This window comes from Brevibacillus nigriterrae (assembly GCF_049846925.1).
Taxonomy (GTDB): domain Bacteria; phylum Bacillota; class Bacilli; order Brevibacillales; family Brevibacillaceae; genus Brevibacillus_H.
Genome location: NZ_JBNCMT010000036.1, coordinates 1 through 57,671 on the forward strand (window position 1 = coordinate 1; position 57,671 = coordinate 57,671).

Genomic DNA, 57,671 nt, shown 5'->3' on the forward strand with positions numbered 1-57,671 from the left:
GAAGTCGATGTTCGAATCATTGCTGCTACACACAAGCCACTAGAAGAATTAGTGGAAAGTGGACACTTCCGCCAAGACTTGTATTATCGCTTGCATGTCATTTCTTTGGAGATACCTCCATTGCGTGACAGAAGGGAAGACATTCTGCTTCTAGCCAATCATTTTATACAAGAACTTAACTCACAAATGGGTACGAGCATACTTGGTCTTGCACCTGAAGTAGAACAATTAATCCTCTCCTATTCGTGGCCTGGTAACATTCGGGAATTACGCAATGTGATGGAGCGGGCAATGACTTTTGCCGAGCACGGGAAAATCCAGACAGAAGATTTGCCCGATTTGATCCTCAATCAGAAAAGGCAAGAAAAGCGAGTTGGTGCTATAAATGAAGCGGGATTATCAATGAAATGCAGACAGCAAGAGACGGAAAAAGAGATGATTTTGGCAGCTCTAAACCAAACAAATGGAAACAGAAGTTTGGCAGCCAAAACACTAGGAATGAGCCGCTCCACATTCTATGAAAAGTGTAATAAATATCAGTTATTATGAGTGTCCGGTTTTTCGGACACTCTTTGTTTTGTATCCGGACATATAAATTCCGTACAGTTGCAAGAAGTTAGGTAGAAATTGAATGAAACCATAGGAAATCACACTTCATTCATAGATCGAATTGATTGGCACCACCCTTGCATTCCTACAAAGATGGAAATCGCCAGAGTAAAGGAGTGCGGTGTATGGGTAGCAGCTATATGCAACGAGAGCATCATATTTTACGGGAAGCCATTCGAAAATTTCTTGATAAAGAAGCAAGTCCCTATTTTGATCAGTGGGAAAAAGAAGGGATCATCCCAAAAATATTTTGGAAAAAGATGGGCGAACAAGGATTCCTTTGCCCGATGGTGGAGGAAGAATACGGTGGCTTGGAAGCTGATTTCGGCTATTCTGTTGTGATTGCCGAAGAACTGGAACGAGTGGGTTCTGGAATGGTTGGCTTCGGGCTCCATAGTGACATCGTCGTTCCTTATATTTCGGCGTACGGAACAAAGGAACAAAAACAGCGTTGGTTGCCAGGCTGTATTTCTGGAGACATCATTACAGCAATCGCCATGACAGAGCCAGGAACGGGATCCGATCTGGCAAACATACGTACTACTGCACGCAGAGATGGTGATCATTACATACTGAACGGAGAAAAAACGTTTATCACCAATGGAATCAACGCCAATTTGGTCATTGTCGCCTGTAAGACCGACACAAAGGTCGTACCGGCGAATAAAGGAATCAGTCTAATCGCAGTCGAGACAGACTCACCCGGTTTCAGACGGGGGCGCAAGCTGGAAAAGATGGGGATGCACAGCCAGGATACAGCCGAATTGATTTTTGAGGATTGCAAGGTTCCTGTGCAAAATCTGATCGGTGATGAGGGCGCCGGGTTCCGCTATCTGATGGATAAGCTCCAGCAGGAACGTTTGATGGTAGCGATTATGGCACAGGTCTCCGCAGAAGAAATGCTGGCCCTGACGATTCCATATGTGCAATCACGTCACGCATTTGGTCAGCCGATCTCCAAATTTCAGCATATCCAGTTCACCATAACAGAAATGGCAACGGAAATTACGCTAGGACGGACATTTTTGGATCAGCTGATCTTGGATCACATGCAAGGAAAGAACGTCGTAACTCAAGTATCCATGGCGAAGTGGTGGATTACCGAGATGGCCAAGCGGGTAGCAGCACACTCCATGCAGCTTCACGGAGGTTACGGTTATATGGAGGAGTACAGCATCGCCAGACGCTATCGGGACATTCCTGTTGCTGCGATCTATGCTGGTACGAATGAAATCATGAAAACCATCATTGCCAAAAACCTTGGATTGTAATGCACAACTTTTTCGAATGAATGTCGAATATTGACTGGAGTGTGAACGATATGGAGATTTTAAAAGTTGCTGTCATCGGAGCCGGATTGATGGGATCTGGAATTGCACAAGCGGTAGCGCAAGGAAGAAAGGTAGTCCATTTATACGACATTTCTCCTGCGGTTCTGGAAAAAGCCATTCTGGGTATTCAAAAAAGCTTGTCTCGTTTAGCGAAGGTGGGTCAGATTTCATCAGAAGATATCGAGCAAATTCTGCAAAACATCAAACTGAAAACCAATTTGCAAGAGGCATGTGAAGGTGTTCAGCTCGTCATTGAAGCAGTTCCTGAACATTTGGAGCTTAAAAAGCAAATCTTCAAACAACTGGATCAATACACGGAGCCTGATTGTATCCTGGCAACGAACACATCAGAGTTAAGTGTCACAGCAATTGCGGCTGTAACCAGCAGGCCAACTTACGTTCTTGGGATGCATTGGTTTAATCCTGCTCCGATTATGCGGCTGATTGAAATTGTTCGGGCCGTCGACACGGATGAAGATGTCATTCAAGCGGTACATGCTTTTTCCCGACAAATCGGGAAAGAAACGGTTATCGTGCGTGATGCCCAGGGCTTCGTCACAACCAGAGCGCTTGCCGCTCATATGCTGGAAGGGATGCGTATTTACGAAGAAGGGATTGCATCACGAGAAGACGTAGACAAGGCGATCCGCCTGGGACTCAACTATCCGATGGGCCCCTTGGAGTTAGCGGATTTAGTCGGCCTTGATACTCTGCTTTTTGCATCAGAAGGTTTGGTTGAAGCCTACGGTGACCGCTTCCGTCCGCCGCAAATCCTGAAAAAACTGGTTGAAGCCGGTCACTACGGAAAGAAGACAGGCAAAGGCTTCTACGAACACAGGTAGGTAGTGCCCGAAAGCCATGCGAGGAGGAAATAGTATGTCGAGAGAAGTTGTCATTGTTTCTGCTGTCCGTACTCCTGTCGGGAAACGCAAAGGAGTATTTCGTAATATTCATCCGGTCGAACTCGCTTCTTATACACTGGCTGAAGTGGTCAATCGGGTTGGTGTAGAGAGAGCCGTCGTAGAAGATATTGTCATGGGGTGTGTCACCCCGATTGGCGAACAAGGCTATAACATCGGGCGTCTGTCAGCCCTGCACGCAGGGTTCCCGATTGAAGTTCCGGCAGTGACGATTAACCGGATGTGCGGTTCTGGTCAGCAAGCTCTTCATTTTGCTGTACAGGAAATCAAGTCTGGGGATATGGATGTTACGATAGCGGCGGGCGTTGAAAGCATGACGAGAGTTGCGATGTTGAGTGACGGAAACGAACAGACGATCCCACCAAGCTTGAAAGGAAAGTATAACTTTGTGCATCAGGGGTTTTCTGCTGAGCTTATTTCTGAAAAGTGGGGAATCACTCGTAATGATGTAGATGCTTATGCTTTGGAGAGTCATCGTCGTGCCATTGCAGCTATAGCAGAAGGGTGTTTTTCCAAAGAAATCGTAGCGGTAGAAGGTCACGATGAAGCAGGGAATCCTGTCATGATTGAAACTGACGAGGGCCCTCGGGCAGACACATCGTTGGAAAAGCTTGCGTCACTGAAAACCGTATTCCGTGAAGACGGAGTCATAACTGCTGGTAACGCAAGTCAGATGAGCGATGGCTCTGCAGCTATTCTGCTCATGCATGATCAAAAGGCGAAAGAAATGGGCGTAACACCTCGAGCGAGAATTGTCAGTCAGGCAGTGGTCGGCTCAGATCCGACTTACATGCTGGACGGAGTGATTCCAGCTACACAAAAGGCTCTCGCAAAAGCTGGATTACGCCTGAATCAAATTGATCGAATTGAAATCAACGAAGCGTTTGCTCCTGTTGTACTTGCCTGGCAAAAAGCATTGGATGCTGATCTGTCCAAAGTAAACGTAAACGGGGGAGCGATTGCTCTCGGTCATCCACTAGGTGGAACAGGTGCCAAGCTGATGACAAGTCTGCTTCATGAACTGGAAAGAACTAATGGGCGTTATGGGCTGTTAACCATCTGCATCGGGCATGGCATGTCTACAGCAACGATTATCGAAAGAATATAAGAGCATTTGGATGAAGGAACTACTCGTCATTAGGCGAGTGGTCTTTTTTGCTTTCGAGTGATGAAATCTGTCTCACAAAGAATTAATTGATATATAAACTAGTGTGAGAAATAGACAAAAGAGCAATATGCATAAAAATAAACTTTATACAAAACGAATGTATAGAAAACGGGAAATATTTCAAGGGATGCATACTGATGAATATGATGTATATTTATGCAAGCATGCATACGGATTATTTCCCGTTAACCACTTGAAACCCTTATCGCAGCAAATAAACAATAAATAAGCATCATTAATCCTGATTGACATTAAAGCGAAAGTAGTGTAAAACCATTAATAACAAAATGATCTGAGTAAATTCATTGACGAGAAAGAGTAAGCTAATCCCTTGTTCCCCAGAGAGTTGGCCTTGTGCTGAAAGCCAACGTTCAAGACTTAGTCGAAAATCCTCTCTGAGAAGGAAGGCTGAAGATGTTTGATAGTAAGCTACCCCGGGATCCCGCCGTTACAAGGGGCGCGTATGATGGTACGTAGTATGAGGTGCTGGAAGATCACGTTTTTGTGATCATTTCGGAACAAGGGTGGTATCGCGAGATGAAATCTCGTCCCTTTGGGGGCGGGATTTTTTTGTTTTCTTTTAGCTTTACGACATGATTTGGATTAAAGAAAGGATGAAAAGCATGAGGAAAGTGGATGGGAAAGAAAGAGTAAGGGCACGTGAAATGCGTATCCTGGATCAATGGAAACAAAACGATACATTTCAAAAATCGATGGAATACCGTACAGGCAAACCAAACTTTGTATTTTATGAAGGTCCTCCTACAGCAAATGGGAAACCTCATATCGGTCATGTACTTGGTCGAGTGATAAAAGACTTTATTTGCCGCTATAAAACAATGACAGGGTATCGAGTTGTACGCAAAGCAGGATGGGACACTCACGGACTTCCAGTAGAATTGGGTGTAGAGAAGCAACTTGGTATTTCAGGAAAACAAGAGATAGAAAAGTACGGGGTAGCCAAGTTCGTGGAGCAATGCAAAAATAGCGTGTTCGAATATGAGAAGCAATGGCGGGAACTAACAGAGGCAATCGCCTATTGGACCGATATGGATAACCCCTATGTAACATTGACTAATAATTACATCGAAAGTGTCTGGCATATCTTGTCCACGATCCATCAAAAAGGGTTGTTATACAAAGGGCACCGTGTCAGTCCGTATTGTCCTTGCTGCCAGACAACGTTAAGTTCACATGAAGTAGCGCAAGGCTATGAAGATGTGAAGGATTTAAGTGCCACGGTGAAATTTAAAAGCAAAAAGGGAGATGAGATCTTTCTCGCATGGACGACAACGCCATGGACACTTCCAGCCAATGTGGCTTTAGCGGTTCATAAAGATATTGACTATGTTCGTGCCAAACAAAACGGTGAAATCTATGTAGTTGCCAAAAACCTGGTAGAAAAAGTGTTAAAGGACAATTACGAAATCTTGTCTACTCACAAAGGATCGGAGTTTGTGGGTACAGCCTATGAGCCACCTTTTGGATATATCCAAGTGAACAAAGGGCATGTGGTCGTGGATGCTGATTATGTGAGTGATACGAGCGGTACGGGCATCGTGCATACAGCACCAGCGCACGGAGAGGACGATTATCGTACAACCAGACAACATGAACTGGATTTTGTGAGTGTAGTCAACCTGGCTGGACAATACACCGATCAAATCGCTGATTTTGCCGGACGCTTTGTGAAAGATTGTGACGTTGATATCGTAAAACATTTGTCGCATCGTAATTTGTTGTTCTCCAAGGAACGATATGAGCACAGCTATCCATTTTGCTGGCGCTGCAAAACTCCATTACTCTACTATGCAATGGAAAGCTGGTTTATCAAAACAACTGCGGTGAAAGATCAATTGATCGAAAACAACAAAAAAATCAACTGGTACCCTGCTCATTTGCAAGAGGGGCGTTTTGGTAAATTCCTGGAAGAACTCGTCGATTGGAATATCAGTCGAAATCGCTATTGGGGCACACCACTTAACATCTGGCTCTGTCAGGATTGTGGGTCGGAGTATGCACCGGGAAGCCAGTATGACATGAGAGAACGGTCCGTTGAGCAAATCGAAGAGAACTTGGAGCTGCACAAACCGTATGTGGATGAAGTAAAGCTTCGCTGTTCTTGCGGTGGCACCATGGAAAGAACTCCTGAAGTCATAGATGTGTGGTTCGACAGCGGCTCCATGCCATTTGCCCAATATCATCATCCTTTTGGCGACGAAAAAGAGTTTGGAGAACAGTATCCCGCCGATATCATTTCGGAAGGGATCGACCAAACGAGAGGCTGGTTCTTTAGCCTACTCGCCGTATCCACCCTGTACAATGGAAGATCGCCATACAAAGCGGTAATTTCAACAGGGCATGTGCTGGATGAAAATGGTCAAAAGATGTCCAAAAGCAAAGGAAATGTCATTGACCCGTGGGAGATCATCGAAGAATATGGAGCTGACGCCTTCCGTTGGGCTCTCTTGTCAGACAGTGCACCATGGAACAGCAAGCGGTTTACCAAACAGATCGTTGCAGAAGCAAAATCAAAAGTGATCGACACAATAAACAACACGCATGCTTTCTATACGTTGTATGCGACAATCGATCAATACAATCAAGAAGCCTATCCGAAGCAAACAAATGTCAGTGATTTGGATCGATGGATTGTATCAAGGTTACATTCTACCCTGAAACAGGTGGAGAAGGGTCTTGAAGTGAATGACTTTTTGAATCCTGCGAAACAAATAGAGACGTTCGTCGATGAGTTAAGCAATTGGTACATTCGTCGTTCCCGTAATCGTTTCTGGGGTAGTGAAATGACCGAAGACAAGGTGTCTGCCTACCAGACACTGCGGGAAGTGCTGTTGATGCTTGCTCAAATGATCGCTCCTTATGCGCCGCTTCTTGCAGAGGATATCTTTAGCAACATTGCCGGTGGCGAAAGCGTGCATCTTACGGATTATCCGAAAGTGAACGAAGCAGCGATTGATACAACACTCGAAAATGACATGGAAACCGCGCGTCAAATTGTCGAGCTTGCACGCAACATCCGGAATGAAACCGGAATCAGGAATCGTCAGCCGCTATCAGAGCTAATTGTCTCGCTCGACCGTGATTTCAATCTAAACCAGTTTATGGACATCATCAAAGATGAAATCAATGTAAAGGATATTCGAGTTGAGCAAAATGACAGCAGCTTCGTTAACTACTATTTAAAACTGAATTTGAAAGTCGCTGGGAAAAAATACGGAAAACTAGTTAGCCCAATCCAGCATCATTTGAAACAGCTATCCACATTCGAGGCAAAACAAACGGTCGAGAGAGGCTTCCTGGATGTTACTCTAGACAGTGAGGACATTCAGCTTTCTGTTGATGACCTGCTTGTTGAAAAACAAGGAAAAGAAGGCTTTGCTACTGCGTCGGGCTATCTGATCAATGTTGCCTTGAATACAGAGATAACAGAAGAATTGGAGCAGGAAGGTGTTGTAAGAGAAGTCATACGAGTGATCCAGGATACTCGTAAGAAGCTGGATTTACCGATTGAGAAACGAGTGAGTCTTACTCTTGATGTGGATGCAGAATTAAAAGAAGCCTTAGAGCGCTTTGTTCATGTATTGCAGGACAACGTGTTACTTTCTACGATCAGATATGCGAAAGAACCGGATATGGAGATTGTCTCTCTTGGGGAGAAAAGCTTCGGGCTGTTGATTGATTAGTGTTGGTTCGTAACATATATAAACTTTTTTGGCTGCTAAAACACCACTCTTCACAGTGGTGTTTTTTTTTTGAATTCGAAACGTTTGAGTGAAGTTTTAAATGAAATGCATTTAAATATAACTAAATAAAATTTATAAGGGTATTCCCTGATTCTTATTTGCAATTTTCCTGATTTAAATATATTTAGTTTTAATTAGATATATTTTGTTATATAGTTGATTGCGAAGATTGTTGAAATTTGCCTGGTAGTCAGAGAGATTGCGATTGAAACATAGCAGGAGAGTGATTGGATGAAACCGTTGCAAGAATTACTGAATGAGGCAGCACTATATCATGGTCATTTGTGTGCAGGACAAGTGTTGGGAGTAAGAATCAGTATGGCAGCCTTGCGTTGGTTAGGAATTGACGAACCCAAAATCGATAAAAATCTGGTCGTCTATGTAGAAATCGATCGATGTGCCACGGATGCGATTCACTCCGTTACGGGCTGTAAGCTCGGGAAGCGAACGCTTAAGCATGTGGATTACGGGAAAATGGCCGCTACCTTTGTAGACCTGAGCACAAAAAGAGCAATTCGGGTCACGGTACCGGAAAGCACAAGAGAGCTTGCCAGACAAGCGTATCCAAACCTCGACAATCCCTATAAGCTGGCCTACGAAACAATGCCGGACGAACAATTGTTACGAATGGAGGAAGTCATTGTAGAGATTCCTCCCGAGGATTTACCGGGAAAGCCATTGCGTCGCGTACAATGTGATATCTGTTCAGAAGGAATCAACGACGGCAGAGAAGTAACCTATAAGGGATTAACTCTTTGTAGGGGATGCCACACTCCAAACAATTACTATAAAAGGATTGGAGCCAGCAATGAATCGGTCGGTGAATTGGCGCTGAAATATCATCAAAGAGGAATGAACGGTGCACAATCTGTCTTGAATGCATTAATGGATTCGCAAGTCATTCCCAATGTACCATTGTTGGTGGACATGACTGCTGTCTGGCAGGGTGGTGTCGTCGGGAAAACATGTTCTGCTTTGGCAGCAGGGACACTCGCCATTGGCACATTCGAGGGTGACAAGAGTGCTGAACTGTTCGAATTCTATCAATGGTTTGAAAAGAGCTTTGCAGGATTGGAATGTACAGAAATAACGGATCAGGTTGGCGGAAGACCGTCTAAAACACAGAAAGCCTTTTGTGATCAAATTTGCCAGCAAACTGCCAATTACATAGCACAACGCAAAAACCTTCGAGCCACACACGCCTAAAGGAAACTATGGCGGTTTGGCCTGGACCATTTGTCCACAGGGTGCTTTCGGAAACGGGAGTGCCTTCCGATGTGAAAAGGGGGAGAGATGCTTTTGATGTTTCTTTCTGCCTGCTCACGTCTGTTTTGAGCAGGCTTTTTATTTTTGTATGACGAGAGGAGGTGAATCTGTGGGTTTTATTTGGACAACAGAAAATATTAAATGGTTTGAACGGGCGGCAGATCAGACTGAGTTCTATTCACTTGTGGCAAATCAGTTGAGAGATGTTGTCACGTCGCATTCCACTGTATTTGACTTAGGATGCGGGACAGGCTACCTCAGTATGGAGTTGTCACCATTTGTAGCAAGTGTAACCGCCGTTGATTGGAATGAAGAGGCACTCCAATTTTTGCAGAGAAAATCGAAAGAGCGACAAATTGATAATATCATGCGTGAGTTAAGAGACTGGAGATGTTGGCAGCCGGACAGTCAGGCTGATCTCGTTTGTATAAGCTATTGCGATGGCTTCATGGAACATTTTCCTTACCTGATGGAATTAACCAAAAGATTTCTTGTAGGGATATTTCCGCTGGAGCATCGTGAAAGCCACCCGAATCAGGAGACTTTTCCCAAGCTCGTACAGTTTCTTCAGCGTCAGCAAATTCCTTTTGAATCGACGACGATTTGCTGTGATTTCGGACAACCAATGGAATCTTTGGATGAATGTCGTGAATTCCTGAACCACTATACCAAGACGCCGAAGAAGCTGCTTCCCGATGAATTGCTCACTCGCTATCTTAGTGAAAATGAAAGTGGCTGGTATCTCCCGAAAGTTCGAAAAAGTGGTCTTCTCCTAATTGATAAAGAAAATTGGCTAAAGAAAGGTTGAAAAGAATATGAAATCGATGAGAAGAAAACTGGTAGGCAATTGGATGCTGCTCCTGCTGCTTGCCTTATCTCTCGTGTATACGAGTGCTTGCTCACAGCAAACTACTGCACCAAATGAGACACAAAAGACAGCAACACCGACCGAGACGAAGCAATCCCAGGAGCAAAAAAGAGTCATTACTGACATGGCTAACAGACAAGTGGAGGTTCCAGCAAAGGTAAACAAAGTATACTCATCTGCACCAACAGGAACCATCCTCATCTATTCATTGGCACCAGAAAAGATGGTGGGTTGGAACTACCAACTCCGCAATGGAGAACGGAAATTTGTACTGGAACAATACCATAATCTGCCTAACCTCGGAGGGTGGTACTCGTCAAATACAGGGAATAAGGAAGAAATTTTGAAAGCGGCGCCTGATGTAATCATCTCTTTTGGTACGACACGTAAAAAAGATGCAGAACAAGCAGACGAAATCCAAAAACAACTCGGGATTCCTGTCGTGGTCATTGACAGTGAACTTACCAAGCTGGATCAAGCATTTGCTTTTGCCGGTGAGCTGTTGGGGGTACAGGAAAAAGCAGCAGAATTGGGGGCTTATTGCAAACAAAGCGTGGAGGATGTCGTTGCAAAGTCAAAGCAACTTGATGACAGCAAGCGTGTTCGTGTCTATTATGCCGAAGGAGCAAAAGGACTGGAGACAGACCCGAAAGGCTCGCCGCATACACAGGTTCTTGAACTTGTGGGTGGCATAAATGTTGCTGACGTAGAGATGAAACAAGGAAAAGGCCTCTCACAGGTTTCGATTGAGCAAGTGATAAAGTGGAATCCTGATGTCATCATTTCATGGGATGATGAACGTGGAGGTTACTACAGTGGGATTGCCAAAGATCCTACATGGCAAGGGATTCAGGCAGTGAAGGACAAGAAGATTTACGAAATTCCGACGTCCCCGTTTAACTGGTTCGACCGACCACCTTCTGTAAACCGTGTGTTGGGTATTAAATGGCTCGGCAATCTTTTATATCCAGAGCTGTACCCGTACGATATGAAGGCAGAAGTAAAGGAATTCTACAAGAAGTTCTATCACTATGATTTGACAGATAAAGAAGTGAATGAGCTGCTAATGAAAGCTTCATCCAAGTAGCAAAAGTGCACAATTCCGTAAAGGGAGTGAAACACATGAAAGAACCGGTCGGACTTTTTACACCGTGCGATTGGCTAACTATGTGGGAGGGGTATCGTGAAACAAAACCCAAACGCCACAATCATGAGCCGGGAGTTAAGTACTGGAAACGTCTGGCAGAGCGGTCAGAAGATATGCATGAAAAAGCAGCAAGAACGGAGAGAGCCAACCGAGTTCTTTCCTTTATCGAGCGTACCTTCCCTTTGACTCCAGGGATTTGTGTGTTGGATGTGGGTGCTGGTGACGGGACACTTTCCATTCCTTTGGCACAAAAGGGAGTGAAGGTTACTGCACTAGATGTTACGTCAGATACACTGGAAGTATTGGAGAAAAAAGCACGTCTAGCGCAAGTTCACATCGAGACAGTGTGTGCCGACTGGAGAGAGATAGATCTGCATCAATACAATTGGACCAAGGAATTCGACCTGGTCATTGCTTCTCACACGGCAGCGGTATCTACTCAAGCGAACTTTTTCAAACTGGAGGAAGCATCTAGAGATGCTGTATATTACGCATCTTTTACCAAGCCACATCACAATCATTTTCAGGATGTTCTTTGGCCCAAGATCATCGGCGAGGAAATTGCTAAGCTAAACTACGGTGTCTATTTCGTTTTCAATTGGCTGTATGCAAGGGGAATCATCGCTTCTGTCGAGGAGTTTACCATCCAATTTCAGAAGACAGAAGAGTTCATGGAAGTGCTGAAGGAGTTTTACGAGTACTATTCCATTTTTACCGATCTGACGCAAGAGAGGAAGCAAATCATAGAGCAAGTCGTGTATGACAAAGCAAAGAATGGCATGGTGACACGACCGATCAAAATGACGACAGGTTCGATGATCTGGCATGTCAACTCTGCAAATGACGATCGGATGCATACAGAAGGTTCAACCAAATGATGAACCGAGTACAATCAACAGGCATGTTTTCAAAAATCTCCGTTCTTACGCTGATTTTGATCAGTATTGTTTTTGGATCGTTTCTCCTTGGCCGCTATCCTGTCACACCGGACATGGTTCTCACGATTCTGGCTGCCCAGTTCATTGACATCCCAGAGACCTGGTCCAAAACAATGGAAACGGTAGTCATTCATGTGCGCTTTCCTCGCATCGTGGCTGCTATCCTTGTAGGGGGTGCTTTGTCTGTATCCGGTGCGGCCTATCAGAGCCTGTTCAAAAATCCGTTGGTTTCCCCGGCTATTCTTGGGGTGTCGGCTGGTGCTGGATTTGGAGCGGCTCTAGGGATGTTGATGTATCTTCCCTGGTCGGGCATTCAAATCATGGCCTTCTTTTTTGCCCTCGTTGCAGTCGGAGCTTCATACCTTATCGGTAAAGTGCTTGGCAAGAACTCCATGATTGTTCTTGTGCTGGGTGGCATGGTGATTTCATCCATTTTTCAGGCCCTGTTGTCTGTGTTGAAATACCTTGCCGACCCTGTTGATACCTTACCTGCTATTACGTTTTGGCTCATGGGAAGTCTGGGTAAAGTATCCAATGCTGACATCCAATTCGTGCTTCTGCCGATTTTGCTTTCCTTATTGGTCTTGTTTGCGATTCGTTGGCAAGTGAACATCTTGTCCGTCGGGGAAGAAGAAGCGGCGACCCTTGGTGTTTCCATTGGAAAAATTCAGTTTCTTGTGGTTATGAGTGCAACCATGATGACCGCTGCTGCCGTGAGCATCAGTGGAATTATTGGGTGGGTAGGTCTCATTATCCCTCATTTGGCGAGAATGCTGGTTGGTCCTAACTTTCATCGGGTATTGCCAACATCATTTCTCATGGGGAGTGCTTACCTGCTCTTGGTGGACAGTATTAGTCGAAGTGTATCCACGATTGAAATCCCACTAGGTATTTTAACCGCTCTAGTTGGTGCACCATTCTTTATTTTCTTACTTTCACAAGTGAAGCGGGGATGGTCATGAGTATTTCAGTAGAGAATCTGGTGTTTGGTTATACGGAGAACAACCTGCTCAATGGTGTCAGTTTTTCATTGGAGCAGGGGGATTCCCTTTGTTTGTTGGGACCGAATGGCACGGGTAAGACGACCTTGTTGCGCTGTCTCTTAGGGATCAACAAGTATCGAGAAGGTAGAATTACGGTACATCAACGGGACATACGGAAATTGTCAGCCAAGGAATTAGCAAAGGAGATTGCTTATGTTCCACAGGCGACAAGCATCGTGTTTCCCTATACGGTTCTAGACATGGTAATTATGGGCAGAAATCCGCATATCGGATATATGAACGTACCATCCAAGGAAGATATCCGGATCGCCATCGAGTCTTTGGAATTGCTCGGGATTGTTCATCTTGCAGAACGAATGTTTGGTGAAATCAGTGGTGGTGAACGGCAAATGGCACTGATTGCCCGAGCATTAACACAAGAGTCCAATCTGTTGATCATGGACGAGCCTACCGCTAGCCTGGATTACGGCAATCAAGTGAAGATCTTGCAGATTATCAATCATTTGGTTCAAAAGGGATATAGCATTATCATGACATCTCATTTTCCTAATCATGCCTTTCTTGCCAGTAACAAGGTGGCATTAATGAAAGGCGGCAAGATATTAGAAATGGGAGCCCCAAAGGCAGTAATCACCGAAGAAAATCTAAGTGAATTGTATGGCACGAAAATTAAAGTGGTGACAACTCGCCTGGACGATATGGACATGCATGAAGTTAACGTGTGTGTGCCGCTGATTTCATAATGGATGAATAGGAGGAGATCAACGGAGTAGCAGAACAACATATCTTCGTTGGGCAGTAGGAGCACATATCAGGGCGAACCGTACCGTTGAGCAGCCACTCATGGTATTATAGGCAGCCAAATCGTACTACAATATGACGTCTGAAGAAGCAAAAGAAATTCTCAGCGGAAAGCTGTAAACTGTAAGTGAATGCTGCTTGCCAAATCCGGCAGGCAGTTTTTTATTGCTGGTTCGCCAAACGCAAAACTTCAAGCAGATCGATTTTCTTTTTTGTCCGCTCATGATAAAGGTACTTATCTTCCACATGGTCGATAAACAGCACACCATTTAAATGATCGACTTCATGCTGAATACAACGAGCGAGATAATCGGTAGCTTCCAGATAAAAGGTTTCGCCCGCTCTATTCAAGCTTTTTATTCTTACAGTATTGGCACGTTTCACAATGCCTACATAGCCAGGGAACGATAAACAAGCTTCCGTACCGATTTGTTCTCCGCTTTTCTCCAGAATCTCTGGATTGATCAGTTCAATTAATCCATCTCCGCAATCCATGACAACTACTCGCTTCAAAATGCCCACCTGTGGGGCAGCGAGTCCTGCACGGCCATCTTTTTCGTACAGTGTTGCCACCATGTCATCTAGCAGTTTGATTACTTTATCGTTGATTGTATCAACGGGTTTTGCCACTTTTCGCAGGATGGAGTCTCCAAAAGGGAGGATATTCTTTGCAGCCATGACGATCAGGCTCCTTTCATCGAGGTTGGTGTATGAACCCACAGGTCATTCGGGGTACACTCCAAGGCTGTACACAAAGCATCCAGCGTCTCCGCTTTCATCTGCTTGGGCTGCTCATTTAGTAGCGCACTGATCGAAGGTGCTGACAGATGGTAGCCTGCTTTCTCCTTTAACAGCCGAGCGAGTGCGGCGCCTGACCAGATGCCTCTCTCTGCCATGATTTTTCTCAACATCCAAACAAGCATCAGAATCTTCCTTTCCAAAAAACACCATGTTAGGTAACGCCTAATTATTTAATGTATCACCTAATATAACAAATTTCCTCTTTTCAGCAAATAGGGGGCAATCAACGTACGTAAAAAATTTCCTTTAAGCTGTCAGGAAAAAAAAGTAAAATTATATACATGTGCAATATAATGACTCCGGCAAACCGTTCGATGACATAAAGAAAACGAGGGTGTAACAATGAAAATCTACATTACTATTAAAAGCTTGGGAAAAAAGAAGGATTATCTCACAAAAAAGGAGGTTACCCTCTCCGAAAAGCCAGCAACTCTTCGTCAATTGATCAGTCAACTTGTCATCCAGAATGTGCAGGAATATAACGAAAAAAAGATAGAAACACCATTCGTTCATTACCTGACAACCAGTGAAATCGAGCTTCAGCGTGCTAGTGGGAAGGTTGGCTTCCAAACAAAATACAATGAAAATGTAGCTTCAATAGAAGAGGCTGTTAGTACTGCGATTCAGGCTTTTGAGGATGGATTATTTCGGGTGTTTGTAAAAGAGGATGAAATTGAGATACTGGACGCCCCATTACAGATGGAAGATGGCGATGATGTCGCTTTTGTTCGCTTTACGATGCTGGCGGGACGTATGTGGTAAGAAGGAGGAATGAACCATATGATGCACGGAACGATAGCAATGACAGAAGAGTTAATTGGTAAGGCAGAAGAATTAAGTGAAGAAGCGAAGCTCCTGGCCTTTATTTTGTTAAACAAATGTGAAAAGAGATATGCAAGTTGGGAACAGTATAGAGAATTAACTACGGTATTAGACAAGTATGCAGGAGAAGAAGATTTACATTATTTTGACCCCCTCGTCGATCTCACAGGAAAGCTACTGGGAGATTATTATCGTGAAGTATTTTGTTACATACTGACTCATTCCGTTGATTACCCATATAGTAAAGGCTATTATCGCAGGCCATTCAGGACTTCGAACAGAGCATGCCACAAAGAACGAATCCTTGATAAGCTGCTGTCACTTATCGACCTGTACACCAAAAATTTTTCCCTTTCCTCCTATCTTTCTGAGGCAGATTATGAGATTAACGACAGCATAATTAGTCATATCATTGCGTTTGAAATTGATCATGGCAACGATGAAGTTATGCAAGCTCTCAAACAGATCATCTATGGTGATAACAACACTGCACTACTATCAGTTGTTATGATTCGTGGCATGTTCCAAAGCCATAGCCAAGAGGCATACCATATCATGGGTGAGTTGCTCATTGCCGCCAGACTTCAGGAAGGACTACGGCAAAGCATCGTCGAGAATATGGATGAGGGGACTATTGAAGCCTCAATTTACCTATTGAAAATTATCATTGAGAATGATCTGATCAGGTATAGCTCGGTTGTCAGGGCATTGGCTGTATGGACGGGAATTCCGTTTGAGTCTGTACAGACACGCATAGTCAAGCAGTGCATCCAATATGCGTACAGTTGTTTAACCGATGAAGCGATTCGTGAACAATGGATATATAGTAATGACGTAAATCAAATGTATATGAGCCTGTGGGCTGCCTCTGTTTTTGAGGAATATAGTCTCTATGCGAAGATTCAACACTTGATGCAAAATGGCGAACTTTATCAGAAGATTGTCGCTCAATACTTTCTGACACAAAGCCAAAATGACGAGTTGAAATACGATTTGTCACAGCAGTATTTAGAAGAGTCCGACCTTGAACTTCGCTACTGGATAATAGAAAACTACAGTTTTTCTTATTATTATTCTTGGGAAAATAGTAGAGAGCGCACCATTAGCATCTATCGTCTGCCTCATCTGGAAAACAAAGAAGAAAGAAATCGTCAGTTTCACCTAATGAAAAAGATGCTACAAGGAATGGTCAAGAAAGAAATCTCTTTTCCATCCAAGGTGTACGAGTGGAATCATATTACCTTCTCAACGGATCAGATTGCTAAAAAAATGATGTATATCACCGCATATGACTTTGATTTCGATTGTATCGCTGAACTGGTTGCTTTGAAGGATATGATAAGTCCAGATACACGAGACGACTTGCTTGAATTTTTCACCAATGATCACGACAATCCGGTTCAAAGGGAATTCATACTCTCCAGCTTGTCGGATAAAAGCACGAGAATTAGAGAGACGGCGTTAGCAAAACTGAAACAAATACCTTTAACTCAGAGAGAAATTAAAGCGTTGGAAGATGTGCTTTTATTAAAAAGTGGGGCTCTCCGGCAAAGCGCACTCAAGCTTTTGCTCGGCGTAACTAGCGAAGAACTGGAAGATTCCATAGACCGTTTAGTCCAAAGCAAAAATGAATTTCAACGATTAGCTGCTCTTGAGATGATTTCAGAGCTAAAAGAAAATGAGGAACAGAGCGAGCAATTTGAGCGATTGACGAGAAAGATCGCAGCGCTTGAACTCTCAACAGAGAAAGAAAAAGTGCTTCTCGCTAAACTTTTTGAAAAAGAAGAATTCAATGTGAAGAATGGTTTTGGATTGTTTGATCCGACGATAGAGCATTTGGTACATACATCCCGAATAAACGTAGACGATTTTCAAACTAAAGAAGTGTTCACGCTATCTATTGATCAAATGAAGGAATTTCTCAACGGATTAGCTGATCTGGTACACATCCATCGTGAACACGAATATGAAGTTGAGTGGTATAACGGCCACAAAGAGACGTATCTTGTCGGATCGAACTTACGAAAGATGAATGTTCATAGATTGGATCCAGGGCAGAAGCGGATCGAGCGTTACCCCCTTTCCGACGTATGGAGTGCGTATCTGGAAGGCAGCAGTTTACGTGCGGCTGATTTGCTCCAGCTTGTTTTCTACTTACATGGTAATGAAGTAAAAGAATATTATACGAAAGATTACGATTACTTAGATATTCAAAAAAATACGTGGTTAGTCGAGTGGGTTAACAACTTTTTAACAGAGGCATATCCTCTTGATAAAATCGATGAGATGGACAAATGGTCATCCGATTACTACTCACAAGTTAGAAGTATCGTTCATGCTTTCTTTCGTGATGGGGATCAGAGAGAGATTTTCAGTATTGCCAACCAGGTTCTTGCGAAGATAGTAAACACCATCCCGGAAGAAGAATGCAGAGGGAAAGGGAGATTACTTCGTTTCTTGACAGAGCCATGGTTACGCTGGGCAGGAGAGTTTATCCATGATGATCAAGCGTTCGAGGATTATTTTCAACACAAGTATCAATTGTATGTGCTATGTGACTATGAGCACTTCTTTGACATATCGACAGAGGAATTTTGCCGAGCATTCCGTTTGAACATCATCGATGAAAATCTCTTCTTTAAAGAACTAATGATTCGAGACAGAAGCAGACACCATCTGTATCAACTGACCACGCCTAAGAACAATATAGTAAATAAATATCCCGAAATACTGCCACTGCGAGATCGGTTGGTTGAACGGGTTTTGGAAATCGAACTAAACCGAGGTGATTTGCCAACAGACGTAACTCCACTTGCAATGCAAATCAAGTATATCGAAGGAATGGATACCTTTATTCAAATTTTGGTAGGTCTGGATCAGGAGTCATTTGTTCGTGGCTATATTTACGGGTACGGGGACAGTATTACGAAGAAAGAGACCTTTAGCCACCTCCTTAAGGTATGTCATCCAAAAGCTGGTGAGGATGAGGGATTATTACGAGAGAAGCTAAAAGGGAAAAACATCTCGGAAACAAGACTTTTGGAAGCAGCAATGTATGCTCCGCAGTGGCTTGATCTGATCGATACATACCTGCAATGGGATGGGCTACGCAGTGCGGCTTGGTACTTCCATGCCCATATCAATGAGTCATTCTCCGCAGAAAAGGAAACGATTGTTGCTCATTACTCGCCAATAGCACCCGAAGATTTTAATAATGGAGCATTTGACATCCAGTGGTTTAAAGATGCTTATCACCAGTTGGGAGAAAAGAGATTTTCTGTCTTGTATAAGTGTGCCAAGTACATCTCTGGTGGATCAAACCACAGAAGGTCACAGCTTTTTGCAGATGCGACACTTGGTAAATTGAAATTGGATGAAATGAGGCAGTCTGCCGCATCGAAAAGAAATAAAGACCATTTGTTATGCTACAGCTTGATTCCGATTGAGACGGATAACGAGAGAGACGTGTTGGAGCGGTATGAGTTTATCCAGAAATTCCTGAAAGAAAGCAAAAAATTCGGAGCACAACGCCGTGCAAGTGAAGCCCAGGCTGCAACGATTTCGCTTGAAAACCTGGCTCGAAATGCGGGGTATAAAGATGTTACCCGTTTGAAATGGGATATGGAAGCAATGAAAATTGGTGACATCCTGCATTATCTGGAGCCGACAACAATTGACGATCTGACGATTCAGCTTGTTATCGATACAGGCGGACAAGGATCTATTAAAGTGAGTAAGAATAACAAAGAGTTGAAATCGGTTCCCGCCAAATATAATAAACACGAGCATGTTATCGCTTTAAAAGAAATCAGGGCTGAACTAAAAGATCAATACTCCAGAGCCAAGATGGAATTAGAACGATCCATGGAAATGAAAAGCACATTCACCCTTCATGAGTTAACCAATCTGGTGCAAAATCCAGTCATTGCGCCATTGCTTACAAAACTAGTACTAAAAATTGATGACAACTTTGGATATTTCACGAATAGAGTTCTGGTTGGCGTCGGAGGAAAACAATACAACATCCAAGAGAAGGATGAAGCGGTAATTGCTCATCCTGTCGATTTATATGAAAATGGTTGTTGGAGCGATTATCAGCGAGACCTGTTTACAAGACAAATCAAACAACCCTTCAAGCAAGTCTTCAGAGAGCTTTATCTGCCAAATGAAGATGAATTGGCGAGTGGCACCTTGTCACGCAGATATGCAGGACATCAGGTACAGCCACGAAAAACGGTAGCTTTGTTGAAAAATCGGATGTGGACGGTCAGTTACGAAGAAGGGCTACAGAAGGTCTACCATCACGAAAACATCATCGCAAGGATTTATGCGCTGGCTGACTGGTTCTCACCTTCAGAAGTAGAGAGCCCGACGATCGAAACAGTCGAATTCTTTGATCGACATACGTACCAGAGCCTTACGTTGAACAACATACCTAAGCATATTTTCTCCGAAATCATGAGAGATGTGGATCTGGTCGTAAGCGTCGCACACGTCGGTGGGGTCGATCCAGAGGCAAGTCTCACTACCATTGAAATGAGAAAAGCAATTGTTCAGGAATCCTTACGTCTGATGAAAGTACTCAATGTTCGAATCGAAGGAAATTTTGCGCATATTGCTGGGAATTTGGGCGAATACAGTGTCCATTTGGGAAGCGGCATGGTCTATAAGCAGGCTACAGGTGCACTCTACATTATTCCTGTTCATGCACAGCATCGGGGCAGAATCTTCTTGCCGTTTATGGACGAAGATCCCAAGACATCTGAAATTCTGTCGAAAATCATTATGCTCGCACAGGATAACAAAATTAAGGATCCGTATATTTTAAGTCAGATTAAGAGCTAAACAGGGAACAAGAGAGAAGTTCGAGAAATTGATTCATTTGTCGTAAAAATGCATCCAAAACGCCAAGCAATCAGTAAAAAGGATTGCCTTGGCGTTTTTTGTTTCGTCGACTATCTAAAATATTGTGTACTTTTAACAATTTATGGTACGTGAAAAGCACGGTTGGGTAGTACAATCGAGGTACAGGAGCAACGAGTAGTCGTCTGGAAGCGATCTGCCTATTTGCTCATCAAGTCGGATGTTACTCGGAAGTGCTGCATTTGTCATGGTTTGCTCGCAGTGGATGCTGCTTGTTCGGCAGGCTCTCTTTTACCGATTCTGCTGTACGCAACAAATTGCTCACAGTATGTGGGGGAGTTTTTCTTGGGAGTGAATTGTTCTCATGGGCAGCCATCAAGTTCAGCAGTTCATTTATCGGACTGGAATTTGCCACATATCTGTTTCAGACAAAGCCGATGCCTCCTACCTTGCTATATATGATCTCAGCTACCAACACAGCTATTCTAGTGATCCTGGCATCCGTTTCACTTGCTGAAAAATACCAGACCAGATTCAGTATTCGTTCTCTCATTACTACGGGTCAAATGGCGTTAACTCATTATGTCTCTCATGTGATTATAGGGCTTGGCATTCTTCAAGTCTTTGGTATTCTTAGTAATAGATCACTGACATTTGCCGTAGTTTACTCTTTGGCGTATTTCTTGGTGACAATTGCGTTCTCTCATTTCTGGCAAAAGAAATTCGGAAGAGGCCCACTGGAAACAATTATGCGTAAGCTGTAGGTTCAACAGTCAATCACAAGGAGGCAAGATCATGACGATTGCATTTTTTAATGGAACTTTTCTTGATGCTGACAAAAAAGTAATCCCAATCGACGAGCGTGGCCATCAGTTTGGAGATGGTGTGTATGAGGTCATCCGGGTATATGGCGGAAAACCGTTTTTGATGCGAGAACATTTACTCCGTTTGGAACGAAGCGCCGACGCAATTCAGTTAAAGGGGAATTATACTGTAAGCGAACTGGAGCAGATTATTCTGGAAGGACTGACCAAATCACAGTTGCAGGAAGCAGAGGTCTATATCCAGGTGACACGGGGGATTTCACCTAGACAGCACTTATTCCCGGATGTTCCTGCCTCCACCTCGATGACCATTCGACCTGCTCGAACCATCTCTGAAACAGCAAGAAAAGATGGAGTTGCTGTTCTCCTAATGGAAGACGAACGCTGGGCAAACTGCTATGTGAAATCGCTCAACCTTTTGCCAAATATCCTGGCAAAACAAAATGCCGTTTCTCAAGGATTTTACGAAGCCATTTTTCATCGGGATGGTGTAATTACAGAGGGCTCAAGCTGCAACATTTTTGCTGTTAAAAATGGGGCACTACATACTCCACAGGCAACCAAACGGATTTTGCACGGGATTACACGAGCCAATGTGTTGGCGATTGCAAATGAACTAGAAATTCCGGTGAAAGAAGAAGACATCACGATTGGATTTCTGATGGAAAGTGACGAAGTTTTCATTACGAGTACAACGATGGAAATCTTGCCAGTTCGATCACTTTCAAGCGAAAACGGCAACCAGGTTGCATTCGGTGCGCCAGGACCAATTACGAAGCGCCTGCATGAGCGCTATCAAAGTCAGTTCCTTGCGAATCAGCAGCGCACGGGGGAATAAACGTGGAGACTCGTTACCGAATTCGTGAGTTAGGGATAGAAATTGGCAGATTTGAGACGGGGAAAACAAACAGTATTACCGATGTGGAAGGAGTTCTGGTCGGGCATCGCACATTATCGTTTGATGGGGAAAACGGCGAGATTGTCCAGACAGGGGTAACCGCTATCTTGCCGCATGGAGGCAATCTTTTTCAAGAGAAGGTGCTGGGAAGCAGTTATGTCATCAACGGATTTGGCAAGACGATTGGGACAGTACAGTTACAGGAGCTAGGGCTGATAGAAAGCCCCATTCTTCTGACCAACACACTCTCCGTACCAGCCGTAGCAGAGGGAACCATTCGCTATATGCTGGAGCAAAACCAAGACATTGGAGATACAACGGGAACCATTAATGTCATTGTTGGCGAGTGCAATGATGGGTATTTGAACACGATTCGGGGCTTACATGTTCAGCCTCAAGATGCTATTTTCGCCATTCAAGCTGCGAAAACTGGAGAAGTAGAAGAAGGCTGCGTTGGTGCGGGAACTGGAATGACCTGCTTCGGTTACAAAGGCGGAATCGGAACGAGTTCACGGATCAGCATGATCAGTTCCAAGCAATACACAGTGGGTGTTCTCGTACTCTCCAACTTCGGAAGCCCCGATGATCTCATTTCGCCAAGATTTAAAGATCGAAGGCATGTGGACAAGGTAGAAGACCAAGACCAAGACGAAAAAACCCCAGACGGCTCCATTATGATCATCATTGCGACAGATGCCCCGTTGAATGAGAGACAACTTCATCGGATTGCCAAACGTGCAAGCTTTGGACTGTCTCGGACGGGTTCGTTTGCCGCACATGGAAGTGGTGATATCGTGATTTCCTTTTCAACGGCTCACCGATTTGCTCATTATCCTTCACACGCAACTCATTCCTGTGCTTACTTGGTAGAGGATGGGGAAGCAATTTCTCAATTATTTGAGATGACAGTAGATGCGGTAGAAGAAGCAATTTGGAACTCACTTTGTAAAGCAGTAACGACCACGGGACGCAACGGGAGAATCCGTCATGCAATCCCCTATGAAATCCTTTTGGGTAAATAGCTAGTATAAGAATGTACGGTTGCTTCGGCAGCCGTTTTTTTTTGCTAAAAGAAGAAAAAAATGCAAAGAATAATTGTTACTACATTATGACCAGGTGAACAAAAGAAAGGGTTGGTCATCCTTGATTCGTAAACGCCTAAGGGCATCTGCTCATATGAAGAAGGAAAATCCCTATGATTCTTACCAACTTCATGAGGAACTATATCTGAATGAAGAAATTCTTCGATCCCTATATACAAAATGTAATGATGTGGTATTTCGCAAGTTTTTGATCAACCGGAGTATACATGCACTTCTAATTTATATTGATGCCCTTTCGAATATTGAGGAAATCGATGAAAACGTACTAGCTCCACTGATGAAGGAATCAACTGATGCAGAGATCACCTTGAAAGAATTAATTGAACAAAGATTAGCGATTTCAAATGTAAGAGTAATCAATACCATTTCAGAATGCATCAGTTCGATTTCAATTGGGGACCCGATTCTTCTGATTGATGGTGTGAAATCCGGAATCTCTTTGGCTCTTTGCAAATGGGAAAAACGTGCAATTAGTGAACCTACTGCAGAGGGGGGTGTTCGTGGCCCGCGGGAAGGATTTACCGAATCAGCCGTTGTTAACATCTCTCTCATTCGCAGAATTATAAAAAGTCCATTGTTAAAAATGGAATCATTGGTCATTGGAGACTTTACCAAGACGAAAGTAACCATTTCCTATATTGAGGGAATTGTAGATCATACCCTGGTTGAAGAAGTCAAAAATAGATTAAGCCGCATCCAGATCGATGGAATTCTGGAAAGTGGTTACATTGAGGAATTGATTCAGGATTATGCGTTTTCTCCTTTTCCGCAGCTCATCAGTACAGAAAGGCCAGATGTCGTCTGTGGAAATTTGCTGGAGGGAAGAGTCGCTATTTTGGTTGATGGCACTCCATTTGCACTGATTGCACCGATAACCTTCTTTTCGCTTTTACAATCGAGCGAGGATTATTATCAGCACTTTATTTCGAGTACAGCGATTCGCTGGTTACGCTATTTTTTTCTAGGTATTTCTTTGCTGCTGCCTGCCCTCTACGTTGCTGTAATTACATTTCATCAGGAAATGTTGCCTACCTCGCTTTTAATCAGTATGGCATCCGCTCGTGAAGCAGTGCCTTTCCCGGCAATTATCGAAGTTTTAATAATGGAAGTAACCTTTGAGGCATTACGTGAGGCCGGTGTCCGATTGCCAAAGCAGGTGGGTGCAGCCGTTAGTATCGTGGGTGCGCTTGTTATTGGTCAAGCTGCCGTTCAGGCAGGACTTGTTTCAGCACCGATGGTCATCGTAGTCGCAATTACCGGAATCGCTTCTTTTATGATGCCTCGGTATCCTGCAGGGATTGCCATCCGATTACTTCGTTTTCCAATCATTATTCTCGCAGGAACACTCGGATTGCTTGGTGTCATGCTTGGGATTATTACGATAGTCATTCATATGTGCAGTCTTCGTTCCTTCGGAGTCCCTTATTTGTCCTCCGTGGCAGCTCTCAAAACAAATGAATTAAAAGATGTTCTGATTAGAGGCCCTTGGTGGGCGATGGATTCTCGACCTCACTTGACTGGGGAGTACAATCAATACAGGCAAACGAAAGGAATGAAGCCTGGGCCTGAAAAAGGAGGGGAATAAAGATCTGACTTGCGAAAGAGGGTGGGAACATGGAAAAAGGAAGAATATCTGCCTTTCAAATGGGTGTAATGATATTTCCTACCATTTTAGCAACAGGGATTCTGATTGTTCCTAGTATCACTGCTGCGCATGCCAAGAATGATTTATGGCTTTCACCCATTTGGGGATCGATTGTCGGGTTTATTTCTGTCTATATTATTTGCTATTTAGGTCTTCTGTTTCCCAAGCAATCGATCATTCAGTACAGCCAACAGATTATTGGTAAATTCCCCGGTCAAATACTAGGTTTTCTTTATCTGTTTTTCATTCTTCATATTAATGGTGTGATTGTAAGAGAGTATGCTGAGTTTACAGTTGGCGTGATATTGCCTATGACCCCTATTAATGTCGTCATGGGAGCTCAGTTGCTTGTATGCTCATTTGCGGTTAGAGGTGGAGTAGAAGTATTGGGAAGGATAGCTCTCGTGTTTTTCCCTGCATTTATGTTTCTATTTTTGTTGGTTCATATTTTGCTGTTGCCTGATTTGAAACCGGAATTTCTGTTCCCAGTCCTTGAAAATGGTGTGAAACCTTCCATAATGGGCTCAATTATTCCTGCTGGCTGGTTCAGTGAGGTGTTTCTTATTGCATTTCTGATTCCATTTGTAACAGATACGAAAAGATGCGGAAAGTTAGGGGGCATTTTCATTTGTCTGGTCATGGGGGCCATGGTAATTAGCAACTTGGTTATACTATTCCTATTTGGAAACACTGTATCGACACTGGTATATCCTTTTATGAGAGCAGCCAGCTATGTCAGTCTTGCTGATTTCTTTGAGAATCTGGAAGCTGTGGTTATGACGTTCTGGATCGGCGGTCTGTTTGTGAAAATTTCCGTCTTTTACTATGCAAACGTGATCGGTGCCGCACAATTGTTTCAATTGTCGGATTATCGGCCCATTATTTTACCAATTGGTTTCCTAACATTATTGTTTAGTATCTGGGGAATTCCGAGATTTGAAGATCTGAGTCATTTTGTTACATTCACTGGACCATTTTATTTAACTTTCTTTGGAACAATCATTCCTTTCCTGCTTATGGTCATTGCTCTGTTGAGGAAAGGCATATCTGGGGTGGGTAACAGGTGACAGAGAAAAGGAAAATTTCATCTATTCAAATGGCATTATTGATGTATCCCACCATCGTGGCTACCGCTGTTCTCAGTGTGCCTGCGACAACCGGAAGATTAGCGAAAAACGATTTATGGATGTCACCAATCTGGGCTTCTTCCATTGGATTTCTGACGGTGTATCTCGCAGTTCAACTCCATAAAATTTATCCCAAACAATCGTTCATGCAATACAGTGAACACATTCTCGGAAAAGTGCTTGGAAAAGTAGTTGGTTTTTTGTACCTGGTCTTTTTTTTACAGATAACTGGTTCCATTGTTCGGCTGTATGGGGAATTTGTGAAGGGAGTTTTTCTCGCATTTACACCGATGATTGTGGTAATTGGAGTCATGATTCTTGTCTGTTCTTTTGCCGTTCGTAGTGGTGTGGAGGTAGTTGCTCGCGTAGCTCAAGTATTTGCTCCCTTATTCTTACTCCCTTTACCGACGCTGTTCGTATTTCTCTATTTAGATTTAAGACCAGAGAATATGTTACCGATTTTGGAAAACGGGCTGATTCCTTCTTTGAGGGGGGCTGTCCAGCCGCAGGCATGGTTTGGTGAAGTTTTTGTCATTTCGTTTTTTTTACCTTTCGTAACGGATGAGAACAAGAGTATCAAATGGAGTATGATTTCTGTTACAAGCGTAATGATTGTTTTGGTTTCCGTCAATCTGGTTGCCCTTTTTCTGTATGATTTGGAGGTTTCCGTAAGAAGATTTCCGATCATGCTTGCATTTCGATACATCAGCATCGCCGATTTTATCGAGAATATCGAGTCAATTATCATGGCAGTATGGGTGACAGGAGTATTTTTAAAAATAACTGTGTTTTATTATGTGATCGTATCTGCAGCTTCACAATGGATGAGGCTATCCGATCAACGCTCGATTGTTCTTCCGATGGGTTTTCTTATCACATTGTTCAGTTTTTGGGCTTTTTCGGATGTTGCGAAAGTAGAACAGTTTGATATTGTTGCATTTCCTTTTTATGGGACGCTTTTTCAAACGGTAATTCCCGGCTTGTTACTCATAATCGCCTTTTTTAGGAAAAAGAAAGCTCCTGCTAAAAAAGATACGGACATCCAGGATAACATTTAGCTCAAAAGGAGGGTTATGAATTGAAAAGAACACAATTTATTCTTTTCGTTTTATTGCCTTCACTGCTGATTAGTGGATGCTGGGATCGGGTTGAGTTAAACGACTTGGCGATCATCACAGCGGCAGCAATCGATGCGAAAAAAGACAACAAGATTGAGCTTACGATACAAGTGTTTGCTCCTCGTTCATTATCTGGTGGAGGAATTACTGGCGGGGGGTCAACTGAAAATTTGACGTTGGTCAGATCAGGAGAGGGGATCAATATGGCTGATGCGATGTCCAAGCTTCAAACAAAGCTGCCGCGCAGATTGTTTTGGGGACATTGCAAAGTTTATGTATTTGGCGAAGAGATGGCGAAAAGAGGGATTGCCAGAGAGATGGACTTTCTGCTTCGTCATCCCGAGCCTCGAGAACGTTCCTATATGTATATAAGTAAAGGGGAAGCATCAACCATTATGGAATTAATGCCTCCTCTAGAGCGCTATTCTGGCGAAGTTCTTCGTGAATTATCTGATCTTCGGATAGGAATGACTGTTACGATGAAGGATTTACAGGTAATGTTACGAGAAGATTCTAAATCAGCGATTCTTCCTTTTGTTGAAATCTTGCCTCAGCGTAAAAATGAAATGAAACTGCACACGATTCCGTTTTTGTTCGGAAGCGCTGTTTTTCATAAGGACAAGATGATTGGTCGTTTATCGCAGAGGGAAACAAGAGGGGTTTTGTGGATTCGAAATGATATTATCACGACGACTGTTTCAGTCAAAACAGAAGAAAATAAAGGTTCGATCTCCCTTCAGCCAGTGAAAGAAACAACGAAACTAGTTCCAGAAATTAATGAGGGAAAATGGATTATGAATATAAACATCGAAGCAGAAGGTGATCTGGTTCAAAATGAAACCAATCTCGACCTGCTCAATCCGCAATTGTTAAGGAAAATCGAAAAGGATGTTCGTCAAGATATCGTACGACGAGTTGAAATCGCACTAAACCGGGTTCAAAAAGAAATGAAAGCAGATGTATTCGGTTTCGGAGAAGCATTTCATCGGAAATATCCAAAAGAGTGGGCAAAGGTAAAAGATAATTGGACCGAAACCTTTGTAAAACTGGAAGTTCACACGCATGTGAAAGCGTATATCAAGCGACCAGGTCTAATCAATGTACCGGGAGCAATCCCAGAGAACGAGGTGCAAACCAAATGAGATGGAGTGTAATTTTGGGCGTCACTTTCATCGTTGTACTTATTGTTCTGTTTGAATGGCCAAGAATGAAAAATCATCCCAAGCGGGACAAAATTGCCTTCGCCGGCCTTTTGCTTATTGGCTGGGTACTTTCCATGTTGGATTTGCAGAACATGGCAGGCCCCAATACATTAGTCGAAATGATTTTTAAGCCAATCAGTGTAATTTTGGAAAAGTAGCACCTGACAGGAGCAGTAGAATGACAAAGTGGAGAGCTTGCCAGATGGGAAGCTCTTTCGATTTTTTGTCATTTTTTGATTCTCTTTACTTTATAGATAAAAAAATTATCCAAAGCTATCGACTCTTTTAATTTATTATGATAACATGATACCTTGTTAACGTTTTAATACTTTAATATGATAAACAAATGATTTTGGGGGGAACATCATGAAAAGATTAACAGGGTTCGTTCTATTAGTTAGCGCTATTCTTTTATTGTTATCAGGATGTGGGGGATCAACTTCTAGCTCTACTGGAAACAAGTTAGTTATTGGTATCGACGATAAGTTCGCTCCAATGGGATTTAGAGATGAGAAGAACGAAATCGTTGGATTTGATATAGACTTAGCAAAAGCAGCGGCAGAAAAAATGGGAAGAGAAGCAGTGTTTCAACCGATTGACTGGAGTTCAAAAGAATCCGAATTAAACAGTGGTCGTATCGACTTGATTTGGAATGGATATACGATTACTGATGAGCGTAAACAAAAAGTATTGTTCACAAAGCCATATTTGAAAAACGCTCAAGTCATTGTGACTCTGAAAAAATCGGATATCACGAAAATGGACAACCTTGAGGGAAAAGTGGCGGGTCTACAATCACTGTCTTCTGCTGCTGATGCGCTAAATGCAAATGAAATGAAGTCTAAATTGAAAAATGTGGTGGAGTATAAAGATAACGTACTGGCATTAAACGATTTGAAAATCGGCCGAATTGATGCCGTAGTGATTGACCAGATCGTTGCAGACTATTACATGTCCAAGGAAAAAGATGTATTTAAGCAGCTTGATGAGTCACTTGCTCCAGAAGAATATGGCATTGGTGTTAAAAAAGGCAATGAAGCACTATTAAATGAGCTTCAAAAAGCATTAGATACAATGAATCAAGATGGCACTTCCGCTAAAATCTCTGAAAAATGGTTTGGTGAAGACAAAGTCTTAAAATAAGGGGTAAACTCCATCGAACTTTGAAAATCGGGTAGGAGCATGTGTATGAACACTGAATACTTATTGAATATTACGTTGCCCATGTTAGAAGGGGCACAGATGACGATTTTGCTCTTTTTCATTGCTATTGTCGTTTCCATCCCACTTGGCTTCGTCGTTACATTAATGGTAAATAGTAAAAACAAAGGTCTTGTCTGGTTTGCAAATGGTTATATTTACATCATGCGAGGAACCCCGCTTTTATTACAACTGCTGTTTATCTGTTTTGGGCTTCCGATGATACCAGTGATTGGGGAATATCTTGTTTTGGATCGGTTTGTCGCTGCCTGTATTGGCTTTATCCTAAACTACGCAGCTTACTTTGCCGAGATCTTTCGTGGCGGGCTTCTGTCGATTGATAAGGGACAATATGAGGCTGCACAAGTGCTAGGCTTCAGCAGATGGCAAACTACGACCAAAATTATCATTCCACAGATGTTTCGTATCGCTCTGCCTGCCGTATCGAATGAATCCGTTACGCTTGTGAAAGATACAGCGCTCTTATATGCAGTTGCTGTTCCTGAGTTATTGCACTTTGCTCAAACTGCGGTCAATCGTGACTTTACCATTGTTCCGTTTTTTATTGCCGGAGTGATTTATTTGCTGATGACTCTTCTGTTAACAGCATTTTTTAAATGGCTTGAAGAAAGATACAAATTTGCATAAAGGGACTGGCGTGAATGGCTATCATACAGGTTTCTAATTTGAAGAAGTCGTTTGGCAAACTGGAAGTACTGAAAAATGTTTCATTTGAAGTGAATAAAAACGATGTTGTTGCCGTGATCGGTCCCTCTGGTTCAGGTAAGAGTACTATGCTAAGGAGTATCGTTCACCTTGAACAGATCAATGATGGAACGATACAAGTCAAAGACGACTATCTCGTCAAAAACGGTATGTATTCCAGTAATCAAGAAATTAAGCGTATTACATCCAATATGGGAATGGTTTTTCAACACTTTAATCTCTTTCCTCATTTGACGGTAAAAGAAAATCTGGAATTAGCTCCGAGATTGGTAAAAGGAGAATCGTCAGAGGAAACCAGTCGGAAGTGTCTTGAATTATTGGAGAAAGTGGGATTGGCAGATAAGGCAGACGTTTATCCATCAAAGTTATCAGGTGGACAGAAGCAAAGAGTGGCAATCGCCCGTGCCTTGATGATGAGCCCGGAAATCCTATTATTCGATGAACCGACTTCAGCACTTGACCCTGAATTAACCGGTGAGGTACTCCAGGTAATCAAACAGCTTGCGAAAGAGCACATGACCATGATCATCGTTACCCATGAGATGGGTTTCGCAAAAGAGGTAGCTAACAAGATTTTGTTTATGGATAACGGAGAGATACTTGAATCGGGGGCTCCTGAGCAACTATTTACGAATCCTCAATTTGATAGAACAAAAGCATTCTTAAATAAAAGTTTAAAGTGATACGTGAAGAGTGAGATAAAAGTGATCTTTGTTTAGATAAGGGTGGGGGAGAAGAATTCCCCCCCTTTTTTTTATAACAGGGACGAGTGGTATGAATTACTTGCTGTTCAGCTAGTAATTGGTCGATTCAATCCGCATTACATTTTTTGCCAAAAATACAATCTGTTCACTATAACTTTGGATATATTGTGAAAAATGCATTTTTCTGTAATATAAAAATAATTGGTTATAATGCTAATACTCAATTGGGAGTGGTGATACCTAATTTATCTGATGGAAAGGGTTTATCTTTATGAGTGTAATCGATTACATGCTTCAATTACTTCTTTTGATTTGCAGTGTGTTTTTGGTGATGTCAATCATTTGGAAGCTTCGATCATTACGCAATAGAGATGAAAGGGGACTGTCAAAAGGGACATTATTCATCATACATGCAGTGAAAAATGACATCTTGAAAATTGCTTATCTATCCAGGCAGATGAAAGAATTCCTGCAAAAAAAAGAAATGAGAGAGGCGTTAGGCAATTTGGAATCTTTGGAAAAGATAGCAGGTCACATGTTGAAAAAAGTGGAGCACTTCAGTCTTCATGCAGAGTCTTTCGTCATCAATACCGGCAGCCATCACTTATCACACCTAGTAGTTTCTGCTCTTGAATTGATTAAACCATTGGCAGCAGAGAGAAATATTGAGCTGGTAACTGAGTTTTCTCATGATGTAGAACTGCTGTGTGATGAAATTCATGTACGTGAGGTAATTTGCAATTTATTACTTAATGCGCTGGAAGCAATGGAGCATGTGGAGGACGAAGCTCGTATCCAAATCGCAATTGCGAAGGAAGATGAGGACGTTCTACTAAAGGTGATAGATAGTGGAACAGGTATTTGCAGGATAAATGAGAAGTCTGCATTTCATCCGTTCTTTACTACGAAATGTGGAAAAACAAACTTCGGGATGGGGCTATATTATTGCCGATGTGTAGTAGAGAAGCATAATGGTTCAATAAATATCTGTAACAATTCAATGAAACAGGGAACGACGGTGGTAATTAGATTCCCTAATGAACGAATCGTACGATGGATCTACCAAAAAAACTTCACTAGAGGTGTTTATGGAAAAGATTAGCGTGATGATCGTAGAGGATGATGTGTTCTGGCAGAAGCAGCTTGCAACTGATTTGGGAAAAGAAAATGATATCGATGTTGTATTCATTGCTTCAACCAAAGAACAGGCAGTTGAAGCTGCACAATTATTGGACCCGGATATTATCCTGATGGATATTCATCTTACTCATTTTCGATATGATGGACTGGAAGCAGCCAAGGAAATGTTCAGAACAGGAAAAGTGAGCGGCAAGATAATTATCATTAGCTCTGAATCAGATAAGGATGTCATTATTAAAGCGTTTCAACACGGTGCAACGAACTATCTGACCAAATATTGTCTGATGGACATCCTTCAGGCGATTCGGGAAGCATATTATGATCATTCTTCTATTCATTTTGATGTAGCTCATATCATCCGTAACGAACTTCGGTTAATGGTGCTGACGCCATCAGAAAGGGAAGTATATGATTTATCTCTCAAAGGTTTCAACAAAACACAGATATCAGAAAGTATGCAAAAATCGTTCAACACAATAAAGACACAGTGGAAGAGTATCAAGAGCAAGCTGTAGCTGCGGCAGGGGGTGAAAAAAGTTCATCCTCCATAAATTAGAAACACCCTCGTATAATTCAAAGTGTGAAGAGGGGGTGATTTTAATGGAAAACATGATCAATGTAGCTGGTCTTCTCTCCGATGAGGAATTGGCTGCTATCGCTGGTGGTCAAGTTTGTCTCGACTGCACAAATGGTGGTGGTTACACGGGTGGAGGTAATATTTGCCAAAGTGGGCTCATCTGTGATGTTGGTTGCTAATTTAGTTGACCGCGGGGAAAAAGAATGAGACAGGGACACCTCCCTGTCTCATTCTTATGAGAAACACATGTACACAAACCTGTTTCATCTGCTGATAGGGGGGCCTTGGAAAATGAAAAATACCCATGAAAGCTGGAAGAAAGCCAGCTATGTAACAGAAAGAAAGATACTCCCGGAACAGCCAAGAAATACTGGTGAGGAGCAAGTAAAAGCATGGCGCTCTCGAACCGGGCTTGAAAGAGACGAAATCTATATCCGTCGCATTACTGAAGATGGATTTGATCATAAACAGTTTGCACAATTACTTTCACAAACGGATGATTTTGAACTAAATAGCGAAAATTCTTGGGTAAATACTTTCAACCGTGTCTTTGCCCAATACATAGATGAGGAAGCGTTTGCTGATTCAGAGTTACTTGACAATCATCCTTTCCAGACGTTTTTGCAGCCTTTCTTGATCTGGGCAAGAAATGAACTGCAAGCTGCATCGTCAGAATGGCAAACAATGTTTGGCGAGCTATCTTTCGACTGGGATGCTATTCTTGAAGGATTTATGCAGACCCTTCGATTGATGTTGTCAGAAATAAGCGGTCGAACCATCATAGCAGAGCTTCATACGGTTTGTGAACAGGGGCAGCTTAGAGGAGAGTCGCCAGAGGACCGATACAACTGTTTTCTGCGAAGCCGGTTGACTGGAAAAGAGCAGATTCTCCAACTTTTACGCAAATATCCTGTGCTCGCACGCTTGCTTACCGAGATGACCGAGAAAAAGCTTCGTACCACAAGTGAAACATTGGAGCGGTTCATCAAGGATCGATGTGAATTGGAGAAGAAATGGGGCGTTGATTTTTCGCAGCTTTATCACATCACACTGCAAGCGGGAGATTCTCATAAAGGAGGACAAAGTGTTGCTGTACTCCATTTTCGCTCGGGGCATAAATTGGTTTACAAACCACGTTCATTGGAAATGGATGATTGTTTTCAGCAATTGCTTGTTTGGTTAAACGAACGAGGTGATCATCCCAGTCTGCCTGTACTGAAAATTTGGAATCGTGGTGAATACGGGTGGAGTGAATTCGTCGAAGCGAAGCCTTGTGAGGAAGAAAAGCAAGTACAACGATTTTATCACCGTCACGGTTCGTACCTGGCTATTCTTTACCTGTTACAGGCAGCAGACTTTCATCATGGAAATGTGATTGCGAGTGGAGAGTATCCCTATCTGATTGATTTGGAAGCTCTCTTCTATCGATATACACCAACGGAAGGATCAGTATCAGCGACGGATAAAGCCTCAGGGTTGCTGCTCACTTCTGTTCTACGCACAGGATTACTTCCGGCATCCCGGTTCAAAAGCGGCATGTTTAACGGGGTAGAAATCAGTGGGATTGGTGCTCATTCTGGTCAAATCCTGCAACAACAGGTTTACAGATACGAAAACATTGGGACCGACCAGATGATGTTGGTAAAAGCTCAAATTCCTCTTGCCAAAAGCAATAATCGTCCGATCTGGAATGGAATCGAAGTAAGGGCAGAAGAATACACGGATCAAATTGTTCGAGGGTTCGAAGAGATGTATCAGTTGATTGCTCAACATAAAGAGGAACTTCTTGCAGAAGAAGGTCCAATCAAACGTTTCAAGGGAGTGGATACCCGTGTCCTTATTCGTTCCACTCAAGTGTACGCCAAAATGCTGGAAGCAAGTCTTCATCCAAGCAACCTCACAGATGGTTTACAGCGTGTACAACTGTTTGATTTTATGTGGAGATTGGCTGAAACCCATCCTGTCATCACCCAACTCATCCACTCTGAATGTAAGGACCTGTTAGATCATGACATCCCTTATTTCTCAAGCAAAGTAGATAGCCGTGATATTTGGGACAGCAGAGGAAAGAAATTCGAGGGATATTGGCCAGTTGACAGTTTTACTCTTGTATGTAAACAGCTTGCTTCCATGTCAAAAGAAGATTGTCAGCGACAAATAAACCATACTCATCTGGCTATGCTTACCCTGGAGCAATCGTGGGAGCTGAGATTGACAGATCGAAAAAATGAAACAAGGAAACCGGAGCATCTGACATACAGTAACCAGCAGTTCTTGGAAGCGTCGATAAAGATCGCAGATGATTTGGCTACCACTGCGATTTGGGGTGATGATCGTCAGACGGTATCCTGGTTAGGAACGGGTGTGGATGAGTTCGGCCAGTTACGTTTTTCTCCCTTGGATTTTGGCATCTATGATGGATCGCTGGGGTTGGTGCTGTACTATGCTTACCTGGCAAAAGAAACAGGAAATAAATCGTATGAGCAAATTGCCAAAGCTGCTCTGAACAGCTCTATGGAATGGCTGCAAAAACCGGGAACCATCGAGTCAGGATCTCTATTCTACGGGTATGCTGCTTATTGCTATACCTTTATCCACTTGGCTGCGTTGTGGAATGAGCCTGAATGGTTGAAACGAGCACTTACCTTCCTTCCTCAACTGGAACGAATGATGATGCAAGACCGTAAATGGGACCTGATCGCTGGAACTGCTGGCATTTTGTTTGCCTGTATAAAACTGTATTCAGCTACAGGCGATCAGAAAGCGCTCCAGTTGGCAATTGCATGCGGCAACAGACTTATTGAACATGCAAAGGCTCTTCCTCAAGGCATTGGCTGGGTGTCTGATTTGACGAGAGGGCATCCTTTGGCGGGGCTCTCTCACGGAGCTTCCGGTTATGCACTAGTGTTGACAGAGTTGGCGATGCTTTCAGGAGAAGAACGATTTGGGGCTGCGGCACAGAGAGCCATTCAATACGAACGTACCTTGTTCTCAGAAGAACATGGCAACTGGATTGATCTTCGCCATGGAGATCAAAAGTATCCTGTCCAATGGTGTCACGGGGACCTTGGAAACCTGGATGTTCTCTTATTCGCCGCTACTAGCGGGCAGGATCACTCATTACAAGAAGCAGTGTATCAATTAGCTGCAAGGTCTTTGAACGAAGCCAATGCGGATGGGTGGTTTACTGGTATTCCAGATGGATTGGATACTCCAGGTTTATTGGTCGGTAAATCAGGAATCGGATATGCATTACTGCGTTTAGCCAATCCTTCTGTTCCATCCATTCTTGCTCTTGAAACCCCTGTTATGTCAATTTTGCCAAAGGAGAGCACTGTCCTATGAGTGTTCAACAAGTGAACAATCCGTCATATAAAAGGAAAACACGATGGCGAGTTCCGTTTATTGAGCAAATGGAACAGTCCGAGTGTGGAATCTGTTGCTTGTCGATGATTCTTGCTTACAACCATTGTCATGTTCCGCTACATGAACTGCGGGAGCGTGGCGGGGCAGGACGAGACGGAATCACTCTTCTTACTTTATTAAAAATGGCTCAATCCATGGGAATGGAAGGGTACGGAAAAAAAGTAGAGTGGAAAGACCTGTCAGCAGTGCAAGCTCCGGCAATCCTGCACTGGGAGGGTAATCATTTCGTAGTATTGGAGAAATCCAGGCTTAATAAAACAGTTATTCTCGACCCAGCCATCGGACGCAGAGTGATAACGGATGAAGAGCTTCGTGCCAAATATTCAGGAGTAGTTCTCTGTCTTACTGCTACCGAGCGAGTGATCATGAACAAACCCAAGAGAGTATGGGGCCATTACTTGCGATTACTGAGGAAACAGCCATGGCTGGTGACCACCATCATTGTCTGGTCTCTATGGATTCAGATGCTTGCTCTCATCTCTCCCATCACAACTCGTTATCTCATTGATGAGATCATCTTTCCCAATGAACTGCAACTCATGTACGGACTAGGGGTGGGACTTGCCTGCCTCACGTTGGTGAATTTCCTGTTTGTCTTCCTGCGATCACGGTTTCTCGTGAAGTTGCAAAACGCACTTGATTGGCAATTGATGAGCAGTTTCTATAAGCATCTGCTCCGGCTTCCCTATCAATTTTTCCAACTGAGGACAAGTGGGGATTTGATTGTCCGAGCAAACAGTAATATGGCAATCAGAGATTTACTTACCACACGTACAGTTACCGCTATTCTGGATGGTGGCCTGGTGCTGTTTTTCCTGATCTACATGCTGGATCGTTCTCCATTGATGACGGGCTGGGTCGTGTTGGTTGGGGTTGTGCAGGTTGTCGTCTTACTCTCGATGAGTCCAACGATCAAGCGTCTGTCACAAGAGCAGATATTGAAACAGACTGTAGCCTTCACTGCATTAATCGAATCACTTCGCGGCATTTCAGTAGTAAAAACAGAAGGGATTGAACAGCGCACGTATGATAAGTGGGCTGTCCTTTATCAGGAACTGTTGAAGACAGAAATGAAGCGTGGTATGGCTGAAGCAAACGTGGACAGTATCGTAAATGGGCTTCGTTTTATGGCACCTCTCTTACTATTGTGGTTAGGCGCATGGCAGATAGTTTCCTATCAAATGACAATGGGTGAGATGTTTGCCTTTTTTTCGCTTGCCTTGGCATTCCTCATACCGCTTACTTCTTTCATTACGACGATTAATCAAATGATCGTTATCGGAGCCTATTTGAATCGAATATTAGATATTCACGAAGCCATGCCGGAGCAAGATGAGAATGCTGAATTCCTTCCGCCTGCTTTACAAGGCAACATTGAGTTGAATCAGGTCAGCTTCCGTTATCATCCATACAGTCAAACCGTGATTCGAGATGTTTCCTTACAAATCAAAGCAGGACAGAAAGTAGCCATAGTCGGTCCATCCGGCTCAGGAAAAAGCACGTTAGCCAGCCTCTTGTTAGGGTTGTACCATCCCACGGAAGGAAAGCTCACCTTTGATGGAATTGACCTTGCAATTTTGGATAAATCGGCTTTTCGTCGTCAAATCGGTGTAGTTCTCCAGAATAATTTTGTTTTCAATCGCAGTATCGCTGAGAATATTTCTTTGCATGACCCGTCCATACCCATATCCCGTATAGTAGAGGTTGCCAAAATGGCAGGGATCCACGAGGACATAATGCAGATGCCGATGAAGTACCAGACGCTTATTTCGGAAGCGGGAACAAATATTTCCGGGGGGCAAAGACAACGTCTTGCATTAGCCAGAGCATTGGCACATTCTCCTAAGATCATGCTGCTGGATGAAGCAACCAGCGCTCTTGATACATTGACCGAGAAATCAGTCGAAGAGAATCTAGTTAACCTCTCTTGTACCCGGATTGTCATCGCTCATCGGTTGAGTACAATTATGAATGCCGATTTGATTGTGGTTTTGGACGAAGGACAAATCGTAGAGCAAGGAACGCATAACGAGTTAATGCAAAGAGACGGCAGGTATGCATCGTTTTATCGGGCCAAGTCAAATGAAACAGAGAAAAGTAAAACGTATGAACCTTCTGAATCCGGGAAGGAAGCAGAACGGATGCAAATAACGGAGGTAGTTGGATGAAAGGAATAATCAAATGGGTTCTGTTGATTGTAATTGCATGTATCCCGTTGACAGGAATTTATGTGCTCAATAATAAGGGGCTTGTAGCGGAGTTATTTATGGACACAGGCGGGTTTCAACCGGGTGAAGCATTCCCGTTGGCGTCAGGTACGGAAGTGGGGGGCACTTCCATTCATTTAGAGGATTACAAAGGCAAGAAGTTCGTCGCCATGATTGCCAATATCACGTGTGAAGTATGCAAAAGCTCCTATCCTACGATCAAGCAGTGGAATCAATTGTATCCTGATATACCCCTCGTCATGATTGGAATAGGTGGAAAGGAAGAGTACAATACGGTGAAGCAAAAAATGCAATTGCCGGCTCCTATTCTGCATGCAGATGATCAGATTCAAGCTATGTACCGTATGAAGATTACTCCTGTTTTCTATGTTGTTGATAAAAATGGGATCGTCGTTGACCGGATGAATGGCTTTAGGGTAAAAGACTTCAAGAAGTTCATGGATAAGGCAGGGAACCCTTCATGAACAGAGGATATGTACACTTACTCATGCAGGGACTTTCAGTTGCTGGGGTAATTGTGTCAGGATACCTTTTCTGGTCAAAAGTAACCAGCCAGTTTTTCTGTCCGGTGGGAAACTGTGAGGTAGTAAACAACAGCCCGTACGCTCAAATTGGGCCTTTTCCCGTGTCGCTTTTGGGAATCTCGTATTATTTATTCTTGTTCGTCCTGATCCAATTTGTTAAAAATGAAAGCAGCTCAACCGTTTTTGCCCGATTGCTCCGATTCTCAATCATTATTGGCTTCCTGTTCTCGCTCTATTTGACAATTGTAGAGGTAGCTATTATTCATGCAATTTGTATGTGGTGCGTCATCTCGTTTCTCATCGTTATCTTACTTACGTGGTTGGAGTTTCAGAAGAAGAACGAAAAACATCAAAGGAGCTAAAAAAGGGCGAATGCCCTTTTTTGATTTACTAAAGTTTATTCCACTTCACATCAATCTGAATCCCAGCATCAACAAATAGATTATAAACGGGACATCTGCGCTCAACTTCTTTTTGAAGGAACGTCAGCTTTTCTTCATCTTCATTCGTTTCAATATTTACGGTGAAACGAATTTTCTGGAAGTGGGGCGTAACATCTTTTTCACCCATCAATCCACGAATGTCGATAATACCAACTGTTTCAAAGTCGATTGCCGAAAAGGTAAAGTTAATTTCTTTTGCAATCAGTGGAATCATTACACCTTTACATCCGTTCAAAGCAGCTGCAACAAACTCCATCGGGTTGGGTCCTAAGTCAGTTCCACCTAACTCTACAGGTTCATCCATTGGAAAAGAAGAAAAATTTCGAATGGAAATATTGGTTTTCACCCCAGATTCCCACTTGCCGGAAGCAGCCACTTTAAATAATGTTGAAGATTGAGACATATCCACACCCCTTAATCAAATTCATAAACATAGCATTCTTATCGGAATTATATACAATACAATCAGAAATGTAAATATATTCAAATCCAGTAATCCTTTCGCAATTATCAGACTATTCTTTGCTGATCGTTCTAAAAAGGTACGATTTTACCCAAAGGAGGCGAATAATGGCAAGACATAAAGAATTTGATGAAGCTGCAGTGCTACTCAAAGCAATGGTGCTTTTTTGGCGAAATGGATATGAAAAACGTCAAAGCAAGATTTAGTAGACAACATGAATGTCATGTATATGTTGAAAAAGAAAGTCTTGTTGCCCATTCAACGAGTACGTGTATGGTTATAAAAGGAATTTCACTCGGCCAGCGGGCCGACCGGTGTGTCGCATCTTTTGGGCGCAACGGTTTCCAAAATCGAATCCCCCTTAATTCATAATTTTATTGATAGTATTGCAAAACCTTCACGAATTTTCAACGATTCAGTGCGCTCGGCGCTCGGCGCCGGCCAGTTGCAGGCGAAACGGCATCTCATTCTTGGTTGTTTATCCGGAAGTGCCGATTCGGCTCGATCGGCACCTTGGTGCCTTCAGCGACCAGCTGCGCGGGGAAGCTGCAGATGGCTTGCGAGTCTAAAACTTTATTTTCTTTTGATAACCCTTCGCTTAAGAAACAGCTTTCCTGGTTTAGTAGAAGCTGTTAAAAACAAGATACTAAACTCCAAGTTCATCAGCCAAATCAACGTATTTATCCAAATAGTCTGGTTGGTAACGATACTTACCCAATGCGATTGTGTCGAACTCATCCATACCTTGATCTGCAGTAACACCCAACAATTTCAAAGCAGCATTGATGTCACTCGTAGATTCATCAATTAACTGTAACCCTTTGTAGACATGAGCACACTGACTGCCTACTCCGCCAAAGTATTCGGTAGTCATTATGGCATAGATCGGATCATCTAGCCCTGAGATTTTGGACATGAGAACGGAAATTACCGTTTCACTTGGAAAGAGGATAGGGGTCTTAGATAATACAGGTAAATAGCCTGTAGCATTCATTTTCTTTTGCCAATAGGCGGAGTAATAGTGATCTATGTGAAACATTGTTAAATGAAATCCTAATTGCTTGCCGTGCAGGTCATAATTTATTGCATGCTTCTCGTCATAGTTTCCTTTAAGGATAACAGCCGTAATGTTGTGTCCCATGCTACTAAACCTCCTATTTTTCATAGCTTCAAGATAGATTTTCTTAACTATTACATATCGATTACATAATTAATTGCTATACTCCTGCCTAAGTGATTAATTCCGTTGATGGAGGACGCAATGAAAAAATTTGATTTATCATTATTAACGATTTCCATTTTGGTTGTAGGTGTAATATTGCTTCAAATGTCAAAAGGAGAAGCCACTATTACGGCTGCAAAAGTAAACAATACGATTATTACTGAAGGGCAATATATTTCAAAGCTAAAAGAAAGTGACAGAGGGCAAACCCTTGATTTTTTAGTGACTGAAGAACTAATTAAGCAGGAAGCGAACAAAAAAGGGGTTACTGTTACCACTGAAGATGTTGATCAGGAGTTTAAAAAATGGAAGGATAGTGTAGGGTCAGAAGAACAGTACAAACAAATGTTAGATCAATACGGAACGACAGAAAAGCAGTTGAAAGAGCAGATGAAGTCGAGTTTATTAATTGATAAAATCTTAAAGGATGAATTGAAGGTAACACAAGAGGAAATAAAAAAATACTATGACGAAAATAAGGATCAATTTGGTACTGCTAATTTTGAAGAAATGAAAGAGAAAATTGAGCAAATGTTAGTTAATCAAATGAAGCAGGAAAAAATCCCCTCATGGATAGATGAATTGAAGAAGAATGCAATTATTGAAAAGTAAAAAAACTAGAGGCAGCCGAATAACTGGCTGCCTTTTCGTGTTTAAAGTGCACTCCAATCGTTCGACACATCTAATGATTGGGGGTGCATTTTTTTGTCTAAATACATCGACTGATTCAAATCCATGCCTTTTTTAAGAGCCTGACACCAAGCTCAATTTCATCACAAGAAAGATGGCTAAATCCAAGTTTAATGATTGGGTCATCGGTCTTATTTTTAATAAAGTAGAATGAGGTAGGACACACGTTTACACCATAAGAAGAAGCCTGTTGGATTAGCCATTCTTCTGAACGATTCAGGTGTACTTTGATTAATAAGTACAGACCTGACTGCTCGCCAATAATAGAAACATGTTGGCCAAATTGCTTTTTTAATTCAGAAACTAAGTGTAGCATTTTCCTCTTATAAACCAGTCGCATTCGTTTCACGTGACGATTCCATTCTCCGAGTTCCATAAATTTTGCCATTGTGAGTTGGCTGAAAAGCGAAGTGGGATTCTCAAAATGAATAAATTGCTTTTTATAGCGATGTAAAACTTCTTCTGGCAACACCATATAAGTTAAACGAATTCCCGGAAGAAATGATTTGGAGAAATTCCCTAAATAAATAACTCTTGCTGAATCAATGGAGGCAAGAGCAGGAAATGGTTTTTGTGTATAGCGAAATTCACTATCATAATCGTCTTCAATAATATATCCAGATCTCTTGTTAACCCATTGAATAAGCATTTGCCGTTGTTGAATCGACATGCTTACGCCAAGTGGACTTTGATGAGAAGGGGTTACATAGATTAATCGTGAATTCATTTGTTCTAATTGTGAAAGATCAGCACCTGTTTCATAAACCGGCAAAGTTTCAAACATAAAACGATGGAATTGGAATGCTTCCCTGGCACCGTCGTAACCAGGGTCTTCAACGATAATACTCTGGAATTCATCCTTTAATATATGTCCAAGGTATACAAGCATTTGTTGGGTACTACTTCCGATAATGACGGCATCTGCATTTGTTTTCACTCCACGTGATTGAAATAAATATGTGGAGATTTGTTCGCGCAGGCATTCTTCCCCAAATGGTTCTCCATATCGAAAGCTATCATCTAATGTTAATACTTGATTAGCAATTCTCCTCCAAATTTTCAATGGGAAATGGGTTTGATCAACGGCATCTGTCCTGAAATTAACTACCGGAGGTTTCTTTGACTCTGTTTGCTTTTTAGGATGAGAGATGAATGGCTCCTGAGAGAGTAGGGGCTCTAACTCATTTACAACATAACCTTTTCGACCCTCTCCACGAATATACCCTTCAGCAACAAGTTGTTCATATGCCATTAAGGTAGTATTACGGCTGACATGTAAGGAATCTGCAAGTTGACGAATGGAGGGTAATTGCTCATTCGCCAGAATGTCGCCTTGCTCAATAAATGATTTAAATTTCTCGTAGATTTGTTTGTATTTCGGAGAGTTATCTTTGAAAGTAAAAATGGTATTTTTCATTTGCGTTCCTTCTGACATGTAAATTTGTTTGTTATTGTATCTTATTTTATGTCAGTCTGTATAATATTATTTTTTTATCGGTTATTTATTTCAATTACAGGTTGAAAGGATGATTATTGTGTACATTCCAAAGCAATATCGTATGGATCATGATGAGGCAGTTCAAATGATGAAGTCTTATCCGTTTGCTTTATTGATTACTGTTGATGAACAACGCCCGTTGGCTACGCACATTCCGGTGGAAATTCGTGAAAATGAAGGGAAAATCTATGCAACTGGGCACATTGCCTACGGAAACATGCAGAAGAAAACCTTGGATAATAATAGTAATGTGTTGCTTATTTTTCAAGGACCGCACGCTTACATTTCGTCAAGTTGGTATGAGTCCGAAGAGGTTCCCACATGGGACTATCTCGCTGTACATGCGTATGGAACAGCACGTATAGTCACGAAGGGCGAGCTGAAATCGGCTTTGGATTCTATGCTAAAACACTATGAATCTCACCGAGAAAATGGTCGGCTCTGGGATACGTTTACTCCCGAATTGCTAGAGAGCGAAATGAAAGGAATCGTTGGCTTTGAAATTGAAATCACCTCTATTCAAGCTGCAGCTAAAATGAGCCAGAATCGCAACGACACCGATTATCAATCGATTGTTACAGAGCTTGAAAAATCAAATGATCAAGAGGAAATTCAGGTAGCTAAGTGGTTGCGCGAGAAACGGAAAGGGTTATTTAAATGATCAAATAAATCATGTGCAAAAATACAACAAGGAGATGCATTTTATGAACTTTTCAACGATTTGGCTGTTTGTAATTGCTGCTGCTACATTGTTAATAATACCCGGACCAGCAGTGCTCTATATTATGGCAAGAAGTATCGATCAAGGAAAGAAAGCGGGCGTGATATCAGTTCTTGGTGTATCTCTTGGTGGTTCGGTTCACGTTTTAGCTGGAGCAATTGGAGTTTCTGCGATCCTTATGACATCTGCAATGGCTTTTAACATCGTTAAATACTTGGGTGCTGCTTATCTTATCTATCTAGGATATAAAACTCTATTTTCTTCATCTGTTAATTCAACTTCTGAAATTCCAAAATCCCCTCGAAAAAAATTAGGTAAGATTTTTTATGAATCAGCACTCGTAGAAGTTATGAATCCGAAGACAGCACTCTTTTTTTTAGCCTTCTTTCCGCAATTCATATCACCATCTGCTGGATCAGTCACAGTACAATTTTTGCTTTTAGGAACTATATTTATTATCCTGGCTTTTATTAGCGATGGTCTGTATGCAGTTCTTGCAGCAAGTATTAGAAAGAGAATGCTGGGTAGTAAAGGGAGTTCAAAGGTACAGAATCGGATAACTGGTTATTTATATATTGTTCTAGGGGTATTCTCCGCCTTTGCGAGCCCATCCAAAACATAAGAGTAAAATGAAATGGAGAGATATTTTTATGCCTAAATTTATCATTGAAGATGATTTTTGGTCGTTATTCCCTCATGCAAAAATAGGCACGGTTATTTGTCAGGGGATTAATAATTCAATAAGAGACGTTGAAATCTACGAGAAGCTGCTACGGGAGGCTGAGAAAGAAGCACATAAATTTTTAAGTCTGGAGGAATTTAGTAGCAATCCAGTCATATCCGTTTGGCGAGAAGCTTTTCAGAAATTCAAGACAAAGAAAGGGGCAAGGTGTTCCATTGAAGCTTTATTAAAAAGAGTGAAAAATGGCAATCATATTGGAACAATAAACCCGCTTGTTGACATCTATAATTCAATTTCATTATGTTATGGGCTTCCGTGTGGGGGAGAAGATATCGACACTTTTGTAGGCGATATTCGGCTAACGCAGGCAAATGGTAACGAACCATTTATCCCATTGGGAAATGATGAAAATGCATCTCCATCTGAAGGTGAAATTGTTTATAAAGATGATGACGGTGCAATTTGCAGATGCTGGAATTGGCGTGAAGCTCAGCGGACGATGCTAACAGAAAATACGAAAAATGCATTTCTCTGTATTGAATTAATAGATGAAAAAAGAAGTGATGAGTTTCATATGGCGCTTAAAGAATTGTCTGATTTAGTGTCACATCATCTTGGTGGTATTGTGAAGATTGAAGTATTAGATAGTAATAATAGGGAAATGACAATCTTTGGTTAAGGTCACACTGTGAGTCAATATGGACAAAAGAAGTTGTTAGATGAAAATAATTCATTAGACTGAAAATTATCAAGACCTAATTTAAGAAAAACCAAATAATTTAAAGCCTCAAACATATTGTATATATCTAATATGTTTGAGGCTTTATTTGTTATATTGGATCTTCATGCATGTTAATTGGATTTAGATGGAATATATGACATAATTAAAATACAAGCTAAGAATATGGAGGGAGCCGCAATGTCAGAAAACATCTCTAACAATTCGGGGAAAATGCACTTCATGTTATGGGCCACACCGCCGAGAACAACTTTTTCTCAGGACATGACCAACGAAGAACGGAACATCATGATGCAACACATCGCCTATTGGACGGACAAGCAGAATCAGGGGATTGCTCTGGTGTTCGGACCGGTTCTAAATCCGACATCTCCACATGGACTCGCAATCATTGAAGTTGAGAATGAAGCACAAGTCCCAAAACTCATCGCAGAAGACCCTGCTGTTATGGCAGGAATAATGACAACGGAATTTTACCCAATGTTGGCAACACTACCGAAATAACATCTTTATCGAGAATTCAACCAATACAACCTACGAATTGAATCTGAGGTAATACCAGGTCGCTTTGTCGAAAAGACGGGCGACTTTTTTCTTTATTTAAGTGGAGATGTTAACTTAAAAAACGAAAAGTTTATTTTTAAAAAGTCGATTAATGAAGGTACTGCAAGAAAAATGATAGCTGAATATATCGACTACAGTAACCATGAACGTTTCTAGAAAAAATTAGGCGATCTCTCCCTAGTAAAATATTGAGAATTCGCCACTTAATAAGTACTTATTCTTTTTATAACTGTCCACGTGAAGGGGCTATGACAAAGTAATTAGTAGCTCTAAAAATAAACATTGAGATAGGAGCGTTTAATGATAATCTATTTATAGCTTACATATTTGTAATATACTGTAATTTTAACACCGAAAGAGGGGATCTTACCTCAGAAACGCATTTGTTAGTCAGAAAAACTATCTTCTCCAGAGGGAAGAAATTTGGAGTCTAGCAGTAACATCATATTCTACAAAAAATTATCCCGCGTCTAATGAAAAAATTTATATCCAAAGGTGTTGTAATCTCAAGATAACAGGTAGTCTGCATGAAGTTGGAGACGCATTTTAGGAAGGGGGTTGCCAATTATCCTAAGTTTTGAGTAGTTATCTTCCTCTAAGTTGTAAACTAACATTTTCTAGCTCTATCATCATGACAAGAGTGAAGAGGAATCGTTCTACTTTGATAATATAGCTTTGCATATGATATATATTATTTTCTTAAAGTGATCTGTGCTTCTTTCAACAGAGAGTAAAAAATTCCATGATGAGGTATTAGAAATATGTTAGAAGTTTATGCCCTACAGGTTCCAAATGAAATGTCCCTTCAAACTTTTTCAAAGCTTTTGAGTTATGTTTCTGTTGATAAACAGTTACGCATTAAACGATTTAACACAAAAAAAGATGCCTATCGTACGCTTTTAGCAGATATACTTATCAGGTTAATCATTTCAGACAAGTACGAACTACCTTTTCAAGAAATAACATTTATGTACAACTCCCACGGGAAACCATTCCTTTCATTGGATAGGGGTCTTTCATTTAATATCTCACATTCAGGAAAATGGGTTGTCGCAATCGTTGGAAAAAGACATTTGGTTGGTATAGACATCGAGGAGATTAGACCAATTGAGATGGAAGTTGCCAGGCGGTTCTTTGCTCCTGAAGAATATTCAGATTTGAAAGAAAAGGATGAAAGGGAGCGCCTATTGTTCTTCTATGATCTGTGGACTTTAAAAGAAAGTTATGTAAAGGCAATTGGCCGTGGGCTTACCATACCGTTGGACTCGTTCGTAATACAGAGAAAGGATTTATTCGGACAATTTGTCATCCGCCAGAAACACTCACCCCACAACTTCTTCTTTCAGCAATATGACATCGACAAAGAGTACAAGCTATCTGCTTGTGCTACGACTGACACTTTTCCCGAGTCCATTAGTATATTGAATATTAGCGAGATGTATAATCGGTTACTATGAGAGTAAAAGGAGTGTAGGAAATGAGAAAATTAAAATTGTTTTGTATTCCACAGGCGGGGGGAACGGCTGCAGCCTATTTGAAGTGGAAACCTTACCTACACCCTTCTATTGAATTGGTTGGCGTTGAACTCGCTGGTAAGGGAAGAAGGTTTTCTCAACCACTTTATGAAAGTGTAGATGAGGCAGTTTATGATATTTTGTCCTCAATTCGGAAAGAAATTTCTGACTGCAGGTATGCAATATTCGGTCACAGCATGGGGGCGCTATTAGCGTTCGAACTATTACATGTACTGAAAACGGTAGGTTTAGATCTGCCGGTATGCACTTTTTTCTCTGGGAAAAATCCCCCACATCAAGCACCTTACAAATATCGGCACTTGCTAAACGACGAAGAATTTTGGTGCGAAATCAGGGAAATCGGAGGTACCCCAGAAGAGATATTTGTGAACTCCGAACTAAAGAAAATGTTTTCTCCGATCTTACGAAGGGACTTTAAACTGGTAGAAACGTATAAGTCATCTCCTGAGCGTGGTACGCTTGACTGCCCGTTTGTGGTAATGCACGGAAGTGGTGATAACCTCACTTCCACTAAAAAACAGGGGGAATGGGCGCAATACAGCAAATGCAAGACAACTATACACTGCTTCAACGGAGGGCACTTTTTTATCTTTGATAGTGCCGAAGATGTGGTGAATTTGGTGAATAAGTATTTGCTAAAATACGTTTCTCCGATTGTCTAAAATAGTATGGTTTTCTTTTAATACATCAAATATTTTTTTTGATTATCCACTCTCTCCTACACAATTCTAATACTTTTAAAAGCTTCTTCCGCTTAATTGGAATGAGATATTTTGTAAGTAAATATATTAAGAATCAAAAAAGTGATGATATCATTCATCACTTTTTTTGTTATATTTTACTGATTTTTTTGTTAATGCTGAAAACAAAAAGATTAGTTTGATATGTGGGTAAAGTGGAAAGATGGGAAACAGACATTTATGGAAGTTAAATATACGAAAGACCTCGACTCTGGTTTGAAAAGTGCATGCAGATCAATTAAACAAACTGGCGCACTTAATACTCACGAGAAAGGTATAACAATAACCAATCTTTCAAATCAGTTAGACATAAGATTACAGGAACTAGGAGACAATGGGTACCTAATAAACCATAACAGATGTGTTGAGGTGAGGTTTCAAAAACGGAGGGCAAACTTCAGAATTTGATTTATAAATTAGGTATCTAGACATCTTGGAAATTTAATAGGATAATAGAGATGAAAAAAGTAATAATTTGTAAAATTAGAAAGAAATAAGTAAAAATGATACAAAGTGTAATATTGTTATTTATTACAATATATCGTGACTATAATTACAGGGGGAATATATGGATTCAAAAGTGGATTATGTAACTATGAGAATCTCTGACAGAGAATATAAGACAACTGAACAGAAGAATATGATGCTTTTTCTTTTTGGCAGATTTGTGTCCTTGTTCGGCACCAGCGTTTACAATTTCGCTATCAGTTTCTATGTCCTGAAGGTAACTGGTTCAGGACTGAGTTTTGCTATCTCGCTAGCACTGGGAACCATTCCAAGCATCATTTGCGGGCCTGTATCTGCCGTGTTGACAGATAGAGTAAACAGAAAAAAAATGATTGTGTTCATGGATGGTATAAGCGGGATGATGGTTTTGGGATTACTTGCCACCGCCACTGTTGATCAGTTAAGCATTCCATACATATATATAACCACTGTTTTGTTATCCATTTGCCATACGTTTTTCGATACACCGATGGGAGCGTCAATTCCCAATCTGGTCAGCAGGGACTCTCTGCCCAAGATTAACTCCTGGAATGAAGCGGTAACCTCCATCACTAACATGGCTGGGCCGTTTTTGGGTGGACTCATCTTTGCGTTTGTTGATATTAAAGCATTCTTGCTCATTAATGCGGTCTCTTTTTTTATTTCAGGTATTTCCATGATGGGTATTGATTTCAACTTGAACAAGAGAAATGAGGCTAATGAAGAAGCGGCACAAAATATGACATTAAGTGCGAGCGATAGAGGTTTTGTTGCTGAATTGAGAAGCGGAATTCGTTACATTGTCAATGAAAAGTGGATGAAGGCTTTACTCTCCTTTTTTGTCTTTTTAAATTTTTTCATGACATTTGGAATGGCTGTGCCTATACCATATATCGTTAATGAAGTTCTTAGACTATCCACGGTTCAATTTGGAATCATAGAAGCTATGTTTCCGTTTGGGGTTTTGGTTGGATCTATTATTTTTTCTGTCTCAAAAGGAAATATAAGTAATTTTAGGAAAATGATTCAAAGTTTTGTGGTTATTGATATCGGGGTTTTACTTCTGGGGATTGTAACCTGTACCTCTTTGTTTACTTTAGGAAATGCCGCATATTTTGCGATTATTGCTTTTCTGTTTTTCATAGTCTCGGCCGCTGTTCCGTTCATTATGATACCGGTGAACATCATGTTGCAAAGCCGGGTTCCTGATGAAATGAGAGGCAAAGTTTTGGGATTGCTGGGGACTATCGCAACGTTATTGATTCCGTTGGCAAGTATTTTGTCAGGTACTTTATTGGACTCTATTCCAGCCTATATGTTGCCTGTTTTTTCAGCTCTGATCCTTTTTGTATTGACTTTCTTTATGTATAGAAGCGAGGAGCTTAGAAAAATATAGCTATTCGTCCAATCCAAATGCCAATAGAAGATCAACCAGGAGGAAGATTTATGTTAGTAAAAAAATTTGAGGAACAGGTATGCAAATCTCCCCATCACCATGCCATAGAAACAGATCAAAAGATTTATACATATGACCGTTTGAATAGAGAGGTTAATAAAATAGCACGAACTCTGCTCAAAAATCACAGGAATACAGATCTTTCCCGTGAAAAAGCGGCTCTGTTATTCGAGCATGGTGCGGAAATGATCGTAGGAATGCTGGCTGCGCTGAAAGCGGATTTGATCTATGTTCCGATTGACCCTGGATATCCGGAAAAAAGAGCAGAATTCATCATAGACCATGCAGAAGCAAAAACGATCATTACCAATAACCTGAATATGGACTTGGCCCTTCGGTTAAGAGGCAGCGTGGATTCAGCCATTCAAATCATCAATATAGACGACATGGATGAACATGTAGATGAATCGAACGTGTCCATTCCTGCCAGAAAAGAAGAGATTGCCTATATCTTGTATACTTCAGGCTCAACGGGACAGCCAAAGGGAGTCATGCAAAACCATAACAATATCCTCCATTTTATCAATTGTTATGGTAAAGAATTATCGATTACCGAGAATGATCGATTGACACTTTTTTCTTCTTATTGCCATGATGCCGCGGTAATGGACATTTACAGCGCCCTTCTTAGCGGGGCTACACTCTTGCCAAAAGATATAAGAAAGCAGGACAGCTTGGAGTCTCTTGTCGAGTGGATCAAGGAGAAGGACATCTCGATCTGGCATTCGGTGCCGACGTTATACAGACATTTTATGAATTCCTTAAAAAGCGCGATTGAATCTCGCAAGCTTCGTCTGGTTGTGCTGGGAGGAGAGGCCGTCCTTTCATACGATGTGGAAGGTTTTCAGAACAAATTCCCGCACGCCGTCATGTACAATCTGTACGGACAGACGGAATCCTCTTACAATTCCGGATTGTTTATTACACATGAGACGGTCGTAGACAAAATTACGCTAGGTGGCGTGGTTGATCATACCGAACTGCTTGTCGTTGATGAACAAGGGAAAATGGTAGAGGTAATGGGAGAAGGAGAAATTGTTGTCGTCGGAAAGGGCGTTTCTCTTGGTTATTGGAAGGACGAGGAAAGAACGAAGGCTGTTTTTTTACAGCACGCCGACAACAGGAGAATGTATCGTACCGGCGATTTAGGCCGTTTGCTGCCAGATGGAAAAATCGAATTCATGGGAAGAAAAGATTTTCAGGTAAAGATAAGCGGCTTCAGAGTTGAGCTGGAAGAGATCGAAAGCACTCTTTTTCATCACGAATCGGTAAAAGAGGCTGTCGTTTTAGCCTTCATGGACAACAAGGCTGAAACGTGCCTGAGAGCCTATTTTGTCAGTGATCGAGAAGTTTCAGACAGAGAATGGCGATCCTGTCTGTCAAAGAGTTTGCCGCATTATATGATTCCTGCATCCTTTTCCAGAATAGATTCCATCCCGAAAACCTCAACGGGGAAAACGGATCGCAAAGCACTGATGGAGCTTGTCCAACAGACAGATTCAAGGGAAGAGTACATAGCACCACAAAATGAGACGGAAGAAAAATTGGCCCGAATCTGGAGCCGTGTGTTTGGGATTGAGAGGATAGGGATAAGAGACAACTTCTTTCATTTGGGTGGCAATTCTTTGGCCGGGCTGAGAATAGCGGCCGAAATATACATCACGTTTCTGAGAAAGATCGCCGTTTCCGAGATTTTTAACAGACCGTGCATCGAAGAATTGGCCGCATGGCTAAATGAATCTTCATTTGAAAGAACATCGGATATGCCATTTACCGAAATCGAGTGTATGGAGGCACAGGAATATTATCCAACTTCCTATGTTCAAAAAAGATTGTATGCAATCCAGCAGGGAGATAGAGAGAATACCAGTTATAACGAATTGAAAATCTGCTCCATCAAAGGAGAGTTGGATAAGGAAAGACTTGAGAAGGCTTTTGGACAGTTACAAGAGCGGCATGAAGCGTTGCGTACAAGTTTTCACGTTGTGGCAGATGAGATCGTTCAAAAAATTCATGAACAAGGGAATGCAGCGTTTTCCTATCACAAATGCGATGAGAGTTTCAACGATAGGATGGAAGAGCTTGATGAATTGATCAAAGATACGATTCGTCCTTTTGACCTAAGCGAAGCAGGTTTGCTAAGGGCACATCTAATGGAATGGAATGACGCATCTCTGCTGATATTGGAAATTCATCATATCATAGCGGACGGTTTCTCTACGTCCATCCTCTTAAAAGAGCTGTTTGATTTATATGAAGGAAAGCAGCTGCCTGACGTGAAGGTACAATATAAGGACTTTGCAAACTGGCAAAACCGTTTGTTCAACAAAGGGGTTCTCAAAGAGCAGGAAGCGTATTGGCTGGATCAAATGAAAGACGAAGTCCCTGTATTGAATCTGCAGACAGACCATCCGAGACCCTCTACACAACACGTTGCAGGGAAAACTGTTTTTTTTGAACTGAATGAACGTCTTGCAGAAAAGATCAATCATCTTCTCAAAAGCACCGGTACGACATCATACATGCTTTTATCAGCCGCTTTAAACATATTATTGGCCAAGTATAGCGGGCAGGAAGACATTATTATCGGAACTCCGGTGCTGGGTAGAACACATCCAGACCTGGAGCAAACGGTGGGAATGTTTGTAAATACGCTCGCTATAAGGAATACGCTTGGTGCAGGGAAAACGTGTAGAGAATTTTTGCTCGAAGTAAAAAAACAATCTTTGCGAGCTTTTGAGAACCAGGATTACGATTTTGGCAGATTGATTGAAAAACTGGGAGCATACGCAAGTCCGAACAGAAACCCGCTGTTTGACGTAATGTTTTCCGTGCAAAGGTTTGACATTGGCTTGATAGATAACAACAGCAAGCTGGAAGTAACAGAGTATCCGGTGCAACGGAATACTGCGAAATTTGATCTGGCCCTTATCATGAGCGACGAAAATGAAAGATTGCAGGGCTTTATAGAGTACAAGACGGGATTGTTTGAAAAGCAAACAATAGAGCGTTTGATCGAGCATTTTGAACTTATCTTGGAAGCGGTAACGAAGGATATGGACGTTTTCCTTCAGGATATCGAAATTGTCACTGAGGCGGAAAAAGAACAGATCATCCATCACTTCAACGATACCAAACAGGACTATCCCGCTCATAGGACGATGAAGGAAATATTTGAGGAAGAGGCTGCCTTCGCTCAAGAAAACATCGCTGTCGTATCCAACGGGGTGGAGCTTGGCTACAGGGAGTTAAACGAAAGAGCCAATCAGCTTGCCCGCGTGCTGCGAGCGAAGGGAATCACCAGAGACAGCATCGTAGCCATTCTCTGCGATAAAAGCATAGAGACGATTATCGCCATGGTTGCGGTAATCAAAGCGGGCGGAGCGTATTTGCCCATCGATGAGGAGTATCCGGAAGCGAGAATCAGATATTTGCTGGAGGACAGCGGAAGCAGGATACTCATCGGAAAAGAGAATCAGGCGAAACGATTGAATCTGGAAGAAACCGGAGTCATGTTCATCGATGTGGCAGGTCGGGAAGCTTCGCAGGAGAGCAAGAAAAATTTGAGTGAAATCAACCAGCCGACAGACCTGGCTTATGTGATTTACACCTCGGGCACCACCGGAAATCCTAAAGGGGTGTGTGTGGAACAGAAATCCCTGATCAAGATCGTGAAGAATGCCGGTTACATTGACATCAAAGAAGGGGATAAGCTGCTGCAATCCGGCTCTCTCTCCTTCGATGCCTCGGTGCAGCAAATCTGGCTGGCGCTGTTGAACGGGATTCCGCTGCATATGGAAAACAAGGAATTGATGCTGGATCTTGAGCGAATCGAAGAGTACATTCACAAGCATCAGATTACCCATATCATCTTCCCGACCACCTTGTTCAATCAGATTTGCCAAGAGCGAATCGAGACGTTCCAAAATATCCGCTACGTCATCGCCGGGGGGGACATCATTTCGAGCAAACAGGTTAGCAGACTGGTGAAGAAATACAAAGATATCACCGTCGTCAACGGATACGGCCCTACGGAAAATACGGTCATCTCCACTGCCTACATGATTGCTGGAGAGTGGGATGAAGACAAGTCCGTGCCAATCGGAAAGCCAGTAAGCAACTCGACCGCCTACATCATGGACAAGCATCACAAGCTGTTGCCTGTCGGCGTTCCCGGAGAGCTTTGTGTCGGGGGAGACGGCGTTGCCAGAGGATACCTGAATCGGCCAGAGCTGGCCGAAGAGAAGTTTGTCCTCAATCCGTATGTACCAGGAGAGAGAATCTACAAAACGGGGGACTTGGCAAGATGGCTGCCGGACGGAAATCTGGAGTTCCTCGGCAGAATGGACCAGCAGGTGAAAATCAGGGGCTATCGCATCGAGCTGGGAGAGATCGAGAAACAACTGACGAAGCATTCGCAGGTGAAGGAAGCTGTTGTCATCGACAGAAAAGACGAGTCAGGCGCGAGCTACCTGTGCGGTTATCTGGTGGGAGATGGAGAACTCTCCGTAGCAGAGGTAAAAGAGCATCTGCATCGGGAATTGCCGGATTACATGGTGCCTGCTTATCTGGTTACGCTGGAAAAGCTGCCGCTTACTCCCAATGGAAAAATCGACAAGAGAGCGTTGCCAGAGCCGGACAAGTCCCAGACAGAAAGGGAAATCGTTGCTCCGCGAAATAACGTGGAACGAGCGATTGCCAGCGTCTGGTGTGAGGTGCTGGGACTCAAACAGGTGGGTATCGAGCAGAGCTTCTTTGACATCGGCGGAGACTCGATCAAGTCGATCCAGATCGTCTCCCGTCTGAGAAGGCACAGTGTCAAGCTGGAAGTAAAGGATATCATGCAATATAAAACGATTGCCGAAATCGCCAGACATATCAAGCAGACAGAAACCGTCGCTTCGCAGGACGTGGTGGAAGGGCCAGTCGTGCTTACCCCGATCATCAGGCAGTTTGCAGAGGCTGTGGACAAGCAGGTCTTCAGCCATTTCAACCAATCCATGATGCTCTACGCCAAAGAAGGCTTCGAGGAACAGCATGTGCGCGCGGTCTTGGAAAAGCTCGTAATTCACCATGACGCGCTGCGGATGAGGCTCTCCTATGACGGAGGAGTCAGCGGATTCAACAAGGGAATCAATACCAAGCTGTTTGAATGCAAGGTCGTGTCGCTATCCTGTGAACAAGAAATAGAGCAAGAGGCCAATGTACTGCAATCATCCATGGATGTGGAAGCAGGCCCCCTTGTCAAGGCGGGATTGTTCAAGACAAACGAAGGAGACCACCTGCTGCTCATCATCCATCACCTGGTGGTAGACGGGGTGTCCTGGAGAATCCTTCTGGAAGATTTCATGTACGGTTATCAGGCAGCCAGGGAAGGAAAGCCGATCCAGTTGCCGGAGAAGACCACCTCCTTCCAGGAATGGGCGAAAAAGCAGTACGAATATGCAAACAGCAGCAAAATGGAAAAAGAAAAAGCCTATTGGAGAAAGCTGGCCGAGGAGCCCCTGGATCAGATCCCGAGGGATGGGGAGACTTCGAAAGCGGTCTGGAAGGATATGGTGAAAAGAACCATTACCCTGGACCGGGAAACGACAGCGAAGCTGCTGAAAGAAACGAACAGGGCTTACAACACAGAGATCAATGATATCTTGCTATCCGCGCTGGGCTTGGCAGCCAGAGAGTGGTGCGGAGCAGAGAAAATAGCGATTGCCCTCGAAGGACACGGCAGAGAAGAGATCGTGGATGGCGTGGATACGACAAGGACAGTGGGCTGGTTTACAAGCTGCTATCCGGTGATCCTGGAGATGAAAGACCAGGAGATCGGCATGGTGATCAAGCGAACCAAAGAATACCTGCGGAAGGTTCCAAACAAAGGGATTGGCTATGGAATGCTGACGCAGTTGACCGATAGAAACAGTGCTGACCTCAAGATCAAGGCAGACATCAGCTTCAACTATCTGGGACAGTTTGACCAGGATGTAAATAGTGAATGGATTACGTATTCAGAGCTGGCTAGAGGAAGCGAGATACACCCAGCCTTCTCGTTCGACGAAAGCATTCAAATGAACTCGTTGGTGGACAGAGGAGAGTTTAAAGCGAAGATTGATTTTAATAGAAATGAATTTTCGAGCGAAAGAATAGAAGCCTTTGCCCAGCTATTCAAAGACAAACTTATGGAAGTTATCGCCTGTTGCACCTGGAAAGAGAAGACCGAGTATACCCCGACAGACTATGGTATTAATGATTACTCGCTCGAAGATGTACAGGAAATACAAAAATATGTAAGCGAGAATATCGATGAAAAAGCTGTCATCCAAAAGATCAACAGGCTTACACCGATGCAGGAAGGAATATTGTTTACCTATCTAAATAACAGGCAAACGACAGCCTATGTCATACAAATTCCGTTTGTTGTCGAAGGGACAATCGATTTGGATATCTTGGAGAGGTCATATGATGTCCTGCTGAATCGATACGACGTGCTTCGAACAATCATTTTCGATCATTGGAGGCACCCTGCTCAGATTGTGCTTAATCAGAAAAAAGCGAGCATCGTTTATGAAGACTACTCCAGCCTCCCGTTCAAAGAAGAAGCTTACGCCAACTATAAAACGCAGCAGATATCTTCAGGCTTTGATCTTGAAAAGGATATTCTCTTCAAAATCAATGTAGTGAAAATGGGATCAAATGATTTTAGATTGCTGATAACCGTTCACCATATCATCTTGGACGGATGGTCGATCGCAATCGTAATTAATGAACTGCTTTTCATCTACCGAGCGCTCGATCAGGGTAATGCAGTTCATCTGAACGAAGTATTTGAATACGACACGTATATAAGATGGCTTTCCGAGCAAGATCAAGACGAAGGAATGAACTACTGGAGAGAATATCTTGCAGATTATCAGCAGACCATTACCCTGCCTCAAAAGAAGAGCGAGAGCGAGGACTACAAGGACGGCATTCAATCGGTGAAGCTTGACAGGATCGCAACCGAAAAATTATTGGAAGTTGCAAAGCGAAACCAGGTGACGCTCAATACCATTTGTCAGGTTGCATGGGGGTTGTTGCTGCAAAAGTATTCAAACAGCAATGATGTCGTATTTGGAACCGTAGTCTCCGGAAGACCTGCAGAGATGCATGGCATTGAAAGAATCGTGGGAATCTTTATTAATACTGTGCCTGTAAGAATTCAGAATACAGAAAATCTGACGGTTAAAGAGTTGATTCAGAAAGTGCAGAATCAGAGCAATACAGGAAAAAAATATGAATATTTGCCGCTTGCCGAAATCCAAAAATTAAGCACGCTGAAACAGGATTTGGTGCAAATTCTTACCGTTTTTGAAAACTATCCGGTAGATACGGCAAATCCTGAACAGGCAGACGGTTCCCGTTTTCGGATGAAAAAAGAGAGCTCGAGAGAACAGACGAATTATGACCTGAATATTGCTTTCACACTCGAAAACGAACTGATGCTTGACCTGATGTACAACGAAAATGTGCATGAAGCGACATTTATTGAAAAGATCGCTAATCAACTGATTCTGATTTTTGAAAACATCCTGGCAAACGAAGATGAGAAGGTAACGAATATTGAGATGATTCGGGACGAAGACAAAGAGCGAATGAAATCGGAAATCAACAAAAAGAAACAACATTTAGAGAAATGCAATGATCTTGAGTTCAGC

Annotated in this window: 45 protein-coding genes, 1 riboswitch and 1 other annotated feature (1 of these 47 running past the window's edge); of the genes, 40 read left to right on the plus strand and 5 right to left on the minus strand. The window is 42.4% G+C overall.

Annotated features, from left to right (window positions below; all coding sequences use genetic code 11):
• The 11 genes from ACPW7N_RS21665 to ACPW7N_RS21715 form a co-directional block, all read left to right on the plus strand.
• The coding region (locus ACPW7N_RS21665; protein ID WP_425653395.1) for an AAA-type ATPase lid domain-containing protein at nt 1-549 on the plus strand (549 nt) is incomplete at its 5' end.
• A 185-nt stretch (nt 550-734) separates the two neighbouring features.
• The gene (locus ACPW7N_RS21670; protein ID WP_425653397.1) at nt 735-1,880 is read left to right on the plus strand and encodes an acyl-CoA dehydrogenase family protein; all 1,146 of its coding nucleotides are present in this window, start codon (nt 735-737) and stop codon (nt 1,878-1,880) included.
• Nucleotides 1,881-1,930: 50 nt separating this feature from the next.
• Nucleotides 1,931-2,782, plus strand: a complete 852-nt coding sequence (locus tag ACPW7N_RS21675) for a 3-hydroxyacyl-CoA dehydrogenase family protein (protein WP_425653398.1) — start codon at nt 1,931-1,933, stop codon at nt 2,780-2,782.
• A gap of 34 nt (nt 2,783-2,816) precedes the next feature.
• The gene (locus ACPW7N_RS21680; RefSeq protein WP_425653400.1) at nt 2,817-3,968 is read left to right on the plus strand and encodes a thiolase family protein; all 1,152 of its coding nucleotides are present in this window, start codon (nt 2,817-2,819) and stop codon (nt 3,966-3,968) included.
• Nucleotides 3,969-4,324: 356 nt separating this feature from the next.
• Nucleotides 4,325-4,584: a binding site (T-box leader), on the plus strand.
• A gap of 67 nt (nt 4,585-4,651) precedes the next feature.
• Nucleotides 4,652-7,732, plus strand: coding sequence for an isoleucine--tRNA ligase (gene ileS, locus ACPW7N_RS21685; RefSeq protein ID WP_425653402.1), 3,081 nt, complete (start codon nt 4,652-4,654; stop codon nt 7,730-7,732).
• Nucleotides 7,733-8,023: 291 nt separating this feature from the next.
• Entirely contained in the window at nt 8,024-8,998 is a 975-nt protein-coding gene (locus tag ACPW7N_RS21690) for a C-GCAxxG-C-C family (seleno)protein (protein WP_425653404.1), read from the plus strand.
• Nucleotides 8,966-9,096, plus strand: a riboswitch (molybdenum cofactor riboswitch). It overlaps the preceding gene by 33 nt.
• A 71-nt stretch (nt 9,097-9,167) precedes the next feature.
• Nucleotides 9,168-9,866 (plus strand): class I SAM-dependent methyltransferase, encoded by a 699-nt coding sequence (locus tag ACPW7N_RS21695; RefSeq protein WP_425653405.1) that lies wholly within the window; start codon nt 9,168-9,170, stop codon nt 9,864-9,866.
• Between the two features lie 7 nt (nt 9,867-9,873).
• The gene (locus ACPW7N_RS21700) at nt 9,874-11,013 is read left to right on the plus strand and encodes an ABC transporter substrate-binding protein (protein WP_425653406.1); all 1,140 of its coding nucleotides are present in this window, start codon (nt 9,874-9,876) and stop codon (nt 11,011-11,013) included.
• Nucleotides 11,014-11,048: 35 nt separating this feature from the next.
• Entirely contained in the window at nt 11,049-11,951 is a 903-nt protein-coding gene (locus tag ACPW7N_RS21705) for a class I SAM-dependent methyltransferase (protein ID WP_425653408.1), read from the plus strand.
• Nucleotides 11,948-12,973, plus strand: coding sequence for a FecCD family ABC transporter permease (locus ACPW7N_RS21710; RefSeq protein WP_425653410.1), 1,026 nt, complete (start codon nt 11,948-11,950; stop codon nt 12,971-12,973). The genes ACPW7N_RS21705 and ACPW7N_RS21710 overlap by 4 nt, the downstream gene beginning before the upstream one ends.
• Nucleotides 12,970-13,758, plus strand: a complete 789-nt coding sequence (locus tag ACPW7N_RS21715; protein WP_425653411.1) for an ABC transporter ATP-binding protein — start codon at nt 12,970-12,972, stop codon at nt 13,756-13,758. The genes ACPW7N_RS21710 and ACPW7N_RS21715 overlap by 4 nt, the downstream gene beginning before the upstream one ends.
• A 220-nt stretch (nt 13,759-13,978) precedes the next feature.
• On the opposite strand, the gene def is transcribed toward ACPW7N_RS21715, so the two are convergent.
• Entirely contained in the window at nt 13,979-14,494 is a 516-nt protein-coding gene (gene def / locus ACPW7N_RS21720) for a peptide deformylase (RefSeq protein WP_425653412.1), read from the minus strand.
• 5 nt (nt 14,495-14,499) lie between these two features.
• A complete protein-coding gene (locus ACPW7N_RS21725) occupies nt 14,500-14,739 on the minus strand; it encodes a helix-turn-helix domain-containing protein (RefSeq protein WP_425653413.1) in 240 nt (79 codons plus the stop codon).
• A gap of 220 nt (nt 14,740-14,959) precedes the next feature.
• Here ACPW7N_RS21725 and ACPW7N_RS21730 point away from each other — a divergent pair, with 220 nt between their 5' ends.
• The 20 genes from ACPW7N_RS21730 (at nt 14,960) to ACPW7N_RS21825 (ending at nt 39,106) form a co-directional block, all read left to right on the plus strand.
• Nucleotides 14,960-15,379, plus strand: coding sequence for a hypothetical protein (locus tag ACPW7N_RS21730; protein ID WP_425653414.1), 420 nt, complete (start codon nt 14,960-14,962; stop codon nt 15,377-15,379).
• Between the two features lie 18 nt (nt 15,380-15,397).
• Complete coding sequence (locus ACPW7N_RS21735) at nt 15,398-20,284, plus strand: DUF4132 domain-containing protein (RefSeq protein WP_425653416.1); 4,887 nt, start codon at nt 15,398-15,400, stop codon at nt 20,282-20,284.
• Between the two features lie 260 nt (nt 20,285-20,544).
• Entirely contained in the window at nt 20,545-21,066 is a 522-nt protein-coding gene (locus ACPW7N_RS21740) for a DUF418 domain-containing protein (RefSeq protein ID WP_425653417.1), read from the plus strand.
• 31 nt (nt 21,067-21,097) lie between these two features.
• A complete protein-coding gene (gene dat / locus ACPW7N_RS21745) occupies nt 21,098-21,964 on the plus strand; it encodes a D-amino-acid transaminase (protein WP_425653418.1) in 867 nt (288 codons plus the stop codon).
• Nucleotides 21,961-23,046, plus strand: coding sequence for a DmpA family aminopeptidase (locus ACPW7N_RS21750; RefSeq protein ID WP_425653446.1), 1,086 nt, complete (start codon nt 21,961-21,963; stop codon nt 23,044-23,046). The genes dat and ACPW7N_RS21750 overlap by 4 nt, the downstream gene beginning before the upstream one ends.
• A gap of 154 nt (nt 23,047-23,200) precedes the next feature.
• On the plus strand, nt 23,201-24,712 hold the full coding sequence (locus ACPW7N_RS21755) for a spore germination protein (protein ID WP_425653447.1): 1,512 nt from the start codon (nt 23,201-23,203) through the stop codon (nt 24,710-24,712).
• A gap of 29 nt (nt 24,713-24,741) precedes the next feature.
• Nucleotides 24,742-25,839 carry a GerAB/ArcD/ProY family transporter gene (locus ACPW7N_RS21760; RefSeq protein ID WP_425653419.1) on the plus strand — a complete coding sequence of 366 codons (1,098 nt, stop codon included), beginning with the start codon at nt 24,742-24,744 and terminating at the stop codon, nt 25,837-25,839.
• Entirely contained in the window at nt 25,836-26,957 is a 1,122-nt protein-coding gene (locus tag ACPW7N_RS21765) for a GerAB/ArcD/ProY family transporter (protein WP_425653421.1), read from the plus strand. The genes ACPW7N_RS21760 and ACPW7N_RS21765 overlap by 4 nt, the downstream gene beginning before the upstream one ends.
• A gap of 20 nt (nt 26,958-26,977) precedes the next feature.
• Nucleotides 26,978-28,159 (plus strand): Ger(x)C family spore germination protein, encoded by a 1,182-nt coding sequence (locus tag ACPW7N_RS21770; protein WP_425653422.1) that lies wholly within the window; start codon nt 26,978-26,980, stop codon nt 28,157-28,159.
• Nucleotides 28,156-28,377, plus strand: coding sequence for a hypothetical protein (locus ACPW7N_RS21775; protein WP_425653423.1), 222 nt, complete (start codon nt 28,156-28,158; stop codon nt 28,375-28,377). Before ACPW7N_RS21770 ends, ACPW7N_RS21775 begins: the two co-directional genes overlap by 4 nt.
• 208 nt (nt 28,378-28,585) lie before the next feature.
• Nucleotides 28,586-29,362: an amino acid ABC transporter substrate-binding protein gene (locus ACPW7N_RS21780; RefSeq protein ID WP_425653424.1), complete on the plus strand. Its 777-nt coding sequence runs from the start codon at nt 28,586-28,588 to the stop codon at nt 29,360-29,362.
• A gap of 45 nt (nt 29,363-29,407) precedes the next feature.
• Nucleotides 29,408-30,067, plus strand: a complete 660-nt coding sequence (locus tag ACPW7N_RS21785; protein ID WP_425653425.1) for an amino acid ABC transporter permease — start codon at nt 29,408-29,410, stop codon at nt 30,065-30,067.
• Between the two features lie 14 nt (nt 30,068-30,081).
• Complete coding sequence (locus ACPW7N_RS21790) at nt 30,082-30,828, plus strand: amino acid ABC transporter ATP-binding protein (protein WP_425653426.1); 747 nt, start codon at nt 30,082-30,084, stop codon at nt 30,826-30,828.
• Between the two features lie 292 nt (nt 30,829-31,120).
• Nucleotides 31,121-31,951: a sensor histidine kinase gene (locus ACPW7N_RS21795; protein WP_425653427.1), complete on the plus strand. Its 831-nt coding sequence runs from the start codon at nt 31,121-31,123 to the stop codon at nt 31,949-31,951.
• Nucleotides 31,938-32,504, plus strand: coding sequence for a response regulator (locus ACPW7N_RS21800; RefSeq protein WP_425653428.1), 567 nt, complete (start codon nt 31,938-31,940; stop codon nt 32,502-32,504). The genes ACPW7N_RS21795 and ACPW7N_RS21800 overlap by 14 nt, the downstream gene beginning before the upstream one ends.
• Nucleotides 32,505-32,589: 85 nt before the next feature.
• The gene (locus ACPW7N_RS21805) at nt 32,590-32,745 is read left to right on the plus strand and encodes a hypothetical protein (RefSeq protein WP_425653429.1); all 156 of its coding nucleotides are present in this window, start codon (nt 32,590-32,592) and stop codon (nt 32,743-32,745) included.
• Nucleotides 32,746-32,857: 112 nt separating this feature from the next.
• Nucleotides 32,858-35,911, plus strand: coding sequence for a type 2 lanthipeptide synthetase LanM family protein (locus ACPW7N_RS21810; protein ID WP_425653430.1), 3,054 nt, complete (start codon nt 32,858-32,860; stop codon nt 35,909-35,911).
• Nucleotides 35,908-38,160, plus strand: a complete 2,253-nt coding sequence (locus ACPW7N_RS21815) for a peptidase domain-containing ABC transporter (protein ID WP_425653431.1) — start codon at nt 35,908-35,910, stop codon at nt 38,158-38,160. Before ACPW7N_RS21810 ends, ACPW7N_RS21815 begins: the two co-directional genes overlap by 4 nt.
• Entirely contained in the window at nt 38,157-38,684 is a 528-nt protein-coding gene (locus ACPW7N_RS21820; protein WP_425653432.1) for a TlpA family protein disulfide reductase, read from the plus strand. The genes ACPW7N_RS21815 and ACPW7N_RS21820 overlap by 4 nt, the downstream gene beginning before the upstream one ends.
• Nucleotides 38,681-39,106: a vitamin K epoxide reductase family protein gene (locus tag ACPW7N_RS21825; RefSeq protein ID WP_425653433.1), complete on the plus strand. Its 426-nt coding sequence runs from the start codon at nt 38,681-38,683 to the stop codon at nt 39,104-39,106. The genes ACPW7N_RS21820 and ACPW7N_RS21825 overlap by 4 nt, the downstream gene beginning before the upstream one ends.
• Before the next feature lie 28 nt (nt 39,107-39,134).
• Here ACPW7N_RS21825 and ACPW7N_RS21830 read toward each other — a convergent pair whose 3' ends face one another.
• Entirely contained in the window at nt 39,135-39,590 is a 456-nt protein-coding gene (locus tag ACPW7N_RS21830) for an OsmC family protein (protein ID WP_425653448.1), read from the minus strand.
• A 706-nt stretch (nt 39,591-40,296) separates the two neighbouring features.
• On the minus strand, nt 40,297-40,791 hold the full coding sequence (locus ACPW7N_RS21835; RefSeq protein WP_425653434.1) for a hypothetical protein: 495 nt from the start codon (nt 40,789-40,791) through the stop codon (nt 40,297-40,299).
• Nucleotides 40,792-40,911: 120 nt separating this feature from the next.
• Here ACPW7N_RS21835 and ACPW7N_RS21840 point away from each other — a divergent pair, with 120 nt between their 5' ends.
• A complete protein-coding gene (locus tag ACPW7N_RS21840) occupies nt 40,912-41,484 on the plus strand; it encodes a SurA N-terminal domain-containing protein (protein ID WP_425653435.1) in 573 nt (190 codons plus the stop codon).
• 115 nt (nt 41,485-41,599) lie between these two features.
• On the opposite strand, the gene pdxR is transcribed toward ACPW7N_RS21840, so the two are convergent.
• The gene (gene pdxR, locus ACPW7N_RS21845) at nt 41,600-42,979 is read right to left on the minus strand and encodes a MocR-like pyridoxine biosynthesis transcription factor PdxR (RefSeq protein WP_425653436.1); all 1,380 of its coding nucleotides are present in this window, start codon (nt 42,977-42,979) and stop codon (nt 41,600-41,602) included.
• Nucleotides 42,980-43,097: 118 nt separating this feature from the next.
• Here pdxR and ACPW7N_RS21850 point away from each other — a divergent pair, with 118 nt between their 5' ends.
• The 8 genes from ACPW7N_RS21850 to ACPW7N_RS21885 form a co-directional block, all read left to right on the plus strand.
• Nucleotides 43,098-43,721: an FMN-binding negative transcriptional regulator gene (locus tag ACPW7N_RS21850; protein ID WP_425653437.1), complete on the plus strand. Its 624-nt coding sequence runs from the start codon at nt 43,098-43,100 to the stop codon at nt 43,719-43,721.
• 43 nt (nt 43,722-43,764) lie between these two features.
• The gene (locus ACPW7N_RS21855) at nt 43,765-44,403 is read left to right on the plus strand and encodes a LysE family translocator (RefSeq protein WP_425653438.1); all 639 of its coding nucleotides are present in this window, start codon (nt 43,765-43,767) and stop codon (nt 44,401-44,403) included.
• 28 nt (nt 44,404-44,431) lie between these two features.
• Nucleotides 44,432-45,142, plus strand: a complete 711-nt coding sequence (locus ACPW7N_RS21860; protein WP_425653439.1) for a B3/B4 domain-containing protein — start codon at nt 44,432-44,434, stop codon at nt 45,140-45,142.
• Nucleotides 45,143-45,382: 240 nt separating this feature from the next.
• Complete coding sequence (locus ACPW7N_RS21865) at nt 45,383-45,706, plus strand: YciI family protein (RefSeq protein WP_425653440.1); 324 nt, start codon at nt 45,383-45,385, stop codon at nt 45,704-45,706.
• Between the two features lie 821 nt (nt 45,707-46,527).
• Nucleotides 46,528-47,223 carry a 4'-phosphopantetheinyl transferase family protein gene (locus ACPW7N_RS21870; protein WP_425653441.1) on the plus strand — a complete coding sequence of 232 codons (696 nt, stop codon included), beginning with the start codon at nt 46,528-46,530 and terminating at the stop codon, nt 47,221-47,223.
• Nucleotides 47,224-47,243: 20 nt separating this feature from the next.
• Entirely contained in the window at nt 47,244-47,963 is a 720-nt protein-coding gene (locus ACPW7N_RS21875; RefSeq protein WP_425653442.1) for a thioesterase II family protein, read from the plus strand.
• 646 nt (nt 47,964-48,609) lie between these two features.
• Nucleotides 48,610-49,923, plus strand: a complete 1,314-nt coding sequence (locus ACPW7N_RS21880; RefSeq protein WP_425653443.1) for an MFS transporter — start codon at nt 48,610-48,612, stop codon at nt 49,921-49,923.
• Nucleotides 49,924-49,973: 50 nt separating this feature from the next.
• Nucleotides 49,974-57,671 carry the 5' portion of an amino acid adenylation domain-containing protein gene (locus ACPW7N_RS21885; RefSeq protein ID WP_425653444.1) on the plus strand. Its footprint extends 6 nt past the window's final position, so the window shows 7,698 of its 7,704 coding nt (coding positions 1-7,698); its start codon is at nt 49,974-49,976; its stop codon lies beyond the right edge, outside the window.

Bases quoted from the DNA above. Each gene is read 5' to 3' on its own strand.
- ACPW7N_RS21670 (WP_425653397.1), top strand. From the start codon at position 735: ATGGGTAGCAGCTATATGCAACGAGAGCATCATATTTTACGGGAAGCC.
- ACPW7N_RS21675 (WP_425653398.1), top strand. From the start codon at position 1,931: ATGGAGATTTTAAAAGTTGCTGTCATCGGAGCCGGATTGATGGGATCT.
- ACPW7N_RS21680 (WP_425653400.1), top strand. From the start codon at position 2,817: ATGTCGAGAGAAGTTGTCATTGTTTCTGCTGTCCGTACTCCTGTCGGG.
- ileS (WP_425653402.1), top strand. From the start codon at position 4,652: ATGAGGAAAGTGGATGGGAAAGAAAGAGTAAGGGCACGTGAAATGCGT.
- ACPW7N_RS21690 (WP_425653404.1), top strand. From the start codon at position 8,024: ATGAAACCGTTGCAAGAATTACTGAATGAGGCAGCACTATATCATGGT.
- ACPW7N_RS21700 (WP_425653406.1), top strand. From the start codon at position 9,874: ATGAAATCGATGAGAAGAAAACTGGTAGGCAATTGGATGCTGCTCCTG.
- ACPW7N_RS21705 (WP_425653408.1), top strand. From the start codon at position 11,049: ATGAAAGAACCGGTCGGACTTTTTACACCGTGCGATTGGCTAACTATG.
- ACPW7N_RS21710 (WP_425653410.1), top strand. From the start codon at position 11,948: ATGATGAACCGAGTACAATCAACAGGCATGTTTTCAAAAATCTCCGTT.
- ACPW7N_RS21715 (WP_425653411.1), top strand. From the start codon at position 12,970: ATGAGTATTTCAGTAGAGAATCTGGTGTTTGGTTATACGGAGAACAAC.
- def (WP_425653412.1), bottom strand. From the start codon at position 14,494: ATGGCTGCAAAGAATATCCTCCCTTTTGGAGACTCCATCCTGCGAAAA.
- ACPW7N_RS21725 (WP_425653413.1), bottom strand. From the start codon at position 14,739: ATGCTTGTTTGGATGTTGAGAAAAATCATGGCAGAGAGAGGCATCTGG.
- ACPW7N_RS21730 (WP_425653414.1), top strand. From the start codon at position 14,960: ATGAAAATCTACATTACTATTAAAAGCTTGGGAAAAAAGAAGGATTAT.
- ACPW7N_RS21735 (WP_425653416.1), top strand. From the start codon at position 15,398: ATGATGCACGGAACGATAGCAATGACAGAAGAGTTAATTGGTAAGGCA.
- dat (WP_425653418.1), top strand. From the start codon at position 21,098: ATGACGATTGCATTTTTTAATGGAACTTTTCTTGATGCTGACAAAAAA.
- ACPW7N_RS21755 (WP_425653447.1), top strand. From the start codon at position 23,201: ATGAAGAAGGAAAATCCCTATGATTCTTACCAACTTCATGAGGAACTA.
- ACPW7N_RS21760 (WP_425653419.1), top strand. From the start codon at position 24,742: ATGGAAAAAGGAAGAATATCTGCCTTTCAAATGGGTGTAATGATATTT.
- ACPW7N_RS21775 (WP_425653423.1), top strand. From the start codon at position 28,156: ATGAGATGGAGTGTAATTTTGGGCGTCACTTTCATCGTTGTACTTATT.
- ACPW7N_RS21780 (WP_425653424.1), top strand. From the start codon at position 28,586: ATGAAAAGATTAACAGGGTTCGTTCTATTAGTTAGCGCTATTCTTTTA.
- ACPW7N_RS21785 (WP_425653425.1), top strand. From the start codon at position 29,408: ATGAACACTGAATACTTATTGAATATTACGTTGCCCATGTTAGAAGGG.
- ACPW7N_RS21790 (WP_425653426.1), top strand. From the start codon at position 30,082: ATGGCTATCATACAGGTTTCTAATTTGAAGAAGTCGTTTGGCAAACTG.
- ACPW7N_RS21795 (WP_425653427.1), top strand. From the start codon at position 31,121: ATGAGTGTAATCGATTACATGCTTCAATTACTTCTTTTGATTTGCAGT.
- ACPW7N_RS21800 (WP_425653428.1), top strand. From the start codon at position 31,938: ATGGAAAAGATTAGCGTGATGATCGTAGAGGATGATGTGTTCTGGCAG.
- ACPW7N_RS21805 (WP_425653429.1), top strand. From the start codon at position 32,590: ATGGAAAACATGATCAATGTAGCTGGTCTTCTCTCCGATGAGGAATTG.
- ACPW7N_RS21810 (WP_425653430.1), top strand. From the start codon at position 32,858: ATGAAAAATACCCATGAAAGCTGGAAGAAAGCCAGCTATGTAACAGAA.
- ACPW7N_RS21815 (WP_425653431.1), top strand. From the start codon at position 35,908: ATGAGTGTTCAACAAGTGAACAATCCGTCATATAAAAGGAAAACACGA.
- ACPW7N_RS21820 (WP_425653432.1), top strand. From the start codon at position 38,157: ATGAAAGGAATAATCAAATGGGTTCTGTTGATTGTAATTGCATGTATC.
- ACPW7N_RS21825 (WP_425653433.1), top strand. From the start codon at position 38,681: ATGAACAGAGGATATGTACACTTACTCATGCAGGGACTTTCAGTTGCT.
- ACPW7N_RS21830 (WP_425653448.1), bottom strand. From the start codon at position 39,590: ATGTCTCAATCTTCAACATTATTTAAAGTGGCTGCTTCCGGCAAGTGG.
- ACPW7N_RS21835 (WP_425653434.1), bottom strand. From the start codon at position 40,791: ATGGGACACAACATTACGGCTGTTATCCTTAAAGGAAACTATGACGAG.
- ACPW7N_RS21840 (WP_425653435.1), top strand. From the start codon at position 40,912: ATGAAAAAATTTGATTTATCATTATTAACGATTTCCATTTTGGTTGTA.
- pdxR (WP_425653436.1), bottom strand. From the start codon at position 42,979: ATGAAAAATACCATTTTTACTTTCAAAGATAACTCTCCGAAATACAAA.
- ACPW7N_RS21855 (WP_425653438.1), top strand. From the start codon at position 43,765: ATGAACTTTTCAACGATTTGGCTGTTTGTAATTGCTGCTGCTACATTG.
- ACPW7N_RS21860 (WP_425653439.1), top strand. From the start codon at position 44,432: ATGCCTAAATTTATCATTGAAGATGATTTTTGGTCGTTATTCCCTCAT.
- ACPW7N_RS21865 (WP_425653440.1), top strand. From the start codon at position 45,383: ATGTCAGAAAACATCTCTAACAATTCGGGGAAAATGCACTTCATGTTA.
- ACPW7N_RS21870 (WP_425653441.1), top strand. From the start codon at position 46,528: ATGTTAGAAGTTTATGCCCTACAGGTTCCAAATGAAATGTCCCTTCAA.
- ACPW7N_RS21875 (WP_425653442.1), top strand. From the start codon at position 47,244: ATGAGAAAATTAAAATTGTTTTGTATTCCACAGGCGGGGGGAACGGCT.
- ACPW7N_RS21880 (WP_425653443.1), top strand. From the start codon at position 48,610: ATGGATTCAAAAGTGGATTATGTAACTATGAGAATCTCTGACAGAGAA.